This is a genomic window from Pueribacillus sp. YX66, assembly GCF_041725775.1.
Taxonomy (GTDB): domain Bacteria; phylum Bacillota; class Bacilli; order Bacillales; family UBA6769; genus Pueribacillus.
This window is the reverse complement of the sequence record NZ_JBEUEL010000022.1, coordinates 1-52,857: the sequence shown is the minus strand read 5'-3', so window position 1 is coordinate 52,857 and position 52,857 is coordinate 1. Positions and strand designations below refer to the sequence as shown.

At 38.1% G+C, this 52,857-nt stretch carries 81 protein-coding genes, 1 tRNA gene and 1 pseudogene; 65 read left to right on the top strand and 18 right to left on the bottom strand.

What is annotated here, in order from left to right; translation table 11 throughout:
- Positions 1-260 precede the first annotated feature (260 nt).
- From ABU914_RS10775 to tsaD, 6 genes are all read left to right on the top strand, one after another.
- Positions 261-337, top strand: a tRNA-Met gene (locus ABU914_RS10775).
- A 238-nt stretch (positions 338-575) separates the two neighbouring features.
- Positions 576-1,571 (top strand): thiamine-phosphate kinase, encoded by a 996-nt coding sequence (gene thiL, locus ABU914_RS10770; RefSeq protein ID WP_379669733.1) that lies wholly within the window; start codon positions 576-578, stop codon positions 1,569-1,571.
- A gap of 10 nt (positions 1,572-1,581) precedes the next feature.
- Positions 1,582-2,040 carry a tRNA (adenosine(37)-N6)-threonylcarbamoyltransferase complex ATPase subunit type 1 TsaE gene (gene tsaE / locus ABU914_RS10765; protein WP_379669732.1) on the top strand — a complete coding sequence of 153 codons (459 nt, stop codon included), beginning with the start codon at positions 1,582-1,584 and terminating at the stop codon, positions 2,038-2,040.
- Positions 2,037-2,741 carry a tRNA (adenosine(37)-N6)-threonylcarbamoyltransferase complex dimerization subunit type 1 TsaB gene (tsaB, locus tag ABU914_RS10760; RefSeq protein WP_379669731.1) on the top strand — a complete coding sequence of 235 codons (705 nt, stop codon included), beginning with the start codon at positions 2,037-2,039 and terminating at the stop codon, positions 2,739-2,741. The genes tsaE and tsaB overlap by 4 nt, the downstream gene beginning before the upstream one ends.
- Before the next feature lie 2 nt (positions 2,742-2,743).
- The gene (rimI, locus tag ABU914_RS10755; protein ID WP_379669730.1) at positions 2,744-3,214 is read left to right on the top strand and encodes a ribosomal protein S18-alanine N-acetyltransferase; all 471 of its coding nucleotides are present in this window, start codon (positions 2,744-2,746) and stop codon (positions 3,212-3,214) included.
- On the top strand, positions 3,198-4,211 hold the full coding sequence (gene tsaD, locus ABU914_RS10750; RefSeq protein WP_379669729.1) for a tRNA (adenosine(37)-N6)-threonylcarbamoyltransferase complex transferase subunit TsaD: 1,014 nt from the start codon (positions 3,198-3,200) through the stop codon (positions 4,209-4,211). Before rimI ends, tsaD begins: the two co-directional genes overlap by 17 nt.
- A gap of 168 nt (positions 4,212-4,379) precedes the next feature.
- Here tsaD and abc-f read toward each other — a convergent pair whose 3' ends face one another.
- The gene (abc-f, locus tag ABU914_RS10745) at positions 4,380-6,299 is read right to left on the bottom strand and encodes a ribosomal protection-like ABC-F family protein (protein ID WP_379669728.1); all 1,920 of its coding nucleotides are present in this window, start codon (positions 6,297-6,299) and stop codon (positions 4,380-4,382) included.
- 185 nt (positions 6,300-6,484) lie between these two features.
- Between abc-f and ABU914_RS10740 the strand changes: the two genes are divergently transcribed.
- The 4 genes from ABU914_RS10740 (at position 6,485) to ABU914_RS10725 (ending at position 9,405) form a co-directional block, all read left to right on the top strand.
- Positions 6,485-6,670 carry a twin-arginine translocase TatA/TatE family subunit gene (locus ABU914_RS10740; protein WP_379669727.1) on the top strand — a complete coding sequence of 62 codons (186 nt, stop codon included), beginning with the start codon at positions 6,485-6,487 and terminating at the stop codon, positions 6,668-6,670.
- Between the two features lie 176 nt (positions 6,671-6,846).
- Positions 6,847-7,608: a twin-arginine translocase subunit TatC gene (gene tatC, locus ABU914_RS10735; protein WP_379669726.1), complete on the top strand. Its 762-nt coding sequence runs from the start codon at positions 6,847-6,849 to the stop codon at positions 7,606-7,608.
- Between the two features lie 50 nt (positions 7,609-7,658).
- Positions 7,659-7,880: a hypothetical protein gene (locus ABU914_RS10730; protein WP_379669725.1), complete on the top strand. Its 222-nt coding sequence runs from the start codon at positions 7,659-7,661 to the stop codon at positions 7,878-7,880.
- Positions 7,881-8,001: 121 nt separating this feature from the next.
- Entirely contained in the window at positions 8,002-9,405 is a 1,404-nt protein-coding gene (locus tag ABU914_RS10725; RefSeq protein ID WP_379669724.1) for an MDR family MFS transporter, read from the top strand.
- A 45-nt stretch (positions 9,406-9,450) separates the two neighbouring features.
- On the opposite strand, the gene ABU914_RS10720 is transcribed toward ABU914_RS10725, so the two are convergent.
- Positions 9,451-9,663, bottom strand: coding sequence for a DUF4305 domain-containing protein (locus ABU914_RS10720; protein ID WP_379669723.1), 213 nt, complete (start codon positions 9,661-9,663; stop codon positions 9,451-9,453).
- A gap of 3 nt (positions 9,664-9,666) precedes the next feature.
- Positions 9,667-10,386: a CPBP family intramembrane glutamic endopeptidase gene (locus tag ABU914_RS10715; protein WP_379669722.1), complete on the bottom strand. Its 720-nt coding sequence runs from the start codon at positions 10,384-10,386 to the stop codon at positions 9,667-9,669.
- A gap of 282 nt (positions 10,387-10,668) precedes the next feature.
- Here ABU914_RS10715 and groES point away from each other — a divergent pair, with 282 nt between their 5' ends.
- The gene (groES, locus tag ABU914_RS10710; protein ID WP_379669721.1) at positions 10,669-10,953 is read left to right on the top strand and encodes a co-chaperone GroES; all 285 of its coding nucleotides are present in this window, start codon (positions 10,669-10,671) and stop codon (positions 10,951-10,953) included.
- A 67-nt stretch (positions 10,954-11,020) separates the two neighbouring features.
- Positions 11,021-12,658 (top strand): chaperonin GroEL, encoded by a 1,638-nt coding sequence (groL, locus tag ABU914_RS10705; RefSeq protein WP_379669720.1) that lies wholly within the window; start codon positions 11,021-11,023, stop codon positions 12,656-12,658.
- Positions 12,659-12,748: 90 nt separating this feature from the next.
- On the opposite strand, the gene ABU914_RS10700 is transcribed toward groL, so the two are convergent.
- The 4 genes from ABU914_RS10700 to ABU914_RS10685 all read right to left on the bottom strand — a co-directional run bounded on the left by ABU914_RS10700 (position 12,749) and on the right by ABU914_RS10685 (position 15,194).
- Positions 12,749-13,957 (bottom strand): tyrosine-type recombinase/integrase, encoded by a 1,209-nt coding sequence (locus tag ABU914_RS10700; protein ID WP_379669719.1) that lies wholly within the window; start codon positions 13,955-13,957, stop codon positions 12,749-12,751.
- 64 nt (positions 13,958-14,021) lie between these two features.
- Positions 14,022-14,228 (bottom strand): YqaE/Pmp3 family membrane protein, encoded by a 207-nt coding sequence (locus ABU914_RS10695; protein WP_379669735.1) that lies wholly within the window; start codon positions 14,226-14,228, stop codon positions 14,022-14,024.
- 100 nt (positions 14,229-14,328) lie between these two features.
- Positions 14,329-14,766: an ImmA/IrrE family metallo-endopeptidase gene (locus ABU914_RS10690; RefSeq protein ID WP_379669718.1), complete on the bottom strand. Its 438-nt coding sequence runs from the start codon at positions 14,764-14,766 to the stop codon at positions 14,329-14,331.
- Between the two features lie 14 nt (positions 14,767-14,780).
- Positions 14,781-15,194, bottom strand: coding sequence for a helix-turn-helix domain-containing protein (locus tag ABU914_RS10685; protein WP_379669734.1), 414 nt, complete (start codon positions 15,192-15,194; stop codon positions 14,781-14,783).
- A gap of 168 nt (positions 15,195-15,362) precedes the next feature.
- Here ABU914_RS10685 and ABU914_RS10680 point away from each other — a divergent pair, with 168 nt between their 5' ends.
- Positions 15,363-15,611, top strand: a complete 249-nt coding sequence (locus tag ABU914_RS10680) for a helix-turn-helix domain-containing protein (protein ID WP_379669717.1) — start codon at positions 15,363-15,365, stop codon at positions 15,609-15,611.
- 11 nt (positions 15,612-15,622) lie between these two features.
- Positions 15,623-15,796 carry a hypothetical protein gene (locus ABU914_RS10675; protein WP_379669716.1) on the top strand — a complete coding sequence of 58 codons (174 nt, stop codon included), beginning with the start codon at positions 15,623-15,625 and terminating at the stop codon, positions 15,794-15,796.
- On the opposite strand, the gene ABU914_RS10670 is transcribed toward ABU914_RS10675, so the two are convergent.
- Positions 15,759-16,001: a hypothetical protein gene (locus tag ABU914_RS10670; protein ID WP_379669715.1), complete on the bottom strand. Its 243-nt coding sequence runs from the start codon at positions 15,999-16,001 to the stop codon at positions 15,759-15,761. The genes ABU914_RS10675 and ABU914_RS10670 overlap by 38 nt on opposite strands.
- Positions 16,002-16,056: 55 nt before the next feature.
- Between ABU914_RS10670 and ABU914_RS10665 the strand changes: the two genes are divergently transcribed.
- From ABU914_RS10665 to ABU914_RS10420, 50 genes are all read left to right on the top strand, one after another.
- A complete protein-coding gene (locus ABU914_RS10665) occupies positions 16,057-16,758 on the top strand; it encodes an ORF6C domain-containing protein (protein WP_379669714.1) in 702 nt (233 codons plus the stop codon).
- Complete coding sequence (locus tag ABU914_RS10660) at positions 16,759-17,091, top strand: DNA-binding protein (RefSeq protein WP_379669713.1); 333 nt, start codon at positions 16,759-16,761, stop codon at positions 17,089-17,091. It begins immediately after the preceding gene.
- Positions 17,092-17,219: 128 nt separating this feature from the next.
- Complete coding sequence (locus ABU914_RS10655) at positions 17,220-17,468, top strand: helix-turn-helix domain-containing protein (protein ID WP_379669712.1); 249 nt, start codon at positions 17,220-17,222, stop codon at positions 17,466-17,468.
- A 2-nt stretch (positions 17,469-17,470) separates the two neighbouring features.
- A complete protein-coding gene (locus ABU914_RS10650; RefSeq protein ID WP_379669711.1) occupies positions 17,471-17,719 on the top strand; it encodes a hypothetical protein in 249 nt (82 codons plus the stop codon).
- Positions 17,720-17,735: 16 nt separating this feature from the next.
- Positions 17,736-17,987 (top strand): DNA-entry nuclease, encoded by a 252-nt coding sequence (locus ABU914_RS10645; RefSeq protein WP_379669710.1) that lies wholly within the window; start codon positions 17,736-17,738, stop codon positions 17,985-17,987.
- Positions 17,988-18,300: 313 nt separating this feature from the next.
- Positions 18,301-18,465, top strand: coding sequence for a hypothetical protein (locus ABU914_RS10640; protein ID WP_379669709.1), 165 nt, complete (start codon positions 18,301-18,303; stop codon positions 18,463-18,465).
- The gene (locus ABU914_RS10635) at positions 18,465-19,415 is read left to right on the top strand and encodes a YqaJ viral recombinase family nuclease (protein ID WP_379669708.1); all 951 of its coding nucleotides are present in this window, start codon (positions 18,465-18,467) and stop codon (positions 19,413-19,415) included. The genes ABU914_RS10640 and ABU914_RS10635 overlap by 1 nt, the downstream gene beginning before the upstream one ends.
- The gene (locus ABU914_RS10630; protein ID WP_379669707.1) at positions 19,408-19,590 is read left to right on the top strand and encodes a hypothetical protein; all 183 of its coding nucleotides are present in this window, start codon (positions 19,408-19,410) and stop codon (positions 19,588-19,590) included. Before ABU914_RS10635 ends, ABU914_RS10630 begins: the two co-directional genes overlap by 8 nt.
- Before the next feature lies 1 nt (position 19,591).
- Complete coding sequence (locus ABU914_RS10625; RefSeq protein WP_379669706.1) at positions 19,592-19,789, top strand: hypothetical protein; 198 nt, start codon at positions 19,592-19,594, stop codon at positions 19,787-19,789.
- Positions 19,790-20,659 carry a recombination protein RecT gene (gene recT / locus ABU914_RS10620; RefSeq protein ID WP_379669705.1) on the top strand — a complete coding sequence of 290 codons (870 nt, stop codon included), beginning with the start codon at positions 19,790-19,792 and terminating at the stop codon, positions 20,657-20,659.
- Between the two features lie 45 nt (positions 20,660-20,704).
- Complete coding sequence (locus tag ABU914_RS10615) at positions 20,705-21,628, top strand: DnaD domain-containing protein (protein WP_379669704.1); 924 nt, start codon at positions 20,705-20,707, stop codon at positions 21,626-21,628.
- Positions 21,519-22,325, top strand: coding sequence for an ATP-binding protein (locus ABU914_RS10610; RefSeq protein ID WP_379669703.1), 807 nt, complete (start codon positions 21,519-21,521; stop codon positions 22,323-22,325). Before ABU914_RS10615 ends, ABU914_RS10610 begins: the two co-directional genes overlap by 110 nt.
- Positions 22,326-22,526: 201 nt before the next feature.
- Entirely contained in the window at positions 22,527-22,721 is a 195-nt protein-coding gene (locus tag ABU914_RS10605) for a hypothetical protein (protein WP_379669702.1), read from the top strand.
- Positions 22,714-23,466 (top strand): transposase, encoded by a 753-nt coding sequence (locus ABU914_RS10600; protein WP_379669701.1) that lies wholly within the window; start codon positions 22,714-22,716, stop codon positions 23,464-23,466. Before ABU914_RS10605 ends, ABU914_RS10600 begins: the two co-directional genes overlap by 8 nt.
- Entirely contained in the window at positions 23,456-23,608 is a 153-nt protein-coding gene (locus tag ABU914_RS10595; RefSeq protein ID WP_379669700.1) for a hypothetical protein, read from the top strand. The genes ABU914_RS10600 and ABU914_RS10595 overlap by 11 nt, the downstream gene beginning before the upstream one ends.
- On the top strand, positions 23,608-24,213 hold the full coding sequence (locus ABU914_RS10590; protein WP_379669699.1) for a dUTP diphosphatase: 606 nt from the start codon (positions 23,608-23,610) through the stop codon (positions 24,211-24,213). Before ABU914_RS10595 ends, ABU914_RS10590 begins: the two co-directional genes overlap by 1 nt.
- The gene (locus ABU914_RS10585; protein ID WP_379669698.1) at positions 24,213-24,419 is read left to right on the top strand and encodes a hypothetical protein; all 207 of its coding nucleotides are present in this window, start codon (positions 24,213-24,215) and stop codon (positions 24,417-24,419) included. The genes ABU914_RS10590 and ABU914_RS10585 overlap by 1 nt, the downstream gene beginning before the upstream one ends.
- Positions 24,416-24,658: a hypothetical protein gene (locus ABU914_RS10580; RefSeq protein WP_379669697.1), complete on the top strand. Its 243-nt coding sequence runs from the start codon at positions 24,416-24,418 to the stop codon at positions 24,656-24,658. Before ABU914_RS10585 ends, ABU914_RS10580 begins: the two co-directional genes overlap by 4 nt.
- Positions 24,627-25,058 (top strand): DUF1064 domain-containing protein, encoded by a 432-nt coding sequence (locus ABU914_RS10575; RefSeq protein WP_379669696.1) that lies wholly within the window; start codon positions 24,627-24,629, stop codon positions 25,056-25,058. The genes ABU914_RS10580 and ABU914_RS10575 overlap by 32 nt, the downstream gene beginning before the upstream one ends.
- Before the next feature lie 4 nt (positions 25,059-25,062).
- Complete coding sequence (locus ABU914_RS10570) at positions 25,063-25,263, top strand: hypothetical protein (protein WP_379669695.1); 201 nt, start codon at positions 25,063-25,065, stop codon at positions 25,261-25,263.
- A 246-nt stretch (positions 25,264-25,509) separates the two neighbouring features.
- Positions 25,510-25,686: a hypothetical protein gene (locus tag ABU914_RS10565; RefSeq protein ID WP_379669694.1), complete on the top strand. Its 177-nt coding sequence runs from the start codon at positions 25,510-25,512 to the stop codon at positions 25,684-25,686.
- A 170-nt stretch (positions 25,687-25,856) separates the two neighbouring features.
- On the top strand, positions 25,857-26,303 hold the full coding sequence (locus ABU914_RS10560; protein ID WP_379669693.1) for a sigma-70 family RNA polymerase sigma factor: 447 nt from the start codon (positions 25,857-25,859) through the stop codon (positions 26,301-26,303).
- 402 nt (positions 26,304-26,705) lie between these two features.
- The gene (locus ABU914_RS10555; RefSeq protein WP_379669692.1) at positions 26,706-27,071 is read left to right on the top strand and encodes a DUF2513 domain-containing protein; all 366 of its coding nucleotides are present in this window, start codon (positions 26,706-26,708) and stop codon (positions 27,069-27,071) included.
- Positions 27,072-27,134: 63 nt separating this feature from the next.
- The gene (terS, locus tag ABU914_RS10550; RefSeq protein ID WP_379669691.1) at positions 27,135-27,773 is read left to right on the top strand and encodes a phage terminase small subunit; all 639 of its coding nucleotides are present in this window, start codon (positions 27,135-27,137) and stop codon (positions 27,771-27,773) included.
- Complete coding sequence (locus tag ABU914_RS10545; RefSeq protein ID WP_379669690.1) at positions 27,760-29,100, top strand: PBSX family phage terminase large subunit; 1,341 nt, start codon at positions 27,760-27,762, stop codon at positions 29,098-29,100. The genes terS and ABU914_RS10545 overlap by 14 nt, the downstream gene beginning before the upstream one ends.
- A gap of 11 nt (positions 29,101-29,111) precedes the next feature.
- The gene (locus ABU914_RS10540; RefSeq protein WP_379669689.1) at positions 29,112-30,605 is read left to right on the top strand and encodes a phage portal protein; all 1,494 of its coding nucleotides are present in this window, start codon (positions 29,112-29,114) and stop codon (positions 30,603-30,605) included.
- Between the two features lie 80 nt (positions 30,606-30,685).
- Entirely contained in the window at positions 30,686-31,819 is a 1,134-nt protein-coding gene (locus ABU914_RS10535) for a phage minor capsid protein (RefSeq protein WP_379669688.1), read from the top strand.
- Positions 31,816-31,986 (top strand): hypothetical protein, encoded by a 171-nt coding sequence (locus ABU914_RS10530; protein ID WP_379669687.1) that lies wholly within the window; start codon positions 31,816-31,818, stop codon positions 31,984-31,986. Before ABU914_RS10535 ends, ABU914_RS10530 begins: the two co-directional genes overlap by 4 nt.
- Positions 31,987-32,113: 127 nt before the next feature.
- The gene (locus ABU914_RS10525; RefSeq protein ID WP_379669686.1) at positions 32,114-32,737 is read left to right on the top strand and encodes a hypothetical protein; all 624 of its coding nucleotides are present in this window, start codon (positions 32,114-32,116) and stop codon (positions 32,735-32,737) included.
- A gap of 15 nt (positions 32,738-32,752) precedes the next feature.
- Complete coding sequence (locus ABU914_RS10520) at positions 32,753-33,655, top strand: phage capsid protein (RefSeq protein ID WP_379669685.1); 903 nt, start codon at positions 32,753-32,755, stop codon at positions 33,653-33,655.
- On the top strand, positions 33,655-34,188 hold the full coding sequence (locus ABU914_RS10515) for a HeH/LEM domain-containing protein (RefSeq protein ID WP_379669684.1): 534 nt from the start codon (positions 33,655-33,657) through the stop codon (positions 34,186-34,188). Before ABU914_RS10520 ends, ABU914_RS10515 begins: the two co-directional genes overlap by 1 nt.
- Positions 34,189-34,587: a head-tail connector protein gene (locus ABU914_RS10510; RefSeq protein WP_379669683.1), complete on the top strand. Its 399-nt coding sequence runs from the start codon at positions 34,189-34,191 to the stop codon at positions 34,585-34,587.
- Positions 34,584-34,931, top strand: coding sequence for a putative minor capsid protein (locus ABU914_RS10505; protein ID WP_379669682.1), 348 nt, complete (start codon positions 34,584-34,586; stop codon positions 34,929-34,931). Before ABU914_RS10510 ends, ABU914_RS10505 begins: the two co-directional genes overlap by 4 nt.
- A complete protein-coding gene (locus tag ABU914_RS10500) occupies positions 34,932-35,258 on the top strand; it encodes a minor capsid protein (protein ID WP_379669681.1) in 327 nt (108 codons plus the stop codon).
- Positions 35,255-35,677 carry a phage tail terminator protein gene (locus ABU914_RS10495; RefSeq protein WP_379669680.1) on the top strand — a complete coding sequence of 141 codons (423 nt, stop codon included), beginning with the start codon at positions 35,255-35,257 and terminating at the stop codon, positions 35,675-35,677. Before ABU914_RS10500 ends, ABU914_RS10495 begins: the two co-directional genes overlap by 4 nt.
- Positions 35,670-36,137 carry a phage tail tube protein gene (locus ABU914_RS10490; protein ID WP_379669679.1) on the top strand — a complete coding sequence of 156 codons (468 nt, stop codon included), beginning with the start codon at positions 35,670-35,672 and terminating at the stop codon, positions 36,135-36,137. The genes ABU914_RS10495 and ABU914_RS10490 overlap by 8 nt, the downstream gene beginning before the upstream one ends.
- Before the next feature lie 37 nt (positions 36,138-36,174).
- Positions 36,175-36,576 (top strand): hypothetical protein, encoded by a 402-nt coding sequence (locus ABU914_RS10485; protein WP_379669678.1) that lies wholly within the window; start codon positions 36,175-36,177, stop codon positions 36,574-36,576.
- Positions 36,577-36,581: 5 nt separating this feature from the next.
- Positions 36,582-37,160 carry a Gp15 family bacteriophage protein gene (locus tag ABU914_RS10480; protein ID WP_379669677.1) on the top strand — a complete coding sequence of 193 codons (579 nt, stop codon included), beginning with the start codon at positions 36,582-36,584 and terminating at the stop codon, positions 37,158-37,160.
- The gene (locus ABU914_RS10475; protein WP_379669676.1) at positions 37,138-37,263 is read left to right on the top strand and encodes a zinc finger domain-containing protein; all 126 of its coding nucleotides are present in this window, start codon (positions 37,138-37,140) and stop codon (positions 37,261-37,263) included. The genes ABU914_RS10480 and ABU914_RS10475 overlap by 23 nt, the downstream gene beginning before the upstream one ends.
- A 58-nt stretch (positions 37,264-37,321) precedes the next feature.
- Positions 37,322-39,655, top strand: a complete 2,334-nt coding sequence (locus ABU914_RS10470; protein WP_379669675.1) for a tape measure protein — start codon at positions 37,322-37,324, stop codon at positions 39,653-39,655.
- A 4-nt stretch (positions 39,656-39,659) separates the two neighbouring features.
- Entirely contained in the window at positions 39,660-41,063 is a 1,404-nt protein-coding gene (locus ABU914_RS10465) for a distal tail protein Dit (RefSeq protein WP_379669674.1), read from the top strand.
- A gap of 8 nt (positions 41,064-41,071) precedes the next feature.
- Positions 41,072-41,605, top strand: a complete 534-nt coding sequence (locus ABU914_RS10460) for a hypothetical protein (protein ID WP_379669673.1) — start codon at positions 41,072-41,074, stop codon at positions 41,603-41,605.
- A gap of 28 nt (positions 41,606-41,633) precedes the next feature.
- A complete protein-coding gene (locus ABU914_RS10455) occupies positions 41,634-41,858 on the top strand; it encodes a hypothetical protein (RefSeq protein WP_379669672.1) in 225 nt (74 codons plus the stop codon).
- Positions 41,859-41,928: 70 nt separating this feature from the next.
- Entirely contained in the window at positions 41,929-42,183 is a 255-nt protein-coding gene (locus tag ABU914_RS10450; protein WP_379669671.1) for a hypothetical protein, read from the top strand.
- A 48-nt stretch (positions 42,184-42,231) separates the two neighbouring features.
- Positions 42,232-44,931: a phage tail spike protein gene (locus tag ABU914_RS10445; RefSeq protein ID WP_379669670.1), complete on the top strand. Its 2,700-nt coding sequence runs from the start codon at positions 42,232-42,234 to the stop codon at positions 44,929-44,931.
- Positions 44,928-45,218 carry a hypothetical protein gene (locus ABU914_RS10440; protein WP_379669669.1) on the top strand — a complete coding sequence of 97 codons (291 nt, stop codon included), beginning with the start codon at positions 44,928-44,930 and terminating at the stop codon, positions 45,216-45,218. The genes ABU914_RS10445 and ABU914_RS10440 overlap by 4 nt, the downstream gene beginning before the upstream one ends.
- Entirely contained in the window at positions 45,215-45,352 is a 138-nt protein-coding gene (locus tag ABU914_RS10435) for a hypothetical protein (protein WP_379669668.1), read from the top strand. Before ABU914_RS10440 ends, ABU914_RS10435 begins: the two co-directional genes overlap by 4 nt.
- 71 nt (positions 45,353-45,423) lie before the next feature.
- Positions 45,424-45,687 carry a hypothetical protein gene (locus tag ABU914_RS10430; RefSeq protein WP_379669667.1) on the top strand — a complete coding sequence of 88 codons (264 nt, stop codon included), beginning with the start codon at positions 45,424-45,426 and terminating at the stop codon, positions 45,685-45,687.
- Positions 45,688-45,699: 12 nt separating this feature from the next.
- The gene (locus ABU914_RS10425; protein WP_379669666.1) at positions 45,700-45,939 is read left to right on the top strand and encodes a phage holin; all 240 of its coding nucleotides are present in this window, start codon (positions 45,700-45,702) and stop codon (positions 45,937-45,939) included.
- A complete protein-coding gene (locus ABU914_RS10420) occupies positions 45,936-46,502 on the top strand; it encodes a D-Ala-D-Ala carboxypeptidase family metallohydrolase (RefSeq protein ID WP_379669665.1) in 567 nt (188 codons plus the stop codon). The genes ABU914_RS10425 and ABU914_RS10420 overlap by 4 nt, the downstream gene beginning before the upstream one ends.
- 209 nt (positions 46,503-46,711) lie before the next feature.
- Here ABU914_RS10420 and ABU914_RS10415 read toward each other — a convergent pair whose 3' ends face one another.
- The 7 genes from ABU914_RS10415 to ABU914_RS10385 all read right to left on the bottom strand — a co-directional run bounded on the left by ABU914_RS10415 (position 46,712) and on the right by ABU914_RS10385 (position 50,028).
- Positions 46,712-46,882: a hypothetical protein gene (locus ABU914_RS10415; RefSeq protein WP_379669664.1), complete on the bottom strand. Its 171-nt coding sequence runs from the start codon at positions 46,880-46,882 to the stop codon at positions 46,712-46,714.
- 49 nt (positions 46,883-46,931) lie between these two features.
- Entirely contained in the window at positions 46,932-47,162 is a 231-nt protein-coding gene (locus ABU914_RS10410; protein WP_379669663.1) for a hypothetical protein, read from the bottom strand.
- Between the two features lie 91 nt (positions 47,163-47,253).
- Positions 47,254-47,490: a hypothetical protein gene (locus tag ABU914_RS10405; protein WP_379669662.1), complete on the bottom strand. Its 237-nt coding sequence runs from the start codon at positions 47,488-47,490 to the stop codon at positions 47,254-47,256.
- The gene (locus ABU914_RS10400) at positions 47,477-47,941 is read right to left on the bottom strand and encodes an HNH endonuclease (protein WP_379669661.1); all 465 of its coding nucleotides are present in this window, start codon (positions 47,939-47,941) and stop codon (positions 47,477-47,479) included. Before ABU914_RS10400 ends, ABU914_RS10405 begins: the two co-directional genes overlap by 14 nt.
- Position 47,942: 1 nt before the next feature.
- Positions 47,943-48,317 (bottom strand): hypothetical protein, encoded by a 375-nt coding sequence (locus ABU914_RS10395; RefSeq protein WP_379669660.1) that lies wholly within the window; start codon positions 48,315-48,317, stop codon positions 47,943-47,945.
- Positions 48,318-49,070: 753 nt separating this feature from the next.
- On the bottom strand, positions 49,071-49,292 hold the full coding sequence (locus ABU914_RS10390; RefSeq protein ID WP_057995589.1) for a hypothetical protein: 222 nt from the start codon (positions 49,290-49,292) through the stop codon (positions 49,071-49,073).
- 22 nt (positions 49,293-49,314) lie between these two features.
- Positions 49,315-50,028: a GAP family protein gene (locus tag ABU914_RS10385; RefSeq protein ID WP_379669659.1), complete on the bottom strand. Its 714-nt coding sequence runs from the start codon at positions 50,026-50,028 to the stop codon at positions 49,315-49,317.
- Positions 50,029-50,129: 101 nt separating this feature from the next.
- Between ABU914_RS10385 and ABU914_RS10380 the strand changes: the two genes are divergently transcribed.
- Complete coding sequence (locus ABU914_RS10380) at positions 50,130-50,723, top strand: TetR/AcrR family transcriptional regulator (protein ID WP_260052620.1); 594 nt, start codon at positions 50,130-50,132, stop codon at positions 50,721-50,723.
- 160 nt (positions 50,724-50,883) lie between these two features.
- Here ABU914_RS10380 and ABU914_RS10375 read toward each other — a convergent pair whose 3' ends face one another.
- From ABU914_RS10375 to ABU914_RS10365, 3 genes and pseudogenes are all read right to left on the bottom strand, one after another.
- Positions 50,884-51,405: an alpha/beta fold hydrolase gene (locus tag ABU914_RS10375; RefSeq protein WP_379669658.1), complete on the bottom strand. Its 522-nt coding sequence runs from the start codon at positions 51,403-51,405 to the stop codon at positions 50,884-50,886.
- 44 nt (positions 51,406-51,449) lie between these two features.
- Complete coding sequence (locus ABU914_RS10370; RefSeq protein ID WP_260052621.1) at positions 51,450-51,728, bottom strand: alpha/beta fold hydrolase; 279 nt, start codon at positions 51,726-51,728, stop codon at positions 51,450-51,452.
- 607 nt (positions 51,729-52,335) lie between these two features.
- A pseudogene (locus ABU914_RS10365) lies at positions 52,336-52,490 on the bottom strand (tyrosine-type recombinase/integrase); the annotation flags it as partial.
- Between the last annotated feature and the right edge of the window lie 367 nt (positions 52,491-52,857).

The window sequence follows — 52,857 nt, the reverse complement described above, 5'->3', positions numbered from 1 at the left end:
ACGTGGAGCTGAGAGATACTAATCGGTCGAGGACTTAACCACAAACGAAGGCTTTGGCGCTTACGAGGCGTCAAAGCTGGACAGCAAAACGATGGGATGTCGTATCTAGTTTTGAAGGGATATGTTATAATGAATAAAGCAAGGAGCGAAATTTCTTCAGAATAAACAACGAGTAACCCCGATGCAGTTACAGTTTAGATCATGCTAGTAGAAGCAGGGGTCAATTCGTTGTAGCTATAACAGATATACTTTCATATCGTCGCGGGGTGGAGCAGTCTGGTAGCTCGTCGGGCTCATAACCCGAAGGTCGGAGGTTCAAATCCTTCCCCCGCAACCAAAATGATTTTAACTATGTTGACTATGCTTCGGTATTAATGTCGCAATCAAAAAAGAAAAATCAAAGTGTAGTGGTCGTCGTGTCCTGTGTTGAATAACTTCGTGTACGTGCCGGTCAAGGACATTTCCCCAATTACTTTTTGTTAGTTAAATATTATGATAAAATAATTTTTACATATGAACATAAATCCTTAGGAGAAGATCCTAAGGTTTTTTTAGTATGGAAAGGTTGCTAGACGATGACAGATGAATTTGCTTTTATCCGTTCAATTATTCCGAAAACAACATATCAGCAATCGCTCATTCAAGGAATTGGTGACGATGCGGCTTTATTTCTTAACGATGAACGATATGAAACCGTAGTCGCTGTTGATACGTTAGTTGAAGGCGTTCATTTTAAAAAATCTACGCTAAGTTCTTTTGATCTGGGCTATAAAGCACTTGCTGTTAATTTAAGTGATTTGGCTGCGATGGGGGCCCTTCCTTTGTATTATCTTGTTTCGATCGCTATTCCGCGAACACGTTGGAGCGAGATAGAACTTAACGATCTATTTAAAGGAATGAATGAACTTGCAAAAACATTCCAAGTTGATTTAATCGGCGGTGATACGGTGTCTACGTCTAGTGCTCTCGTTGTTTCAGTAACCGCAATCGGAAAAGTTGAGAGAAACCGCCATCTATTGCGAAGTCAAGCACGACCTGGTGACTTTATTTTTGTTACAGGAAGCGTTGGTGGCTCGTCAGCAGGTTTATCCCTTCTGCTTGAAAAAAGTAAGGATTACCCTTATTGTGAACAAGAGATGCTTTTAATTGAACAGCACCAACGTCCAAAGCCACAGATTTATGCCGGTCGTATTTTTGCTGAACTAAACTGTCGTGTTGCTTTAAATGATATTAGTGACGGTATTGCAAGTGAAGCGTATGAAATTGCTGAAGCAAGTAAGAAAAAGCTCGTCCTTGATTATGAAAAGGTTCCAAAGCACCCTGCACTGCAATTGTTTTCAAGATACGAAATTGAACAGTTTGTTTTATATGGTGGTGAGGATTTTCAATTGATCGGTTGTTTGTCTCAATCTAATTGGGACCATGTTAAAACAATGTTTGAGGAAGCAAATATCCCAATTACATTAATTGGTCATGTTGAAGCTGGCGAAGCAGATGTGCAGATTATGAAAAATGGTGTGATGGAAAAGGTTGATAAACGAGGCTACAATCACTTTAAAGAGAACAAATAGGTGTTGCATAATGAAAACTTATACATTTCAATCTCAGAGCGGTGAGGAAACTGAAAAACTCGGTGAACGTCTTGCAGTCTTTTTAAAAGCAGGTGATGTGATTACGCTTGAAGGAGATTTAGGGTCTGGGAAAACGACGTTTACAAAAGGTTTAGCAAAGGGTCTTGGGATTTCTCGAATGGTTAATAGTCCGACATTTACAATTATAAAAGAATATGAAGGAAATATTCCGCTCTATCATATGGATGTATACCGACTAGAGGATAGTAATGGAGATTTAGGTTTTGACGAGTATTTTCATGGAGATGGTGTTACTGTCGTCGAGTGGGCACATTTTATTCAAGAGTTGTTGCCAGACGAATATTTAAAGATTACGATTAAGCATGTAACAGAAAATGAACGTGAATTTACTTTCGCCCCAATTGGAGAACGATATGTCCACGTATGTGAGGAGTTTGTACACAGATGATTGGTTTAGCGATTGATACATCGACAAATGTAATGGGCGTTGCGATAGTGAATCAGGATACCGTGATCGCCGAACTCATTACAAATGAAAAGAAAAATCACTCGGTACGGTTAATGCCAGCGATTGATCGTTTGATGAAAAAAGTTGACGTAATACCAAAACAATTAAATCGAATCATTGTTGCAAAAGGACCGGGTTCATACACTGGAGTCCGTATCGGTGTTTCTGTTGCAAAAACGTTAGCCTGGTCACTTCATATTCCACTCGTTGGCATATCGAGTCTTGAAGCACTTGCTCTAAATGGCCGTTATTTTAATGGTGTCGTTTCACCTTTATTTGATGCAAGGAGAGGGCAATTGTATACAAGTTTATATCGTTTTGAACATGGTCAAATTCAGACGATTGAAAAAGAACGAATCATTGTTGCTAGTGAGTGGGCGAAGCAATTACAAACAATAAAAGAACCTGTATTATTTTTAGGGAATGATCTAGTAAAGCATCGTAAGATGTTTCAAGAAATCCTTGCAAATGAAGCGTATTTCGGTTCTCCTTCTGAGCATAATCCGCGACCTGGTGAATTGGCTATTTTAGGGATGCAACGAGATCCGGTTGCAAACATTCATTTGTTTACACCGAATTATGTGCAATTAGCTGAGGCTGAAAAAAATTGGCAACAAGCACAAAAAAACGGGGATTCCTAAACATGAAGAATCGTGTTGAATTTCGTTATATGACCGTTGAAGATATTGATGCTGTCCTTGCTGTCGATTGTCAATCGTTTCCAAATCCGTGGAGCAAAGAGACGTTTTATCAAGAAATGATGTACAATGATTACGCTCTTTATTTATTGATGGAATATAATGGGGAAATTATTGGCTATTCAGGAATGTGGATCATTACAGATGAGGCGCATATTACAAACATTGCCGTTTTACCAGAATATCGTGGTCAAAAGCTTGGTGAAGCGTTGTTTGAAAAGACGATAGAAGTGGCTAAAAGTTATGATGCGATGACGATGACACTAGAAGTGAGGGTATCGAATCAAGTCGCTCAAAATTTATATGAAAAATTCGGATTTCAAATTGGTGGGTTACGAAAACGGTATTATACAGATAATAAAGAAGATGCATACGTCATGTGGGTGAGGTTTAGTGAACATGAAGCAAAAAGATGAGCTTATTTTAGCAATTGAAACGAGCTGTGATGAAACAGCGGCTGCAATTGTAAAAAATGGTGTTGAAATAGTTGCTAATGTTGTCGCTTCACAAATCGAAAGTCATAAACGTTTTGGTGGTGTTGTTCCAGAAATTGCTTCACGACACCATGTGGAGCAAATGACGTTAGTTCTTGAAGAAGTGATGAATGAAGCGGACGTGACTTGGGACGAGCTTGATGCGATTGCAGTGACGGAAGGACCAGGACTTGTCGGAGCTCTGCTTATCGGAGTGAATACAGCAAAAGCACTTGCCTTTGCACATGGTCTTCCGCTTGTAAACGTGCACCATATTGCAGGTCATATTTACGCGAATCGTCTCGTAACAGAGATGAAGTTTCCGTTAATTGCACTCGTCGTTTCTGGTGGTCATACAGAACTTATCTATATGAAAGAACACGGTTCATACGAGGTCATTGGCGAGACGAGAGATGATGCCGCAGGTGAAGCGTATGACAAAGTAGCGCGTACGCTTAGTTTGCCTTACCCAGGTGGTCCTCATATTGACAAGCTGGCGCATGTAGGTAAGCCATCAATTGACTTTCCGAGAGCTTGGCTTGAACCTGATAGTTACGATTTTAGTTTTAGTGGGTTAAAATCAGCTGTCATTAATACGTTACACAATGCAAAACAACGAGGAGAAAAGCTAGCACGTGAAGATGTAGCGGCAAGCTTTCAAGCGAGTGTCATTGAGGTGCTCGTCGAAAAAACAGCTCGCGCAGCCAAAAAGTATAAGGCAAAGCAAGTACTTGTTGCGGGTGGAGTAGCAGCAAATAAAGGATTAAGAAATGCACTTGAACAGCGATTTGCTGAATTGCAAAAGGAGCTTGTCATACCTCCACTTTCCCTATGTACAGACAATGCAGCGATGATCGCTGCAGCCGCAAGCATTGAATATAAAAAAGGGCGAAGGGCAGACCTGACACTAAACGGAAGGCCTGGACTTCAATTCATGTGAAAACTGTGGATAACTCGATAAAACCATGAGAAATGGGTTCGAGTCACCCACAGTTTTTTTGTGCATAACTTATCCTTTTCCTGTGGATAATCTGGATAACTTGAAAAAACGTCTTTCTAATCGTGAAGAAACTGTGGAAATCTCTGTGGATGATGTGAATAAACTGAATTATTCGTGTAAATGTTCCCATTCATTTAATAATTGTTCAAGTTCGTCTTTCTTTTTGAAGATCAACTTATTAAGTTCAGAAGCTTTTTCATAGTTTTCATAAACGTCAGGCTCGGCTAGTGTCGCTTCGTACTGCTCAATTTCTTTCTCAATCGTTTCGATTGTTTCTTCTACTTCTTCGATTCGACGCAACCGTTTTCTTTCTAAGCGAGCAAATTGCTTTTCTTTTTCTCGTTTTGATTGACTTGTAATTTTTTCGTTGTTTTCATCGAATGGTCGCTTTATTTGTTCAGCAATTGTCTCTAGTTCAGTTTTCTTTTCGATGTAATAGTCATAATCACCGATATATTCAGTAACCCCATCAGGCGATAGTTCAACGACTTTCGTTGCTAGGCGATTAATAAAGTAACGGTCGTGAGAGACGAATAAAATGGTTCCTTCGTAATCGATTAGGGCAGATTCAAGCATTTCTTTGCTATGTAAATCAAGATGGTTTGTCGGTTCATCTAAAATAAGGAAGTTTGCATTCTGAAGCATCAATTTTGCAAGAGTGAGACGTGCTGTTTCGCCTCCGCTTAATGTGGAAACATTTTTAAAAACATCATCACCACTAAATAAAAACTGTCCGAGTACAGAGCGCACATCTTTTTCAAGCATACTCGGATAGTCATCCCACAGTTCATGGAGGACGTCTTTTGTTGATGTTACGTTTTCCTGTTCTTGGTCATAATAGCCGATCGCTACGTTCGCACCGAACTCAATTGACCCGTCAGATTGGATTTGCTTCGTAATCGCTTTAAGTAAACTGGATTTACCGACTCCATTCGGTCCTACGATCGCAACGTTTTCACCTTTCGTTATTTGCAAGGTGACGTGGTTAAAGACAGGTTTTTTATTGTACGTGACAGAAACATCATTCATATTTAAAACGATGTTCCCACTCTCTCTATCGTGTTGAAATGAAATTGCCGCAGTTTTTTCATCAGTAAGGGGTTTTTCAAGGCGAACGAGTTTTTCTAGTTGTTTTCGTCTACTTTGTGCTCGTTTTGTTGTTGATGCGCGTGCAATATTCTTTTGAATAAATGCTTCCGTTTTTTTAATGAATGCTTGTTGTTTTTCGTATTCTTTCATTTCTGCTTCAAGCCGTTGCGCTTTTTCAATTAAATATTGACTGTAATTGCCTATATATCTTTTTACTTGATTGTGGGAAATTTCGTAAACAATAGAAACAATTTTATCTAAAAAATAACGGTCGTGGGAGACAATTAAAATTGCACCTCGGTAACTGTAAAGATACTGTTCAAGCCATGTCATCGTCTCAATGTCTAAATGGTTTGTTGGCTCATCAAGAATGAGTAAATCAGGTTTTGTCAGCAGTAGCTTTGCGAGTGCTAATCTTGTTTTCTGACCTCCACTTAATGTTGAGATTGGCGTATTTTCGTAGTCATAGTTACTGAATTGCAAGCCATGTAAAATCGAACGGATGTCAGCTTCATAACGGTATCCGCCTCGCTCATTAAATTTAACTTGAAGTTTGTCATATTCGTTTAAGAGCTTTGCATATTCTGTTTCATTTGCGAGTAAATTAGGATCACTCATTTTCGACTCCATCGCGCGCAACGTTTTTTCCATTTCCCTTAGCGGTAAAAAGACATCGATCATCTCTTGCCAAATCGACTTTTCTGATTCTATTCCTGAGTGTTGGGCTAAGTAGCCAATCGTTACATCTTTTGGGATGATGATGTTACCGGAATCGTGCGAGAATTCACCCGTAATCAATTTTAATAACGTTGATTTTCCGACGCCATTTCTCCCTACGATTGCAACTTTTTCATTCATCTTTACTTCTAATTTTATATCAGTTAAAATCGGTTCAGCACCGAATGACTTTGAGACGTTGTTCACTTGCAAAATAATCATCATAACACCTCTTATGAGAAAATCATTCTCTGTTAAGTTTAGCGTATCGATAATTGTTTCGCTATTGGGAAATCGAATGATGATGTTCGTTAATTTGGCACAATCAAAACTAGCGATTTGAATGACTTTCTGTTATTCTGATAACATAAGGATATGGAACTTATTTTAGGAGGTGCCCACGGAATATGGGTGGACTTGGAGCTGGAAGTATTGCACTGATCGCTATTGTAGCGTTAATTATTTTCGGTCCTAAAAAATTGCCTGAGTTTGGCAAAGCAGCTGGAAGTACGCTTCGTGAATTTAAAAATGCAACGAAAGGTATCGTTGATGACGAAGACGAAACATCAACGAAAGGTAACGACAAGCAATAATGTTTAAAGATGAGAGCTACGAGGGCACACATTTCAATCGTAGCTTATTGTTTTTTAAAAAAGGATAAAGTTAAACTAGCAAATCTAGCCTCTGACCTCTAACTTATGTAAGTTGGACGACGATATAGCGTTTTTCTTACGATAGTTACTTGCTTAACTGAAAGTAGGATGGATTCATGAAAGAGAAAGAATTAACGGTCATTGATCATATTGAAGAGCTTAGAAAACGGATCATCATTGTTCTAGTTTTCTTTCTTTTTGCCTTAATTATCGGGCTGTTTCTAGCACGACCGCTCGTATTGTTTTTACAAGCAGCACCTGAAGCGGCAAATGTACCGATGAACGCTTTTAAATTAACCGATCCGTTTAAAGTGTATTTAAAATTTGCATTTATTTCAGCAATGATTCTTACATCACCAATTGCGCTCTATCAAATGTGGGCGTTCATTAGCCCCGGGCTATCTCATCAGGAACGGAAAATAACGCTTGCCTATATTCCTGTCAGTGTGATTCTGTTTTTGGGCGGATTAGCGTTTTCTTATTTTTTGTTGTTTCCGTTTGTGATTCAATTTATCGGAACGTTGTCAGACATGATGAACATTAATGAAATGTATGGAATTAACGAATATTTTTCGTTTTTGTTCCAGCTTACGTTGCCGTTTGGATTTTTGTTTCAATTTCCAATTATTATTATGTTCTTGACCCGGCTCGGTATTTTAACACCGATGTTTTTAGCAAAAATTAGAAAGTACGCTTATTTTGTGTTGCTCGTCATTGCCGGCTTAATTACGCCACCAGAAATTGTATCACATCTGATGGTGACAGTTCCGTTGTTTTTATTATACGAAATTAGTATACTCATTTCACGAATCAGTTATAAAAAAGCATTGAAAGCACAACTTGAGCAAGAAAACGAAGAGCTTATGCAGAAAAAATAGTTTGAGTTTTGTTCATATAGGGTAAACATCTTCAACCGGAGGTGTTTATAATGAATAAAGCAATAAAACTTGGCTTGCTAGTTTTCGGGGCAACAGCGATTACAGCAGCTTATGCGTTAAACCAAAGAAAACGAAATCGCGTAAATTTATCGAAACAACGTTTAGCCGAACTTGCACAGCCGTCGAATGAGCAAGAAGATAAGATGGTATATGAGGGAGCACAAACGACGATTCAGTACATTAATCGATTACGTGATGAAAATCAATTCTAAATAAAATGACGAATAAGCGGAGGCTATGCCTTCGTTTTTATTGTTTAAGCAGACGGAAAAATGGTGGCATTTTAGTTGGAATGATATAGTGAAAAGAGCAGTGAAATTAGAGGAGAGAGAAATGAAGAAGCCTTCGCAAAAATGGATGGTTGTCGTGACCGTTTTACTTGGGACGTTTACCGTCATTTTAAATAACAGTTCGCTTAACCCTGCGATCCCAAGATTTATGGAGATATTCCAGGCGGATGCTGTTTCAGCCAGTTGGATTATTACAATCTTTATGTTGGCGACAGGAATGACACTGCCCGTAACAGGATATTTATCAGAGCGCTTTGGTAAAAAGCAAGTTTATTTAACAGGTCTTGGCATGTTTGTTATCGTTTCGTTTCTCGGTTCGTTTGCGTGGAGTTTAAGCTCCATTATTTTTTTTCGTGGTTTGCAAGGGGTTGCAGGAGGACTCATGATGCCCCTCTCAATGGCCCTTATATTTGAAGTGTTCCCGAAAAATGAACGGGGGCTTGCGACAGGGATTTGGGGAATTGCTATTATGATGGCTCCGACAATTGGACCGACGATCGGGGGAATGGTCATCGAATTTGGAAGTTGGCATTGGCTTTTTTTCATGAACATACCAACCGGACTGCTTGGTTTTGCACTCGGACTTCGCTTTTTAACGTCAACGAAAACAAATCGCACATTGCCTTTCGATACGATTGGATTTGTCACAGTAACAGCCGGATTAGGGAGCCTTTTGTACGCATTTGGTCGAATTACGACTCTGACTGATCTAGCTTCACTTTTTAATGTTTCTTTGCTTGTGATTGGTATCCTATTACTCATCATGTTCGTACGTTATGAAGTAAGACAAGAAGAACCGTTGCTTAGATTGACGATTTTTAAAGTGCCAACGTACCGTAACAGTATAATTGTGGCCAGTGTGCAAGCAGCGGGATTATTTTCAGGCATTTTCTTTATTCCATTACTCGTGCAAACGGTTTACGGATATGGACCGATTGTGACGGGACTCGTTTTTCTTCCTTCAGCTTTATTTACAGGAATATTTATGACCGTAGCCGGTAGAATTCTCGATCGAAAAGGACCGAAAGGGGTCGTGACAACAGGGCTAATCTTAACAGGAACGACGACGTTGATGCTCGGAATGCTTTCACTTGATTCACCATTATGGGTCATTTTTATACTTATGATGGTCCGTGGAATGGGGCTTGGAATTTCGAATATGCCTGCAACGACTGCTGGACTTAACGCGATTTCAGATAACCTTGTCGCACAAGGGTCAGCGATAAACAATGTGATGAGAAGAGTAAGCTCATCGCTTGCGATTGTGATTGCTTCGATTTATTTTGAAGTGAGAAGAACACAATTGTTTGTAGCTGGACAATCACTAGAGGCTGGAAGTTTACAAGCGATCAATGAAGGGTTTCTTATTATCGGTGTGCTCGTGCTGTTAACGATCCCGGCAGGGCTAAAACTACAGAAGCCAAAGACGAGTATATCTGAACAATAAACGTAAAAAAAGCCCCTCTATGTTTGAAAACTTTAAAGGGGCACGTTATTTTTTACGCTTGTTTATTTTTTTTATACGATTCATCAATTGTAAAATTCGAAAGGCATAAAGAAATTCCATTGATGCGATTAAAATAAAAATGATGCTCGCAGCATTCCACACTGTCCCTGCTTCTTTTGCACTGTTCACTGCTAAATAAATGAAAACAATTCCGAGAATGGTAAGAGTGACGAGCAGTGTATTTGCAGAAATTCTCACGATTTAAAATCCCCCAATAAATTGTTGAATTTGCTCTAAGTTCTTTTCCAACTTCTCGAGTTTATCATAGTTTAATGCTACAAGAGTCGCGGAAGCATTCATTAAAATATGAGCGATAATGGGTACGATAAGTCGTTTTGTTTTGATGTAAAGAAAAGCAAAGGTTGCTCCCATTGACGTATAAATAAGTAAATGCTCCAGTTCACCGTGAACGATACCAAAGATTAAAGAACTGATAAACACGGATATCCAAAAATTAAACCGAGTATATAACGCTCCAAAAATGATTTTCCGAAACACAATTTCTTCTAAAATCGGTCCAATGACGATAAAAACGAGGAAAAAAGCAGGAAAGGATAAAGCGATATCCACGAGTTGTTCCGTATTTTCTGATCCTGGTTCTACTTTGAAAAGCGCCATTTCAATCGCTCCCGCAATTCCTTGCACAAAAAAAGCTAAAAAAACACCAAAAATCATCCAACCAATCGAGATTCCGAAAGGCGATCGCTCGTCTTCTTTGAAAGGATATTCTTTTGTTCGATTGGTTAGAATGAGGATGGGAATTAACGCAACGGTAAAACTAATCAAATTCCATAACGCAAACCCTTGAAAAGAGATGAGGCTCTCGGTTAAACCGAGCATGTATAAAAGTGGAAGTCCAACAATTCCAGATAATTGCATGAGAATATAAATGACAAGGATCCACCAATACTGTTTTCGCATAAAAAGCGCTCCTTTTCTAGATTGGAAACGAATCACACTTTAAAACGAACCTTAATTGTAAAAAACTAAATCGTGCAATGATGCCATTGTAACATAGGAATAGGGCATATTACTAACATGCTGGAATCAAAGTTTATGAAACCACAATTTTGTATAAAAAATTTATAGGAACGCTTGCAAAAAAAAAGAATATCTTTTAATATAATATGTGGGTTTTAGCACTCGGTAAGTCTGAGTGCTAACAAATATGCTATCAACAATAATTTAAGGAGGGTGTTTCACGTGTTGAAGCCTTTAGCAGATCGCGTTTTGATCGAAACTGTTGAATCTGAAGAAAAAACAGCGAGCGGTATCGTTTTACCTGATTCCGCAAAAGAAAAACCTCAAGAAGGGCGTGTCATTGCTGTCGGAACAGGTCGAGTTTCTGACAATGGTGAACGCATTCCACTTGAAGTATCAGAAGGAGATAAAGTCATTTTCTCTAAATATTCTGGTACTGAAGTGAAATTTGATGGCAAAGAATACTTGATTTTGCGCGAAAGCGACATTCTTGCTGTAATGAATTAATACAACGTTTTGCAAATTTTCTTTATAATAGTGAGTCTACATATATTTTGAGGAGGGTGTTTTTACGATGGCAAAAGAAATTAAATTTAGCGAAGATGCTCGTCGCGGAATGCTTGATGGCGTTAACGCACTTGCGAACGCAGTAAAAGTTACATTAGGACCAAAAGGACGCAACGTCGTTCTTGAAAAGTCATTTGGTTCTCCTCTCATCACAAATGACGGTGTCACGATTGCAAAAGAAATCGAACTTGAAGATGCATTTGAGAATATGGGTGCTAAGCTAGTTGCAGAAGTTGCAAGCAAAACAAATGACGTTGCTGGTGACGGAACAACGACTGCAACAGTTCTAGCTCAAGCGATGATTCGTGAAGGTTTGAAAAACGTAACATCTGGAGCTAATCCAATGGTCATCCGCAAAGGAATTGAAAAAGCAACAAAAGCAGCGGTTGAAGAATTGAAAAAGATTTCTCAACCTATTGAAGGAAAAGAATCGATCGCTCAAGTTGCTGCCATCTCTTCTTCTGATGATCAAATCGGTGAGCTCATTGCTGAAGCAATGGAGCGTGTCGGAAACGACGGTGTCATTACAATTGAAGAATCGAAAGGTTTTGAAACAGAGTTAGAAGTTGTGGAAGGAATGCAATTTGATCGTGGTTATGCATCTCCTTACATGGTAACAGACTCTGATAAAATGGAAGCCGTTCTTGAAGATCCGTACATTTTAATTACAGATAAAAAGATTTCTAACATTCAAGAAGTCTTGCCAGTTCTGGAGCAAGTTGTGCAACAAAGTAAACCACTTCTCATCATTGCTGAAGATGTCGAAGGTGAAGCCCTTGCGACACTCGTCGTTAATAAGCTACGTGGAACATTTAATGCTGTAGCTGTTAAAGCTCCTGGTTTCGGTGACCGTCGTAAAGCAATGCTTGAAGATATTGCCATCTTAACGGGTGGAGAAGTGATTACAGAAGATCTCGGACTTGATCTTAAATCAGCACAAATCACTCAACTCGGTCGTGCGTCAAAAGTTGTTGTAACGAAAGACGATACAACGATAGTAGAAGGTTCAGGCGACTCTGCACAAATCGCAAGCCGTGTGAATCAAATTAAAGCACAACTTGAAGAAACAACGTCAGAGTTTGATAAAGAAAAACTTCAAGAGCGTCTAGCCAAACTTGCAGGCGGTGTAGCTGTTATTAAAGTTGGTGCTGCAACTGAAACAGAATTGAAAGAACGTAAACTTCGCATCGAGGATGCGCTAAACTCAACACGTGCAGCGGTTGAAGAAGGCATTGTTTCTGGTGGTGGTACAGCCCTCGTTGATGTGCTTAAATCACTAGGTGACATTGAGGCGGAAGGTGACGAAGCAACGGGAGTAAGCATCGTTCTTCGTGCTTTAGAAGAACCGGTTCGCCAAATTGCAGACAATGCTGGTCTCGAAGGATCCGTAGTCGTTGAGCGCTTAAAAGGTGAAAAGCCTGGAGTTGGATTCAACGCTGCTACAAGCGAATGGGTAAATATGATTGATGCAGGTATTGTTGACCCAACAAAAGTAACACGCTCTGCACTCCAAAACGCAGCTTCTGTATCAGCCATGCTTCTCACTACTGAAGCTGTGATCGCTGACAAACCAGAAGAAAACGCTGGTGGTGCACCAGCAATGCCTGATATGGGCGGCATGGGTGGAATGGGCGGCATGATGTAATAAAACGCCCATAACCATCGATTTAACAATGGTTTATATCGACCATTGGGTGTGATTTTAATAAAAAGTCACATTAAAGTCACGAAAATATTAAAAACTGATTTTTTCGAGGATGTTTCCATAAGTGTATCTAACCTTATCGGAAGCATCCTCTTTCATTTTATTGGTAACGTGTGTATAGATCTTCATTGTCGTTTCCATATCCTCGTGACCTACCCTCCTCATGATAGTAGGTAGTGGAACACCAGCTTCGGTTAGCATGGAAATATGAGTATGGCGTAAAGAGTGAGGAGTGATATCTTTTTTTATTGATGTTTTTGAGAGTATGCGTTCCATTCTCATCTGGATGTTTTTCGGAATAAATGGATATCCGTTGTCACGACAAAAAACAAAGTCTTCATCGTGGAAATCTTCGTATAAATGGCGATATTGCAATTTATGTTTATCGTTTTTCCTCACGAGTCTTTTTAAAAGTTTCATGATTGGTTTTTCCATTTCAATTGTTCTGATCGAGCCTTCTGTTTTCGGTGGAGTCAGTTCATACTTTCTCATATTACTTGTTTCGCTATATAGCGTTTTTGTGATATCGATTGTGTTTTTTGTAAAATCAAGGTCCTGTTTTTGCAATGCACATAATTCTCCCGAACGCATACCTGAAAACGCTAATGTGTAGAAGCGCTCCAAATCGAGATAAAGGCCATGTTTATAAACTGCATTTAAAAATTCTTCCAATTCTTCACGTTCTAAATACATCTCATCAATAGGATTTTCTTTTATTTCTTCGATTGTTTTTCGTTTTTTTGGTATTACAACACCGTCTGTCGGATTATCTTTTATCAGCTTGTCCCGAACTGCATATTTAAAAATCATTCCTGCTGTCGTATTTACGCCTTGGACAGTTGTCCTGGCATAGTCTTCTTTCGTGATTAAGGTGTTGATAATTTTTTGATACATAGAATGAGAAATTAGCGAGATTGGTGTCTTTGCGATGAAACGTTTTAGTATATTGATTTCTTTTTCTCGTATTCGAACCGTATTTCGTTTCACACCGCTTAGTTCATATGTAGCTAGCCATTCATTAGCAAGTTGTTCAAAAGTTATTTTTTGTCCTTTTTTTTCATCAATTCCATACTCTTGTAATTGGTTTAGTGCTTCTTGAACCCGCTTTTTAGCTTCACGTTGCGTTTTCGCCCTTCTTCTAATTTGCCGTCTTTTCCCCGTTGCTGGATCGGATGGACCATCAGCTACACAAACCCATCTTTTCTGTCCTGATTTTAATGTAATCTGTTCACAATGCATTGGTTACCCTCCTTGAGAATGTACGTTCTGTTTTTGGTTGAAAAGAAAAGCCCGAGTAGGGCTGTTAATCTTTTTGATTTGCTTTGGCTATTAATTCAGCTTGTTTTACCATTCTATTATCATCTTTCTTGTCTTTAACGACTAATATCGCATGAATGGCACCTGGCAACCAACCAAGAAGTGTGAGCAATAAATTTAATAATGCTTGAAATGGTTTACCTACAAGTAGAACTGCTAATGGTGGTAGTAAAATCGCTAATAAGTACATAATTAATTCCCCTTTTAAAAATATTATAGATAAAATGTATTGGTTAAACTGCGATAATACAAATATCATGAATTAGATTAAAAACTTTATTACCATCACGAAGTTAAAACAAATTACACTTTTTCAATCTTGCGACTTCTTTTGGTATGCCGTGAATACCAGCAATCTCTTCTAAAGACAACCTAGTATTCTTGTATTCCTCTAACCTATTATCTGGCAATAAAAGTTCAACTGCAAAAGTATTTGCTTCAACTTCGATTCTATCAATAGAAAAAAAGGTGTTTTCACGCATGAACGGGGTGTTTTCTCTAGGGTGCAGTATCGCGTGACCTAATTCGTGTGAACAGACAAATCTTTTTAAGTGTTCGTTTAGAGACGAATTAAGAACAATAAATTTATTTCTTCTTAAGTATTTATAAAAGCCTTTTATTTCAATGTGCAAGTTCCAAGTAATAATTTGAATTTTTTTATATGAAGCCAACTCAAAAGGGTCGTTGGTTTTATACTTTTCTATCAGTTTAACGGCTTTTTGTTTTGGCAAAGAAATCAACCCCGTTACTTGTTGTCTTTTCTATATTTTTTAGGAATGTACTTTTTATTTATACGTGTGGTTTGACGTTCAGCATATTCAATTGCTTCAAGTAGAGACTCAATTGCTTCCTCACTTAATGGTTCGCCATGGAAGCTTAAACCTTCTGCACTTGTTAAATCCTTTTTTAGTTTTTCCATACGCTTTGCTATATCTTGTTCATCTTTTTCTGTAAGGGCAGGGCTATCAGATTTCCCTAAAAGATAATCGGTTGTAACATCATAAAGCTTAGCCAATGAAATTAACATATCTGGATCAGGCGAGCGTGTTCCGTTTTCGTAACCAGATAAAGTATTACTTTTTACACCTAATTTATCGGCAACGAACTTCTGCAAATATCCCGATTTTTCCCTTAATTCTTTTAGCCTCTTAGGTAAAATTGAATTGTTCACTTGCAACCAATCCTCTCTAGCAAGCATTATATCGCAAAACACGATCTTTTAATTAAAAAATCGCAAAAAGTGATAAAAAGAGTTGACAATCGCATTTCGCGATGATATATTTTAATTACGTAATCACAAATTGCGATTTTTGAAAGGGGTGAAAACATGTCTAACACCAAGACAATCACTAGCAATTTAAAAATTTTAAGGGAAAAAAGGGGGATAAAGCAAAAGTTCATTGCAGAACAGCTTGGTATTAGTGCTAATTACTATTCTCAAATTGAAAATGGACATAGGCAACCCCAACTAGAACACCTCATAAAATTGAGAAACATCTTTAATGTAAGTCTAGATGATATTTTTTTTAATAATGAAATCGCAAAATGCGAAAATGATAAAAAAGAAGTCAGTTAGGGGGTGAGGGGATGGAAACACGAATTAATGAGCTAGAGAAACGAGTTACTGCTTTGGAGAAAAAGGTCGCCGTGGAAACGACGACTAAAGTGAGTTTGGATGATAAAAAAGTTTCTCAAGAACTTATAAATGCAATCGAGAAAGGCATTAAGGATTCTGAATCTCGTCGACGACAGTTTGGATAAGGTCGACCATAAACTTATAATCTTGTCTGCGTATTTTTCCTATTAATTCAGCTACCATCATCATGATTTCACCGCCTATGTTTTCGATAGAAATTGTCTTGCCGTTAAACTTTTCGTTAACTAAGTTTTCAATTTCTTCGAGACCGATGGGTTGATGCAGGCTGTATAAGCGATTAGCTATTTCTGATACGTCTACTTTTTTCATCAATATCACCCCCTTCGCCAACATTCTATCAGAAGGGATATAAAGGAGGAAAACTATGAATCAATTAAAAGTAATCTCGCAAAATGGACAACTCGTTACGGAAAGTCGTGACGTTGCAAAAATGATAGGCAAAAACCATGCTGATTTGCTTAGAGACATTAGGAGTTATGTGAAAGTTTTAGGCAAAAGCAATTTTGCTGTGGCTGATTTTTTCATCAAGTCTAGCTATAAGGATGCTCAAAACAAAGTTAGACCATGCTACCAAATCACCAAAAAGGGTTGTGAAATGGTAGCGAACAAGCTGACTGGTGAAAAAGGAGTTCTGTTTACAGCGGCTTATGTCTCGAAATTTAACGAAATGGAAAATCAGTTAAAACCGAGCAACACAAAACTACTTTTACAAACCGCATTAGAGCATGAAGAAAAAATCGAAAAGCATGGTGAACGGATTGCTTATCTCGAAGAAAACATGCGCATCGATGGAGGGCAAGAGTTCCAGATTCGCAAGAAAGCAAATCACGTCGTTGTAGAAGCGCTCGGAGGAAAAGAAGCACCTGCATATGAACAACTCAGTAGAAAAGCGTTCTCGGAATTTTGGAGAGATTTCAAGGATCACTTTAATCTACCTCGTTACGGAGACTTGCCTAAAAAGCAGTTTGAAGAAGGATTGCGTTTCATAGGCATGTGGCAACCATCGACTGGTTTACGAATTGAAATTGAGAGCGTTAATACACAGCAACAGATGAGGGTGGTGTAAATGGACATCACCTTGAAAGAACTTGAAGCAAAGCTGTTAGAGGAACGCTTGAAAGATTTATTCAAACGAGCTTATGAGTTGGGTGTAGAGGATGCCCGAAAAAAGTACGAATTACCACCTTTACTATCAAGAAAACAGTTTATGGATCTGGTCGGTGTTGCTGACACAAAATGTGCTGAATTATTCAATAGGTCTGACTTTCCAGTTATTCGAGAGTTCGGGCATCCCAAAGTTCCGACAGCACTATTGTTTGACTGGATTTTTAAAAATACTGAATGGGTTCAGACAAATACAACCTACTTTGAGGATAAAAAAGGAGAGTGGGGCGCATAAGCGCCGAGGATTACGGAACAAGGGGGGTTATGTATGAGGGTGTTAGTCGGAAGGTTCTAATTACATTGTACATCGCTTCTCATACTTTCCGCTATTCCAAATCGGAATATGAAAGGGGGGATGACAAAGTGAAGTATGGCGCAATTTTAAGAGCGTGTCGTGAACGAATGGGTTTTAGTCAAGAAGAGCTAGCGAACAAACTGCATGTCAATCAATCAGACATCAGCAAGTATGAAAATGACGTCAAAGAGCCAACCATCAGTATGTTTCGGGCATGGATGATGAACACACAGGCTCAAGAAGTTCTTGTCGCATTTATTTGTGGAATGGACGGGCTAAATATTATGCAGAAAGTGATGCAATTATTAGGAGGTTAAAAATGATTTTACGAGCACTAGAAAAACACGGAGGAATGACAATCGAGGAGTTGGTAAAACTCACTGGAATCCCACAAGCATTGATTGAAATGGAAATTCAGCGTTTATGGAATCAGGGAAAGATATGCATTGACAACGATGGACTGTGCTACATACCGCCAAAGACAAGTTTTCCAACGATATTATTCGCTGCACTTCTCATACTCTTCTGTTCGTTTGTTATAGTTGGCGCTGTTAAAGCGAGTTTGTAGGAGGTGAAAAGTGAAGGTGTCGGCTGAAGAAATTCAACTAGATAAACAGGGGAGAATGAAATATCATCCAGATTTTCATCCTAATCATAATAAACATTATACTGAATCGGAACTTGAATATCTGTGCAAGTATTGGGAACACGACCATCGCAGAACAATGGCTTTTGCACTCGGGAGACCTGAAGCGAGTTTGGCAAGTGCAGTACAGAAAATGAAGCGAGAAGGTCTTTATGAGCATTATAAAAACTTAAATAAACATTGGGGGTGATAGAACGTGAACGGAATGCTATATGACAGCTCGTTAGGCATTTTCGATAGACGAAGACTCAAAGAGTTGTTACCGACTTATTACTGTGACTGTTGTGGTCAAGTCGTTGATGGTGAAGTGTTTGAATTCGACGGCTATCTTTATTGTTCGATTAGCTGTTTGACTAAGGAAACGGACATTAACTATGGCAATGTTTATGAACTTAAATAAAAAAGGACTACCTGCCAGTAGCCCTTTGTCAAAAGAAGGTACGTAATTCAACTAGTAACACTATTATACACGTACCTTCCTACTAAAACAAGGAGGTAGAAAGATGATTGAAATTCCATTTAAGGAAAATAAGTTTTTGCAAAAATGCTTAAAAAATGCAGGTGGCACTATCGCTATTAAACCCAATGGAATGCCAGTATTTAAGTTTGAAAATAAAGAGTCATTTAAGAAATACCAAGAACTAAAAGGTGTGAGGGGGGCTAATTAATGCAAGCTGAAGTTTTGGCACTAACCCGTGATATGAGTCGTGAGGAATGGCTGAGGGCTCGTCAAAAAGGAATTGGTGGCTCGGATGCATCTGTAATTCTAGGTTTCAATCCTTGGAAATCGGCTTTCCAGTTGTACGTAGAAAAAACGGGCGGTCTCATTGAGGAAATCGACAACGACGCAATCTACTGGGGGAATGTCCTGGAGGATGTTGTTGCGGATGAATTTACGAGACGGACTGGCAAGAGGGTTCGTCGTCGTAATCAGATTTTCAGACATAAAGACCATGATTTCATGCTTGCCAACATTGATAGGGATGTTGTTGGAGAAAAAGCACTATTGGAGTGTAAAACTACAAATGCATTCAATTATGACGCTTGGACTGATGATAACATCCCGCCTGCTTATATTTGTCAGTTACAGCATTATATGGCTGTTCTCGACTATGAAAAAGCGTATATCGCCGTACTAATCGGTGGACAAAAATTCGTTTGGAAAGAGATTGAACGTGATGATGAGTTTATCGAACTAATGATAGAACACGAAAAGGACTTTTGGGAAAATCACGTTTTAGCAGGTGTACCGCCAGAAGTGGATGGGAGTGATTCAGCTTCTGAACTTCTGAAACAAATGTACCCAGAAGATAACGGAGAAACCATCATGTTGCCTTCTGATGACGCTGAAACACTTATCGAAGCTATTGAGAGCATCAAAGCAGAAGTGAGGGAAAAACAAGCATTGCAGAAGGAATATGAAAACAAGTTGAAATTGATGATTGGTGATGCACAAACAGGAGTTACACCTAAATTTGAAGTTCATCACAAGACGTTTGAACGCAACTCCATTGATACGAAAAGGCTCAAGCAAGAACTTCCAGACATAGCTGAAAAGTATACGAAGCAGTCAACCTACAGACGTATGACGATAAAGCAGGTGGAAGTGAATGAATAAACAACAAATGATCATAGAAGTTTTGCTTAATGAGTTAAAGCAAACAAAAAAAGGTCTAATTAGAGCAAGTGGAATATCGAGCGAAAAGACGGTTCAGCATCAATTAAACAGTATTTACAAAAGCATTGATGAGTTGGTGAAAGCTACGGAAAAAGAAATTAAGGAGGAAAATTAAAATGGATAAGTTCAAGCTTGAAATCAGAGGTAATAGAAGAGAGTTTTTAACTTTAATTATAAAAGGAAAATACGAAATGGAAAAGTTATTAGATTTATTCTTAAACAATGGAAAACAGGTATCTATTTCCAAATTGGAGCAAGGTCTCATAAGTAGCATGAAGAATCAAAAAGATGTCAATCACAAGGAGGAAAACTAAGTGACACAAACCGAAAAAATGAAACAGCAAATGGCAAAAACGAACGGTAATGCAGTCAATAAAGATAAACCTAAAACGATTGAAGATTATTTAAAACAGATGGCTCCTGCTATGCAGGAAGCCTTACCAAAACACATGGACGTGGACCGTTTAATGAGATTGACCATGACGACGATTCGAACGACACCCGAATTAAGGAAAGCAGACGTCGGTAGTCTGCTAGGTGGAGTCATGCAAGCTGCGCAGTTAGGGCTTGAACCTGGATTGCTCGGACAGTGCTATCTGCTCCCATTTAAAAATAACAATAAAGGCATCACAGAAGTTCAATTCATTATTGGATATAAGGGCATGATTGACCTTGCAAGACGTTCAGGGCATATCCAAAGTATTTACGCTCATGCAGTATATGAAAACGATGAATTTGAGTATGAGTTAGGCTTAAACCCTACTTTAAAGCATGTTCCAAGTTTTGATAGTGACCGTGGCGAATATATCGGTTCGTATGCAGTTGCACATTTCAAAGATGGTGGCTATCAGATGGAATTTATGCCAAAAGCGGAGATTGAAAAACGTAGAAAGGCTAGTCCTGGTGGACGTAGTAAATACAGCCCGTGGAACAACTACTATGAGGAAATGGCGAATAAAACGGTCATACGTCACATGTGGAAGTACCTTCCTATTAGTGTGGAAATTCAACAACAAGTGGCTCATGACGAAGGCACAGCCCGCAGTATCAAGGACATTACACCGAATGATGATTTATTCCTTGAAGCACCTGAATATATCGACATGGATGGACAGGAAATGGATGAATCGAGCGAGGAAGAAACACATAATTCAGAAGAAAAGGATGAACTTTCTTTTGATTAAAGCTAGGGAGCTTCAGCTCCCAGCTACTTTAAAAGTGGTGATTTTATGATTTCAAAAGGGTGGATAAAACTTCATAGGAAACTATTAAATAATCCAGTTTTTCAAGATCCATATCTATTGAAACTTTGGATGTATTGTCTTCTAAAAGCAAGTCACAAAGAGCATAAACAGCTAGTAGGGAAAGAAATTGTCACATTACAAGAAGGTCAGTTTATATGGGGAAGAAATGAAGCTGCAAATGAACTAAATCATGGAACAAGACCAAAAGAACAAAAGTCTCCTTCTACTTGGGAACGGTATTTAAAACTATTAGAAGAATTGGAAATGTTGAACAGGAAAACGAACAACAAATGCACAGTTATAACCATTGTTAATTGGCGGGTTTATCAAGATTATGACGATGAAAATGAACAGCAAAGTGAACAACAGAGGTTTTCTAGTGACGCATCGAACCACCCTGACCAACACCTAAAAAGTGAACAACAAATGAACAGCCACGAACAGCGTAATCACGAGGGGAATCAAGAAAACAATTTCGATAATGAACAACAAATGAACAGCAAACGAACAACAAATGAACAGCGAGTGAACACAAACAAGAATGTAAAGAATGTAAAGAATGTAAAGAATTATAAAGATGATGATGATAATACGCGCGTGAACCCTTTCGTGTTTTTTGAAAGCGAAGGATTTGGAACACTTACAGAAACCATTGCAGATAACTTAGGTGATTTGATTGACACGTATGGAGAAACGCTAGTGATTCATGCTATGAGAGAAGCTGTGTTGTATGGTGCTAGAAATTTAAAATACGTTAGTAAAATACTTGAAAACCCAAATAGTAGGAAAGGTGGTAGAAATGAAAAAACGTTTCACCAGTATCGAGGACGTTCTAGCCAACCTGAAAGAGAAGACTCAATCACTGGCGGACAACTCGGATGGATTAATCGAAAACGAAACACAGTATGAATGCCCTAAATGCCAGGACAGACAAGGACGTATAGAACAGCGTGAACATGGTGATGTTTGGATACGTTGTGATTGTGTTGAATGGCGGAAAGCGCAGCGTTTGATGAAATCTAGTGAAATTACGGATGAATTTAAAAAACTCGGTTTTCAAAACTTTAAGACGGACGGAAAACCGCAAATCATTAAAGATGCTTACGCATGTGCTTTGAACTATTTTCAAAGTTTCAAAGATATTCGGGAAAAAAGGCAAAATAGCATTGCGTTGCTTGGTCAGCCAGGAGTCGGGAAAACGCATTTGCTAACCGCTATTTCGAATAATTTTATACGCAAATTGCATATCCCAGTTCTTTATTTTCCGTTTGTCGAAGGGTTTAATGACTTAAAAGACGACTTTGACATGTTAGAAGAAAAGTTAGAGCGAATGAAACAGATAGATGTGCTGTTTATCGATGACTTGTTTAAACCCGCAAATGGAAAACCTAGAGCGACCGATTGGCAAGTAGAGCAAACATACGCAGTCATTAATCACCGTTACTTAAATCACAAGCCAATAATGGTGTCGTCTGAACTGACAATCGATGAAATATGCGACATTGACGAAGCGCTTGGAACAAGGATTTATGAAATGTGCCGTGATTATTGCGTTGTGATTAAGGGTGATAGAAAAGAATTAAATCATAGACTGGTAGGTGTTTGAAATGTGCGAGTACTGCAACGATACAGGACTGATTTACGCAGACAGGGCAATCGGCATTGAGGTCAAGAAATGCCCTATCTGTAATAAAAATGATAATTCATACGCTGAATTTCAGAAACGATTACGGGAAGTTGAAAAACGATTGGAAAGAGGTGCTTAACATGGAAAAAGTAAAACTTTCGCAGAAAGCAGGCTTGACCAATGAGCGAAAAACAACTCTTCTGGGTTAAAATTCCCGAACGCCCGACAGGGAAAGCGATTGCTGCATGTTTTGACTCACTCGTGAACCAAATGGTTGCTTCAGGAGTCTTTGAAAATCCTGTTTCGAGATTGAAAGTGAATGTTGAAGAAAAGCAGATTGAGATTGAGGTAAAGGGAGGGATGAGTGGTGGGTAGACTTGTGAAAATTTCACCATATAGAACAGGAGAACCGAGATTCGGAACACGTGAGCATAAACCGTTCGACAATTCGGTTAAAACTTATAAGTTATCACCTGAAGAATTGGCGAAATATCGAGGTGAAAACGTTAAAGAGAAGGAAAAGAAAGGGGCTAATAAAATGGCTGTTGCTGAGAAAGAAGTCAAAAGACCAGGAAGACCAAGGGGTTCTGTTATTACAGTTGCACGATATGTCAAATTATCAGAAAAAGGATTACTAGACAAAGAAATTGCACAGGAAATAGGTGTGAGTTCTTCGACTTTAGCGAATTGGAAGCAGAAAAACAAATCGGAAATTGAGGTTGAAAAAGCAAAGCGTATTGTTAAGAGTGATACGGTTGAAAAGTCGAAATATGAAAAGTTGCAGAAAGAATATGACGAGCTAAAACAGCGGTTAGAGGAAAAATTAAAAGAAAAAAATGTAGACTATAAAAAACTTTATAACGAACTCTCGAAAGATTATGAGAAACTCGTTCATGAAGCGGAGGAAGCGGAAGAGAAGGTTGAAGAGCTAAAGGTTGAAATTCGCATTTTGAAAGAGAGAGAAAAACTACTTGAACAAGATGTAGTCAATGTCGATTACCAGCGTCAAGAGTATGAGGAAGCCTATAAGAAATTCTGCGAAGAATTAAACACCTTAAGGAAATTAGCCCTTGTATATGTTGAAAATGCCATGAAAGAAGGTCGAAGGTATGAACTTTGATGATGATGAGTTACAGGTCATCAGAGAGCTGTTGTCACAAGTAGCCTGTGGGTATGAGCGAACGGAGTTTTACTTCCATTGCTGTGATGCTAATGAAATTATTGGAAAAATAGACAGGCATTTTGAGGGAGCTGATAAATAATGAATCTTGCAAAACTATTTGAAACGCAACGTAAATTAGACGAACGTATCATCGAGGAAAAAGGACTGCAGGGGCAGAATTTGCTAGATAAAAAGATTTTAGCGTTGCAGGTTGAACTAGGCGAGTTGGCTAATGAATGGCGAGGGTTCAAGTTTTGGAGTGAGAAACAGGAGCCAAACACATCAAGTTTCAAGTGTTCGGAATGCGGATTTGTAAGAGAAGAAAATATCGATTGCCCTTTAGCTGATGAACATTATGGGTTTACTATGGATCACTTCAATCCACTCCTAGAAGAATACGTTGATTGTCTGCACTTTATATTGTCGATTGGATTGGAAATAGAAATAAAACAAGATATTTTCCCTGAACCAATTAAATACGACGACGCAGTAATCCAATTTAACGAATTGTTCGGGCAAATATCTTATTTCGCTAGTGTTCTAAATCGAGATAATGATTGGGAAGAAGTGGAGTTTGAATATGAAAGGGTATGGAGTTTGTTCTTTGGTTTAGGCGGAATACTAGGTTTCGCTTGGGTAGAAATCGAACAAGCCTATTTCGAGAAAAACGCTGAAAATCATCGTAGGCAGGAGGTGGGATACTGATGGCTTTTCGCATACCTTTACATAGGAGAACTAAAAAAGAGATGGACCAAGCGATTAGCGATTTAGAAAAACGTGGTTTTAAACTAATCATGAAAGAGCCTGTTATGAATTATGGAAAGCATTTTGAGAAAGATAGACATGGTAAAAGTGAATTTATTAAAACTACTGAATCAACTGCATGGCGGGCAGTGATGGTGAAGGAGTGAGTAGATTGAAAGACTTAACAAAGCTAATCATCGTGATGATGCTAATGGCAGTTTTATACGGTCTTTGCGGATATTGGATAGCTTTTGTTATAGATAAAGGTTTTGGTTATGGACACTATTACAATCAATTGGCAGCACTTGCCATCGGGATATATCTGGTCATATTATTTGCGGTATTTATGGGGATCGTGAAGGAGAGTCGGGAAAATGACGATGCGGATGACAACACAGGAATTTAGGAAGACAAGGAGTCGTAAGTCTAAATATGGAAACCGCAAAGTGGAATTGGATGGACACACATTTGACAGTCAGATGGAAGCTCGTTATTACCAACAACTTGTTTGGCTGAAACAAGCAAAGCAAATTAAAGATTTTAAGCTACAGCCACGTTATAGATTGTTAGACGGATTTGAGAAAAATGGAACAAGACACCGACCCATCGATTATATAGCAGATTTTGAAATACACAACTTAGACGGTTCGATTGAGGTCGTTGACGTAAAGGGAGCAGTTACGCAAGCATTCGGACTCAAACGAAAAATGTTCGAAAAGAAATACCCGCATAAATTGTCAGTCGTCACATTTGACAAAGTGCATGGCTGGATCGAATTAGACAAGTTAAAAAAACTCAAAAGGTGATGGCATGAAGTATAAAGAAGCAAAACGTCAGTTTGAACATGCTTTAAAACACCAAAAAACAATTAGCATTCCGAAGCTAAGAAGGATAATGCAGGCAATGAATATCACGCTAGAACCTAGCGAAAGTAAAGAGGTGCGATATCTGAAAAACGAAATAAAGAAATTACGAAAACAGATCAAAGGTGGTGGTCGAATTGTCTCCTAGATGGATGGTAGAACGCAAGGTAGCGAGCATTGACCGTGAATTGCTACAGGTCGTGGAAGTGTATGCAGAGGGTGAAAACAAAGAACTGGTTAAGCAGGAAAACAGGCAGTGGACACATCGGCGGGAGCTGCTGCTTGTTTCGTCAGATGAGAATATGGCGGGGTAAAAAATGCTATCCATCAGGTAATCAAGACCAATCGGACACAAAGCGAATTAATAAAGTTTATAGGGATTTGAGGGTGAGGAATGTTAATTATAGCGCCGTGTGCATCATGTAAGGAATGGGATAATCGTGAAAGAATGGAAATAATTGATGACGAACTGTACTGCATTGAATGTTTTTTACATTTTCAGGAGTTAAAATCTATTGTCGAACAAGAACGACAGCAAGAAATTTTAGAAGCATTGGAGGGTGAGAAATGAATGAAAAAGAACTTATTGAAAAGATAAAAATTATTATCGCAAATGAACGTTTAGCAGCGCATTGGAAGGTTTTTAAGATTAAAGAATTGCTAGAGGAAAAATAAAAGCTGAGATTCCTCCCAGCTAGTCAATTCATGTCAACTTGATTATAGCATATGGGAGGGGTCTTGGTGGATATATCTCAATTAATACGTGATTATAATTGGATGAAAAAAGAGATTACAAGACTTCAGAAGATTATATATGGTTCCACATTTCCTATGAAATCATGGGGCGTGGCACAATACGGAATAGAAGCCACGTTGCCAAAAGGTAGCAGGGGTAAGAGTGTCGCAGAACTTGAAGAAATGGACTTGAGAGAACAAAAGCAGATTGAGAGGTTACAAACATACCAACGCTATGTTTATGCATTAGAAAAAGCAGTCGAAGTTCTGAAAGACGAAAGACAAAAGATTATTTACGACTGTTTACTTGATGAAATGACGTATAGACAAATCGCAATGCACTTAAATGTTTCGAAAGATTATGTTCAGAAACAGAAAAACGAGATTGTAAGACAAATTAGACAAAATAGACAAATTACAGCTATTTTGCAAAATGAAAAATCTGCAGTGTAAAATTGGAGGCAGGACGGTGCGGCTAAATCCCCCGTTACTATTACCAATTTACTTTATGTGTTATGTGTGTGTATTTGTCGAACATGACGCAAGAATTAAACGCTATAGTTCCACTTGGGATTATAGGCTAGAAGAGTACATCCCGAGCATTGTTAATTGGCTTAAAATGGAAAAGCCACTCAACCGCAAGAGGACAATGCGAGCGGTCGGGATGTGTCGTTTACTCATAGTAAATGACTAGACAAGGCTTTCCCCGCTGTGCCCATTAAACAACAGGAGGTTACATCATATGAGTGCGATTGTCATTTCCGAGCAGGGGTCCCTTTAAAAGTGGCAGTCGCTTATTTTTTTTGAAGGAAAACAGCCCTCTTTGTCGTAATATTTAAGCAGGAGGGTGATTGAATGAGAAGAGACATGAATATTGTTTATCAAATTATTCGACAAATTGGAGATAGTGAAAGTAGGACATTCGAGGATGATTTCAAATTTGACAAGGAAGTATCTAAAGAAAAGTTGCACTACCATTTAATAATAATGGAACAAGCAGGAGTAATTGAAGGGAGTATCAAGGCTTATGATGATGGAGAAAGTTTGTTTTACTCATTATATCTAGGTTGGAAGGGCAATGACTTTTATGAAACATTCGAAAATGACAATGTTTGGGAGAATGTGAAAAAATATTTCAAGAATAAAGGGATGGAAGTAACTAATGTTCCATTCGATATTTTATTAGAAGTCGGAAAAAACTATATTAAAAGTTTATTTTAGCACCCACTGAGGTGCTTTTTTCATTGCTAAAAATACAACAATGGGATGGTGGTGTGAATGTAAATGCATAACAAACCCCATACAAGAAAACGATGTGGTGCCAAAACACGAACGGGTAAACCGTGTAAAAATGGTGCTATGGCAAATGGTCGTTGTCGTATGCATGGTGGAAAATCTACTGGTCCACCACCTGAAAAAATGAAAGGCAATAGTAATGCCAGGACACATGGTTTATTTGCTAAGTACCTTCCAGACGAAACATTGGAAATTATGAACAGCATAAACGAGATTAAACCGTTAGATATACTTTGGACTAACATACAAATGCAGTTTGCGTCTATCATAAGAGCGCAACAAATTATGTATGTTGAAAATAAAGACGATCATGCGACATTCAAAACGAAAGAACGTTCAGATGATTTTGCTGATGAAATACAAATTGAAGTTCATGCTTCTTGGGATAAGCAGGCTACATTTATGAATTCATTGAGTAGATCCATGGCAGAATTACGCAATATGCTTAAGCAATACGTGGAACTATCAACTCATGATGATGATAGATTGCTTGAAATTAAACGTATGCAGGCACAGATTGATAAGACTAATGCTGAAATAGACGCTATGAATCGTGAAAACACAACAGGCGCTCCACCAGAAATAACAATAGTAGATGCTTGGACTGATGAAGATGATAGCGACTAAAAAACACGTTATCAATATACAAAAAGAAGTCAATCCTCATTTTAAAAGTGTATGGACATCAAAAAAACCGTACAACATCCTAAAAGGCGGTCGTAACTCGTTTAAATCGTCTGTTATTGCGTTGAAACTTGCTTACATGATGATTCAATACATTGCTAAAGGCGAAAAAGCTAACGTTGTTGTATTGCGTAAAGTCGCTAGTACGATTCGTGATAGTGTTTATAACAAAATACAGTGGGCAATCGGTAAATTCGGTTTTACTGTTGTTGCAGGTAATGATAGTGGTGACTTTAAAGCAACTGTTGCACCATTTAAGATTACACATAATGCTACTGGTTCTACATTTTATTTCTATGGACTAGATCAGTTTGAGAAGCTCAAATCTAATGACATTAATGACATCATTGCGGTATGGTATGAAGAGGCAGCAGAATTTGATGATGTGGAGGACTTTGACCAGACAAACGTAACATTCATGCGACAAGTTCACGAAATGGCGCCACATGTAAAATTCTTTTGGTCTTACAATCCGCCTAGGAATCCATACAGTTGGATAAATGAATGGTCTGATTCAATGATTGGTGAAGATGACTATTTAGTGCATCATTCTAGCTATCAAGATGACGAACTAGGTTTCGTTACTGAACAGATGCTTGCGGACATAGAGCGTATCAAGCGTAATGATTATGATTATTACCGTTACTTGTACCTGGGCGAACCTGTTGGACTAGGAACAAACGTGTATAATATGTCATTATTTAAACCTATTGACGAGTTATTCGATGATGATCCATTGGTTTTAATTGATACAGCGACAGATACTGGACATCAAGTGAGCGCTACTACTCATCTTGCTTTTGGACTGACTGCAAAACGAAAGGTTATTTTGCTAGATACGTATTACTATAGTCCACAAAGCAAAGTTAACAAGAAAGCGCCAAGTGAATTATCAGAAGAATACTTCAAGTGGTATACGAAAATACGTGAAAAATACAACAAGCCTATTGATGCGATGACAATTGATTCGGCCGAAGGAGCGTTACGAAATCAAATATTTAAAGATTATGGGTTAAGGCTACACCCAATAGCAAAGAAAAAGAAAATAGAAATGATTGATAACGTGCATTCGCTATTAGCAGATGGACGTTTTTATTATTTGGATACACCTAATAATAAGGTTTTCATCGAAGAACATAAGAAATACCAGTGGGATGAAAAAACACTAGATTCAGACAATCCGCGTGTAATTGAGGTAGATGACCATACATGCGACGCATTTATTTATTACGTAAACGACAATTTACGCAAGCTAGGGCTTAAATTTTAGGTGGTGAAACAATGTTTAAACGAGCATTTAACGCTGTTAGGAGGTGGCTATACAACTTGGGTATTTTAAAAGGTATACAGTCATTGGAAAACCATAAAGACATCCCAATAAACGAAGAAATGTATCGATACATCGACATGTGGCGACAGCTTTATAGTGGCTATCACGAAGATTGGCACAAACTCACATATAAAACTATTGATGGAACAAAGGAACGAAAAATGGACACGTTGAATATGGCTAAAGTCAGCGCAAACGAGATGGCGAGCCTTGTTTACAACGAAAAATGTGAGATTTCAATAGGAGATAACGAGAACGAAACATCAGAATTTGTTTTTGATGTATTTAAAAACAATAAATTTAGTAAGAAGTTTCAAGATTACTTAGAATACAGTTTCGCTATGGGTGGCATGGTAGTTAAGCCATATGTCGAGAATGATGAGATTAAGCTGTCATTTGTTACAGCAGATTGCTTCGTTCCAGTATCTTGGTCAAATGATACGATTCGTGAGGGTGTTTTTATCAATCAAATTCAAAGACGAGATAAGACATACACACACCTTGAGTGGCATGAGTGGATAAATGGTATATATACTGTCACCAATGAGCTGTACGAATCACGAAACGGAACTGATTTAGGCGTTCCAGTGCCTTTGAACACATTAAAAGAGTACGAAAGTTTAGAACCAGTCGTTGGAATGACATCGATTGAAAAACCGTTGTTTGTTTACTTCAAGCCAAATACAGCGAATAACATTGATACACAGTCGCCACTTGGAATTAGCTTATTCGCCAATGCATTAGACACTATGAAAGCCATTGATGTTGCATTTGATTCATTTAATCGAGAGTTTAGATTAGGGAAGAAAAGAATAATCGTCCCTGAACACATGGTTAAATCTGTTGTTGACCCGATGGACGGGCGAATGCATCGTTATTTTGATACATCAGATGAAACGTATGAAGCGTTGCCTGGTGAAATGGACGATTTTAAAATACATGATATTTCCGTCGAATTACGAGTCGAGGAACACATTGCAGCTATAAATGCTATGCTCAACTTATTTGCAATGCAGACAGGATTTTCAAGCGGTACCTTTACGTTTGATGGGCAAAGCATGAAAACTGCAACTGAAGTTATTTCCGAGCAGTCTAAAACGTTCAAGAGCAAACAATCACATGAAATCGTTATTGAAGAAGGACTAAAAGAACTTATTGACGCTATTTTAGCACTAGCAAAGCAGTATTCGCTTTTCATTGCTAAAGATGATTATGAAGTTTCAATAGCGTTTGACGATTCGATTGCTGAGGATAAAGGCGCTGAAATTGATAAACAGGTGAAGCTAGTACAAGCAGAATTACAGTCACGTGTTCGTGCTATTAGTGAAATCTTCGGTATCACAGAAGAAGAAGCATTGAAGGTGATTGAAGAAATTGCAAACGAATCAAGGCAGATGATGCCCGAGCCTCCTGATGATTCTCATTTGTTTGGTGATAGGGAGTGATTAAATGAGTGTTTATACAGTTATAATCGTTTGTGTTTCCATTATCTGTAGCACAATTGTTGCTTTAAAGGACTGATTAAATGAACCCTAAACGTCCTAAAATCACACCTAATCAATTGAATATGTACACTCAACCAGTAACACACGTTTATCAAGCATTAGAACAGGAAATATTTGAAATGATTGCTAGACGATTGAAAACAAGCAAACATTATGATTCCGATAATGTGCTAGAGTGGCAAATCGACAAGATGAACCAGTTAAGACTTGTAAACGATGAAACAGTCAGGGCGCTTTCAAAAACGACAGGAATAGCAGAAAAAGAGATTCGTAAAGCTATTCATAATGCAGGGATAGAAACAATTAAAAGTATTGATTATGAACTTAAAGGAATACGTGACACATTACCTCTACCTACACAGATAGACGCTGTTATGGAATCTTATATACGACAGACATTTAGGGAACTGGATAACTTTGTAAATCAAACGTTGATTACAACGAATTATGGCGAGGGTACAGTCACTAGAATGTATCGTAGAATCGTAGAGGAAACGACAGGTAAAGTTCTATCTGGACTGAAAACAACAAATAAGGCTATTGCTGAAACGGTAATTGAATGGTCAAGAAAAGGCATAGAAACAGCCTTTGTTGATAGAGGTGGAAACGTGTGGCATTTAGAACGTTACGCTGAAACAGTTATTCGTTCGACTGTAAACCGTACTTATAATGATTTGAGGATGTCGAGGATGGAAGATTACGACATCGATTTAGTTTTAGTGAGTGCTTTACCAGATCCACGTGATATTTGTAGCCACATACAGGGTAAAGTTGCATCAATTAAGCCTATTTCTGAAAATGACAGTAAATACCCATCAATCTATGAATTTGGATATGGAGAGCCGAGCGGTTTGAGAGGAATTAACTGCAGGCATATGTTTTTCCCCTTTGTAGATGGTGTCATGGAAAACAATCAACCTCAATATAGCGAATCGGAAATGACACATAATCGTGAATTACGTGAAAAACAACGCTATTATGAGCGACAAATACGACAAGCGAAACGGGAGTTAAAACTCGCTGAAATTATAGGGGATGAGGGAAATATCCAAAAACAAAAGAAGCTATTACGAAACCGTCAAGCAAGAATGAGGGAATTTATTAATGAAACAGGACGAACAAGAGAATATTCAAGAGAGAGGGTGATTGTGTGAAAGTGATTAACATTGTCGATAGAGAGGGTATTTTAATAGCTTCAATTTCAGAAAAAAACATCATCTTGCATAAAGATTATAAAGTGATTGAAACAAATGAAAGTGAAGCTTGTTTACAGGATTGGGATGGAAATATTAAATTGGTGAGACCAGAAGTATCTGTATAGAAAAGGTATTTAGGAGAGTAATTTAACACTTGTCCTCAGCATGACGTTAAAAGGCTTATTTATTTTGCCTTTTATTCGTTAGGCGTTAAAGAAATGAAAGGAAATTACCCAATAGGGAGGATTTTATATGTCGGAAAATAGATTTTTACCTTTAAATTTGCAGTTTTTCGCTGAACAGGGCGAAGATGACCAGACATCTGAACAATCTGGAGGTAATGAAGAACAATCGGGTACTGGTTCCCAGCAACAATCAGAGGAGAAAACATTTACTCAAGAGGATGTAAACAATATCGCCGCTCGTGAAGCTAAGAAGGCTCAAGAAAAGCTGTTAAAGCAGTTAGGTATTGAAGATTTTGAAAATGCAAAAGAGGGCTTTCAGAAATTTAAAGAGTGGCAAGATCAACAGAAAACAGAACAAGAAAAGCAAGCTGAACAGTTAGAACAACTCCAAGATAATCTTAATCAAACAACCACAGAAAACGAAACATTAAAAGCACAATTAAGTGCATTAAAACAAGGGGTTATAGCTGACTCAGTAGAAGATGTTGTAGCACTTGCTAAAAATTATGTTTCTGATGATGTGGATATGGATTCAGCTATCAAGCAAGTAATTGAAAAATACCCTCATTTTGCACAGAAACAAGAAGAACAACAAGATGAACCCAAACCACAATTTACAACTGGACAGCATCAATCGGATGGAAATGTTATTACAGATCCATTCAAACAAAAATTAGCAAAATACAACTAAAGGAGCATGATATTTATGTCAACAGCAAACAACAATCAAGCAGCACGTAGCTATCAAGTGCAATTCAAGCAGTTATTACAAGCGGTATTCCGTACACAAGCGTATTTCCGTGATTTCTTCGGTGGCGAAATCGAAGCGCTTGACGGTGTACAGCACAATGAAACAGCGTTTTATGTCAAAACGAGCGATATTCCTGTTGTTGTGGGCGATGGGTACGATAAAGACCCTGATGTAGCATTTGGAACTGGAACAGGGAATAGCACACGCTTCGGTCCTCGTACGGAAATCATTTACACTGATACACCTGTGCCTTATACATGGGAATGGAATTTTCATGAGGGGATCGATCGTAACACCGTAAATAATGACTTTCAATCAGCAGTCGCAGACCGTTTAGACTTGCAAGCACAAGCTCGTATACGTAAATTTAACCAACAACACAGCTTGTTTATTTCAAGCTCAGCGGGCCATGAGGAAGAACTTGCTGACTATAGCGGCGATGCGGTTTTGGAATTGTTTAACAACCTTGTGAACTACTATACGAACATTGAAGCTATCGGAACGAAGGTCGCCAAAGTCACGCCGCAGTTATACAATGCTATCGTGGACCATCCTCTCACGACGTCAGCGAAGGGTTCAAGCGCAAATATTGACCAAAACAACATTTTGGTATTTAAAGAGTTTGCTATCGAGAAAATCCCTGAGTCGTTGCTTCAAGAGGGCGACGTTGCTTATACGTACATCACGAACGTTGGTAAGGCGTTCACTGGTATTAATACAGCACGTACAATCGAGTCTGAGGACTTCGATGGTGTAGCACTTCAAGGAGCGGGTAAAGCAGGAGAGTTTATCTTAGACGATAACAAGAAAGCTGTTGCTAAGGTTACATTCGGTGGCGGTGGAGGTGTTGAAGGATAATGACATCTTTCCGAGCGCAGGTAATACAGGACATTCCGGCTAACCGACTAGTTGCTCTGGCCGGAATAGGTTCTGTAGAAAATCGTGAATATGACAAAATCTATCTAAAAAAATCTGAATTAGGCTGGATACCCGATTTTGTGACAAATGTTGACTTGGAAGAAGGACAAGAGGTGGATGTTGTAATTAAAAACAATCCTATTTGGAACGTAGAAGCGGCGCAACGCCTTCCAGCAGGTACGTTAGTCATGTGTGACGAAGAAGGACGTGTCAAGTCGTATAATCCGTCGCAAGGAAATCATATCGGCTATACGACACACGAAGTTGAAGCTGGCGAAGTTGTTTCTATCGTCCGTAAATACGGGAACATGCCACAAAATCAAGCGGAAATTATGTCTTTCGTAACGCAATCAAAAGAAAGTTACAGCGACTTAACGGTTAACGAGTTAAAACAGAAGCTTGACGAAAAAGGAGTCGAGTACAAGAAAAATGCAACGAAAAAGGAACTGATTGAACTGTTAGAAGGTGATTAAATGCCTTATTTAACCTATGAAGAATATATTGATTTAGGCTTTGAAGAAATGGAGCAATCCGAGTTTGAAAAACTATTAAAAAGGGCGAGTGGTGTTTTAGATAGCATCACTCGCTATTTTTATAGACATAATGACTTGGAATCAGATGTTGAATTTAGAAAGGAACAATTCAAAAAAGCGCTTGCTGCACAAATTGAGTATTTTTACGATATGGGCGCTACTTCATCTCATGGGATTAACGAGCCTGGACACGTTCAGATTGGTAGAACGTCAGTTTCAAAAGGTGGAAGGAATTCCAGTGGACAAGATGAACAGAAAAATAATCTTGTTTCTGATGATGTTTATACGTACCTTTCTGGGACTGGATTATTGTACAGGGGTATTGGGGTGAGGTCATGAGAGTTAGACCTCTACCTAAACGATGGCTGATTCACGACATTATCTATGAAGAAAAACTTCCTAGTAAAGATTCATATGGAAACCCTCTTTACTCAGATCCAGTGATTATTAAGCATGTCAGATTCGATGACTCCACAGTTTTTAGCAGGGACACCACAGACACGAAAATTCTTGCTAATGCAGTTATCTTCGTAGATGCGACGCATAGCACCAACATACCTGAAAAGTTCGTGGAAGAATCGAAAATAACGTTTAACAACAAATCCTATGTGCTTAAAAAAGTAATTGACTGTTATTTTCCAATGAAAAATAAAGTCAGGCACTATGAATTGGAAGTAATATAAATGAAAGTAAATGTAGACATTGACTTAAAAGGTGTTAAACCGAAAACCGAGAGAATGACAAGGCTAGGACAATATGCACTAGTTAATCAAGTCCATGCGGATATGACACCTTATGTCCCGTGGCTAAGGGGTGATTTAGCTAATCAATCAACAATAGCAATCGATGGTAAAGCGATTTATTACAACGTTCCATATGCACGCAGACGTTTTTACGAACCTGCTAGACGATATTCTAAGCCAGGAACAACAGCACGATGGGACTTAAAAGCAAAAGCGATTCATGGTAGGTCGTGGGCACGTGTCGCAGGAAGGGCGATGAAAATATGACCCCAAAAGAGTTAGATTTTATATGGCGGTTAAACGATTATATCAATACGCTTGATTTGTTCGCTTGGTCTAACGTTGGAATATTAGACATCGGTGAATCAATTAGTACAATGGCGATGCCAGGCGGAGAGGAAATCGTTTATTTTGACGGAGCTCGAGACAAGAATTTAAACGTGCAAATTAATGCTAAAAGCGAAAATCAATTGCATTGTATCGAAGCGTTGTCAAAGGTTGCTAGAGTTTTAGAAAATCTAAAAGAAAACACGATAAAAAGCGAAAATGATTCTTTTTATTTTGAATCGATAAATATAACAAGCCCCGTTTCTATCGTCGGTCAAGACGAACAGGGCTTTTTTATTTATGCGCTGTCTATTAGTGCGAAAATTACAATTTATAAAGGAGTTGATTTAAATGGCTAGAAAAAAGAACGCTTTAACAGAGCATTATATTGCTCCAGTTCCAGAAGGTGATACTGAACCTGATTACATGCGTTTGGCAAAATGGATTTCTAATGTTGAGCCATCATCAGAAGAAGAAACGGATGATACTGCGTACTACGATAGCGATGGTACACCAGAAACAGACGTTATTTCAGTTAAAATGACATGGGCTTTCGAGGGTATGTACGATGATGAAGACCCTGCTCATCAATTTATTCGTTCGCTTGAATTTGAAACTGGTGATGGTAGAAAAGTAATGTACAAACAGGTGCGACAGGACGGAGCTATATTAGAAGGACCAGCGACGGTTACACAGCCAGTTACAACAGGCGGAGAGGCTTCGGCTCACGAGCCTTTGAATTTTACGGTTGCTTGGGACAGGAAGCCTGATATTACACGCAACGGCGATGATACAGGTGGCGGTGGAGTAGAGGGCTAAATACAGCCCTCTTTTTAATTTAAAAGGAGTGATTTAATTGGCTATTAAAATTCAAACGAAAACGCATGTGATTCCGATAGAAGTTGGCGATGTCAAATTAGCGTTTGATATGTCAGATGAGAATTTAAAAAAGCTGTACGATGCAGACCTGGACATTAGAAGGAAAATAAATGAAGTTGATGAAAATGATTTTGAAGCACAGAAAAAGGCAATCAGTGAGATTGTCGATGCAATGCTAGGCGATGGCTCATTTGATAAATTATATGAATTATCACCGTCTATTTTTATTATAGTTGAATACTTCATTCAGATTTCACAAGGTTTAAAAGAAGAAGTAAATAAGCGTTTAGGAAACGACAATTTTAGCAAAGCGAAAAAATACTTAGAAGCAAAAGAAAAAATCAATAAACAGAAAAGCAAACAAAACAATAAGAAGTGAGCGCTATGAATTTAGCGTATCCAATTGAAGATATAGCTGAAATTGACGGCATTAAATACAAACTAGACATGTCCTTTGATAACATATTACGTTTATTTGACTTAATTAAAGACGAAAAAATTAACGATGAAGAAAAGATTAATACGGGCTTAATGATGCTCGTAAATGACGAATTAGAACAGTATGACATCGAAACAAAAGAGAAGATTTTTATCGATTTGTTTAAAAGCGCAATTGGTTCTGAAGAAGAAGAACATCAAACTCTTGATCTAGAAGGTAATCCAATGCCTGATATCCCTAACGATGATAAAAGGGCGTATGACTTAGTACAAGATGCTGAATATATCTATGCTAGTTTTATGCATACTTATCAAATTGATTTATATGAACAACAAGGGAAATTACACTGGAAGAAGTTTAAGGCATTATTAAACGGATTAAGTGAAGATTCTATATTTAGTAGAATCGTCGGTATACGTACAGCAGAGTTGCCAACTGGTAAAGGAATGCAAAAAGAACGTGAACGATTGCGTAAGTTAAAGAAACAATACGCATTGGAAGATGATAACGATGAAGAAACTTGAAGAAGTACGTTGTAAAAAATGCGCAAAATTACTCGCAAAATTAAAAGGTGAAGCTGAAATCAAGTGTACTAGATGTAACACTTTAAATAAATTTGAAAAATAAGAGAGCCTTTGAGCCCCTATACTAAGTGAATTTTAAAGTATGGGGGTGAAATGTATATATGGCAGATGGTTCTGTAAAAATTGAGGTTATTCTCGATGATTCTAAAGTCGGTGGCAATATAAAAAAGGTCGAGGGTAGACTTAGTGGAATAGGTAGTACAGCAAAAAGAGGATTGGCTACTGTTGGAAAGCTGGCAGGAGCATTAGGGCTTGTCGGACTAGCCTATAAAGGTATCGATATGGTTAAACGCTCACTTGATGGTGCAATCGATAGGTACGATACCTTGAATAATTTTCCTAGAGTTATGCAACAAATCGGATTTGATGCTAACGATTCACAGCGTGCGATTGATAAATTATCAGATGGCATTCAAGGTTTACCCACTCGATTGGATGAGGTTGCGTCTACTGCTCAAAATATCGCAATCATGACAGGTGATTTGGAGGGTGCTGTCGATACTACGTTAGCGTTAAACAATGCTTTTTTAGCATCAGGTGCAAGTGCGCAAGATGCACAGCGGGGTCTTGACCAGTATGTCCAAATGCTTGCTAAAGGGGAAGTAGACTTACAATCTTGGAGAACGTTACAAGAAACGATGCCTTTTGCGTTGCGTGAAACTGCTGAAGCATTTGGTTTCACAGGAGAAAGTGCGACTAATGACTTTTATGAAGCATTAAAGTCCGGCGAAATCACTATGTCTGAATTTAATGATAAACTCATTGAATTAGATCAGGCGCAAGGTGGATTTGCTGAAACAGCTCAAACTGCAAGCGGCGGTATTAAAACAGCATGGACTAACATGAAAACATGGGTGGTCATGGGTGTTGCTGATATTATTGCGGCAATAGATGATGCACTTGGTGGAACGGGCTCGCTTGAAGGTGCTATAAATAGCTTAAAACCTGTTGTTCAAGGTGTTTTTGGTTGGATTGCTAATACCGCAATCCCAGCTGTAGCAAGCGCAGTTAGATGGGTTCGTGAACGCTTTGATGAATTAAAACCTGTTTTCGAACGAGTTAAAGATGCAGCTAAACCTTTAATAGATACTTTTATGGAAACTCGAGATGTATTGATTAGCCAGCTTACGCCCATTTGGGAAGATCTGAAGGGTTTGCTAGAAAGTTTGTTCCCCATCCTCCAAACATTAGGAATGATTATCGGCGGGGCGGTAGTTGCGGCAATCGTAGTTTGGTCATCGGTTTTAAGTGGCGTTGTCCGTGCGGTTGGACCAATCATAAACGCATTTATAAATTTAATTGATGTTGTAGTAAACGTCGTAAATGCAATTGTTGCAATTTTTAAAGGCGACTTCCAAGGAGCTCTCGATTTTTGGAACGCAGCAACTGAATCGGCTGTCGATTTTTTCAAAAATCTATGGGATGGAATAGTCGGATTTGTCCAAGGAATTGTGGAAACTGTTATTGGATGGTTTGAATTCCTTTACGATATTTTAGTCGGTAATTCCATCATTCCCGACATGGTAAATGCCATAATTGAGTGGTTTGGTAATTTATTGAGTCGGGCAGTCGAAAAGGTAACAGAATTAGTTGCGAGCGTTGTTAAATATTTTGCTGAAATGAAAGATAAAGCAATAGAAAGAGCAACTCAACTTTACCATAACGCAAGAGACAGGTTCGAACAACTTAAACAAGCTATTATCGACAGGATTACACAAGCTAAAAATGATTTAATTAGACGTTTTACTGAAATGGTTATTAACGCCAAGAATAAAGCGTCAGAAATTGTTACAACCGCCAGACAGAAATTTGAAGAAGTGAAACAGGCTATTCAGAACAAGCTAAGCGAAGCTGTAAGAGTAGTAAGTCAGAAAATCGGAGAAATGCCAGGAAAAGTTACTGAAAAAGTGGGTGATATGTTAAGCGCTGGAAAAGATTTAATACGAGGCTTGATTAACGGAATTAAAAACATGGGTGCATCGGCTATTGAAGCAGTAGCAGGCGTCGTAGATGGCGTTATAAATAAGGCTAAGTCGATGTTGAAAATTAGTTCGCCATCAAAACTATTTGAGCAGTTTGGGGAATGGACTTCTGAAGGTCTTTCGATCGGTATTGATAAAGGCTCTAAAGATGCCATAAAGTCAATGGATAAATTAGTTGACAATTTATCTCGTGAAATTCAACCAGAATTTATTGGTTTGCGTAAATTACAAGGGTTGTCTGCTAATTCGTTTTTAGGCGGAGTGTTGCCGATTAGTGCTGTTTCCAGTAGTGGTGGTGGAATAGTTAATAGAACTCAAACTACACGGCAAGTTATTCAGATTGAAGCAGGTGACATTTACATGGACGGTAGAAAGGTAGGTCAAGTGATTTGGAAGCCTATTAAAGAGGAAATTGACCGTGACGAAAGAGTGAAAAGGGCATTTAGGAGGTGATGACTTGATTTTTAATGGTATTGATTTAACCCCTTACTTTCGCATAAAAGACATTCGTGGAAGGGGATTGCCGCAACTCAGAGTTAACACAATCCCCGTTACAGGAATGGACGGTGAATATGTTGATTCTGTCGAAACTCCTGCTAAGTTATTGGAAATCGACATAAAAATCATTAGTAAAAACTTACGAGAAACAATCGACTATTTAAACGACATTTTAACAACAGACATGCCTGTTCCCATCATATTTCCCGATGAACCCGATAAAACATATTATGGGATTGTGGAAAATTCGGAAGAAACAGGAGAAAAAGTACATTTAGGTCATCACGATGCGTCAATTTATATAAGACGTTCTGACCCATACAAGTATGGTCAAGAACTCACACAAGAATTTACGCAAGACAGCGCCATCGTAGAAAATCCAGGCACAGCACCTGCAAAGCCAATCTTTGAGCTAACCGCAAAACAACCAGTCACTTTTGCGATGGTTAGCGATGGTGAACGATACAACATGATCGGTCGTCCCGCTGACGTGGATGAGCAGGTTGTCGAAGAAAAAGTTACGCTACTAGACGAGATAGGCGATACTCTTGACCAGTGGGATACGCCCTCGGGCTCAACAGGTAGCTTTATCAAGGGGAGTCTCGGCATACAAGTCCAATCCTACGGAACAGGCACAGGTTGGCATGGTCCACGTCTTATTACAGAAGTAGATCCTTCTGAAGACTTTGAAATTGAATTTTATGTAAATGTCCGTTCTGAAACACCCGAAAGAACGTTTCGCATCTCGACTAACTATTACGACGAAAACAATAATGAACTTGGATTGTTACGTCTGTGGGATAACTCGGATAGGATTTTACGCAAAACTGTGGAAGCGCGGGTCGGACCTTATGTAGGTGATTTCGTAAACTATCCTATCTCGAGTCGAAACTACGATATGCGTACACAACGAGTGTGGAACGGGCTTTTACGAGTCACTCGCATAAACAACACGTACTGGTTTTACGTCGCTCGCATCACGCAAGCAGGGCGACACGTCGATACACTCACGACAGCATTTCCTGACGTAAAAAAAGAATATGCAGGACTGCTTAAATTTATACGCATTGATATTGCGAAATACGGAAATACACAACAGGCTAACGAAGTAGGGATTAACCGCATTACTGTAAAAAAATACAACCAAATCACGGTTGACCAAACACCATACATCGCTCATGAGGGCGATGTTTTTACGTTTGACCACATAAATAACGAGTTGCTGTTAAATGGCGAAGATATAAAACGTCTTAAAGACCTTGGTAATAAATATTTTGATTTGCCAAAAGGCTTTACGACGCTTACGGTTTTACCCGAAAATGCGTTCGATACGAAAGTACGATTTAAACCGAGATATAGGTAGGTGATAATATGCCATATCAAGATAAACAGCTTAAAAAAGAGTTTATTACTGTAGATAATCGAACAATCCCTTTTGGTTATCCGCAGTTTTGGGGCGGGGATGATTGGGAGGTATCGGGAAGAGACAATCCTTTGCCCGTTGCTAATTACACACGAAACGAACAAGGCTTATGGGTTCCCGTTTCGAAAGAAAATCCAATGCCTACTCAACTAACTGGGAGTTTAAAGGAGTATCTACACGAACAAGATGTGGAAGTTACAGCAATGGCATATAGAAATGGAAAAAGATTTACATTTGATTCGCGTGTTAATTATTTTACAGTAGGAGTCTTGAGCAATGAAGATCATGACTTCAGTATTTTTTTAAACTGGATGAATGAGGGTGGTGACATCATGGAGTATAGAAAAGAAGAATTTTTATCCGAGGGACAGCGTAGACTGCTGTCGCCTGTAATCAAAGTTAAAACAAAGACTATGAGAGTTGATATTCGAAATAAAAGTAATGATGATATGTTATATGATGTATTTTTTAATATTTCGTGAATTCCATCATCTTGTGAGGTGAGCTTAAATGCTAGTAGACGATGTTAGAAAATCAAGCATACCTGTTACTGTTAATTTAAAAGGAGAAGAAGTTATTGAAGTGTTGGAGCACGAAACGATACCAATAAGAGAGTTTGTGACTCTTTTCTATGATTCGGGAGTCAACTTTAGTGAATTGGTGAATCACCCAAATATAACACCCCGCTGGAAACAGGTATTCGAAAAATGGAAACAAAAAGGCATACTCAACTAACTGTGATAGTTATTGGAAAAGGATTTCCTCTTTTCTTGTCGAAATAAGTAGATGGGAAGGGGGGGATAAGATGAGCCAGTTTGAAAAAATTGTAATTGAAAATGAAGAGTTGTTGGGAAAAGGTTTTTATGAAAAAACAGATACGGGATTAATAATTAAATCCAGTGATCAAGCAGTTAAAGATTTTTTTAAAACTGTAATTAGAAATAAGAAGTCTTTAGGAACGATCGAGTTTTATTCAAATAGTGGTTTTGAAGGAATGCATTCGGGTCGTTTTAGGATAAGGAAAATAGATGGCGATACAATAGTGTTAACACATATTTAACAAAGCATCTCATTATGAGGTGCTTTTTTCATTGAAAGAGGTGATAACGTGGCAGAAACACAACTCGGAAGCATGCGTATAGGCTCGGTTGATATGTTTGATGATGATGAAACTGGCGGGGGTGGTGTAGTTGTGCCTATCATAAATATAGCAGACGGGCAAAGCGACGAAATACTCGACGACATTACGTCAGATTTTATCATCGACGACACACACCGTCGCTCGCTTGAGGATACGCTTGAAACGTATGCATTTTATACGTTTGCTGATCAACCCTTTACGCAACATTTGAAAGACCGAAATCGCATCATTATTCCCGATGAAGATGGTTCTTTGCAGGAATTTATTATTTACGAAAGCGAAAAGTATCGGGATACAGAAGGATATAAAATGTATGTTGTTTCTACGGCGAGCTATCTCGATTTGAAAAAAGCAAACGTTATTTATCCGACAAAGAGAAACAATCAAACTGCGTCAATGATGGTTGGGTTTGCGCTTAATAACACGGGGTGGCGAGCGGGAATCATTGAGAGTGACAAGCAACTATCGTTTGAAATCGAAGAACATACAGACCCATTTTCGTTGTTAAAGCGAATCGCGAAAGACTTTGAGCTAGAATTGCGCTTTCGTGTCGAGCATAACGGAAATCGCATAACGGGACGATTTGTCGATTTACTCGAACGAGTAGGCGAATGGCGAGGACGAGAGGCTACATTTGGAAGAGACCTTGACGGAATTAGGCGAATTGAGAACACAGAGCGCATTGTAACGGCGCTTGTTGGACTCGGACCCGAGCGTGAGGATGGCACACGATTAGAAGTGCTTGTTGAGGATGACGAAGCCTTACAACGATGGGGTAGACCCGACCCGATTACGGGAGAATTACGACACCTTATCGAGGTTTACGAACCGCAATCCGAGCGGCAGGAAATGACGCTAGCGGAATTACGACAGTACACACGTACAGAATTAAACAAGCGTATTAATGCTGTTGTAACGTACGAATGTTCGGTCGTGGACTTGGAAAACGTACCAGGTTTGGAAGGGCAGAAGATACGATTTGGCGACACCATTCGTATTAAAGACGAAAAGTTTAATCCGCCACTTTACCTTGAGGCTCGTGTCTTTGAGCAGGAACGATCGATAAAGTCACAAGCTAAAAAGGACATAAAACTAGGTGATTTTATAGAGTACACCGAGGAAGAAGTATATGCGATATGGCGACAATTACAGCGAGAGGTAAAAAAGCGGATTACCGCCGCCGAACTTCGTGAGTATGCTGAGCCTAAAAAAATCGAGTCTGAGACACCACCTCCAATTAAAGAGGGGGAAAATCCTATATGGGTAGACACGTCTGGTGATGTAAAAGTACCTCATGTCGTCATTGGGAACGAGTGGGTGAAAATGACGCCGACAACCGCGGAAGAAGTTGACGCATACACGAAACAGCAAACAGATGATATTGCGAAAGATGCCAGTCGGTTAAAAACGGGTATCATCGACGTTAATCAGGTGCCATTACGAACAAGTATTACAGGTGCTCGCATTGAATGGGACGGAATAAACGGGCTTGTGCAATATGATGCAGACGGCAACCCCGTCTCTTGGCTTGATTTGGATGGAAATGCCCATTTTGAGAACGGATATTTTAAAGGGGAAATATATGCGGAAAGCGGGCATTTTAGCGGAGATGTTACAGGTGCTACAGGGACATTTGGCGAAGTAACTGTAAACGAAGGTGACATCACTGTAAAAGATGCGTTATCCAATGTTAAAGCGTTAGTTACGCCTTTGCCGAACCTTTTAGGAGATCATAATTTTGAGGACTTAATAATTGATTGGGCAACAGAAAATACAACATATAACTGGTATGAAATGATTAATCCAGCAAACACAGAAAATGTTGATTATCACATTCAAAAACCTTATTGGAGAAAGTCGGGTAGTCCTAAAGTTGCGAGGGTTCCTGAATACGGAAACCCCGATTTTCGTGCAACTCCTATTTTTGATGAGCAGGCTATTGTCGTGCGCAATGCAAACTATGTAAGGCAGTATATTGAGGAAGGCATTGGAGCAGGTGGGACATACACAATATCAGGATATTTCAAAAGGCACTGGGGACAAGCGGCAGGTATACCACGTTTCGAAGTGGATTATATCCACCAAGGGCAACTTCACACGAGATTGATCAATCACTCGTATAGCAGAGTTCCCAATGATTACACACCCATTCGTTTTGCTACTAACTTTACGATACCCACTAACTTTCAACCAGGGGATTATCTTGATGTTAAGGTTTCGGGTGGCGACAACAATTGGGTACAAGCTGATGGTATCCAGTTAGTAAAAAGTCCATCGCCTACTGTATACAACCCCGAAACTACAGCATATCTCGCATTAAAACAAGGCGGACAAATAAGCTTATGGATTGGCGAGCGTTATCCAACTGATACGCAAACCATTTATCCTTTAACACCGTTGTCGCAATGTCGTAGTGGTTGGCTTATAAAGTGGCAAGCGTATGAACCTGGACAAGGGAGTTTAAATCACAATTATCAATACCCTACTTTTATTCCGAAATCCCATATATTTACTCACAATGGCGCAGGAATTAAATGTGTTCTTGGACGTGGTAGTACAGTTATTTTTAAATATTTATATGTGTATGATGACAGAATTGTGGGTCATGCAGATAATGGTACTAACCCGCATAACAGACTCGCTATGACAGAGGTGTTGGGGGTATGAAAATTTATTTCACAGTTGATGATAAAGGCTATCTAGATGGATGGGGAAGCACACCATCATATGCCGAAGGAGAAATTGAGTTAGATATTGAAGATGATCATGATATTTTTACGTCAGACTCTAGTTGTTGGAAATATGAAAATGGCAAACTTGTGTTTGACGAAGAGCGACAGCAACAGTTGATTGAAGAGTATGAGCGGGAGAAGAATAAGCCTACTGATATTGAACGCTTAGAAATGGCTCTCATGGAATTAGCCATGTATACAATAAATGGAGGAAAGGAATGAGCGATATGTTAGCAATGATTTTCGCAGAATACATTATGAAAGGGAAACAAACGTTTGAAAATGTTCCTAACTTGCTTAAGCCTCAGGTAAAACAAATACTAGAAGACCAGGGACTTGGACATTTAGCCGAATAGGCTTTTTTATTTTGCCTTAAAGAGATAAAAAAGGGGGGCGGTTATCTTTGAAAGACAGGGAGTTGGAGGAAATGCCCATATGGCAGAATCATGAGCAGAGGATTACGGCGCTAGAAGTCACAATGCAAGGTTTATCTCAAAAGATGGATAGCGTGCAAGAGTCAATTAAAGAGGGGAATCGTGAACAGAAGGAAATGCTTGATACTATTAACAATCGCATGATAGATGAGTTTTTTAATCGAAAAAAAATTAATTTAAATAACGGATGGAAGCTACTATTCGCCATATTCGGCGGTAGTGGCTTTATTTATTTACTCGTTGATAAATTTTTATAGGAGGTTAAATCTATGAAACAAGCAATTGTACGTCTAGTTGTTTTAGTAATATTGCTCGTTAATCAGACGTTAGTCACACTCGGTTGGAATCCACTTCCATTTAGCGAAGAACAAATCTATGAAGCTATTTCAAGCATTGCAACAGTCTCTATGGCATTGTGGGCTTGGTGGAAAAACAATAGCGTGACGCAAGAAGCACAAGAAGCTGACATCATTATGCAAGAACTCAAAGAAAGGAAGGCTGAAAATTGAGCGTTAAAACAGCACAAACAAAACTTATCCAACTAGGTTATGGCGAGATTATGCGACCGTATGGCGCTGATGGGAAAAATGGTCCAAAAACAAAACAGGCGGTTCGTACATTTCAATCCGACTATAACAAGCGATTTAACAAGAAAATCAAGGTTGACGGAATTATCGGGCCCGAGACGAGAAAAGCTCTTGACCATGCTCGGAATCAAGTAGGGAAAAGGGGAACACGTAATTTTAAAATTAGCGAGTTTCGTTGTAAAGGTAGTGGAAAACTACCTAGCGGTGGCATGGATAACAATTTGCTTTTGAAACTCGAAGAATTGCGATACAGGCTAGGTGATAAAGCTGTAGTAATCAATTCGGGGTATCGTACACCAGCACACAATCGACGTGTGGGTGGCGCATCAAATAGTCAGCATCTATATGGGAAAGCTGCTGATATTGTCGTGAGAGGTGTTTCGCCTAGTCGAGTATATCGTGAAGCAGACAAGCTGTTTAATGGTGTAGGCAAGTATAATACGTTTACACACGTTGACACTCGCAATGGTAAAGCAAGGTTTTAAATAAAAACAAAAGCCCGACTGGGGATAGTCGGGCATACGTTAATATGGTAAGGACGGGGTGTTGCCGTCCCTAAAATAATTATAGCATAGTAACTAATCTTCTAATACCTCTATTACAGTGCTTCCACAAAACGGGCATTCGAGAATGGCTTCGTCATCATTTTCGATTATTTTCTCTTTACATGAAGAGCATTGTACGAGAGCCATGCTTACCACCTGTCCGCCCAAAATACGTCTTCGTAAGGTTCTCTTTCGATACCGTTTTCACGGCAGTAGCGCAAGTATGCAGAGTAGCTTTCGAAGTCAGCTCCTCTCATTCTGTTGTTAATTTGTTCTTCACTCAATCCTTCGACGCTTCTTAAGTATTCAGCGTATTTCATTTTTCATTCCTCCTAATTTTAATTTGGAGAGGGGACGATGCCCCTCGTGTTAGATTTTCGTTACGTTGCTAGGTGCACTCCAATCTTCGACTAGTTCTTGGTCATCGCCATTTTCAGCGACTTCCTCCCAATTATCAACGACTTCCCACTCGACCTCGTACTCGTTGCCATCTGTATCAATCGCCATCGCCTTGAAAATTGGTTCCCCACCCGATGGACCGTCAATGTAAGGTTGTTGCGTTAGTGTAAATTCTTTTCCTTCAAACTGTACTTTTTCCATTTTTATTACCTCCTAATTATTATCTCGATGTTATCTCCTGTTGTTATATATAATATAACATGCATAATATACAATGTCAATACTTTTTTTATTATTTTCTATTAAATTTTTCAAGGTGTTTCAATCGCTGTTCGTTATACCTTTCGACATCGTTTTTTAGGTATAGTCTTACTGTACTTCGACCTTTGCCTTTCTCGAAAAAAGGCACAAGCTTACCCGTCGCTACAGACTGGTCGAAAGCAGACAGTGACTGCCCTGTAATTTCCATGGCTTCTTTTTTAGTCAAAAGATTTTCGTGCATAAAGTTCTTAATTTCATTTATGTCCATTTTCATCCTCCAAGTAGGGTTTATGATATTTTTCCTCAGCCAACTTTCTAGCTTTAATTGCATCGTCTTTATTATCGAAATGCCCCAAGGTAATTTGTTTACCTCTATACCCGATATAAGCGCGCCACTTATTTCGCTGTTTTATCCACGCTACACCTTTATGACCGCTAGTATTTCCTTTATGTAATTTTGCTTTCAGGGCGCTTTTTCGAGTTCCGTTTACACTGTCTTTTGCAATGTGTTTTTTAACTCCCGCATCTCGTTTTTCAGCTCGTTTGCATCCACAGCTTTTATAATGACCATGTTCTAGCGCATACCCATGTATAACCTTTTCGTATCCACATGTACATTTACAAAGCCACATGGGTGAGCGATTGACAGGATCATTTCGACTGTATCTGATGACAGTTAAATCGCCATACACGTTACCCGTTAAGTCTTTTCGTTTCATATTAAGCAACCATCGCAGTTACTTCTTCATACTCTAAATATTCAATTTCGCCGTTATCAATTTTGATAAACTCACGGTCGCCAGCATCACACACTTCATAGATACCACTTTCTAGTTCAAATACTTTTCCAGTCCAGTCGTTTTCTTCTACTGCATCGACAAACTCACGATTTAATTTCCATTTTGGGTGCGTCCCTGTGATTTTAGCAACCCAAGACTTGTTTCTTTTACTTCCACTAGTAGTAGTGATTGTGACCTTCTTCGTTTCAGCCCATGCCATTTTTAACGCTTCTGCAAAGTATTCGCTAACCTTTCCTCCAAACTTCTCTTGTCCTTTACGAGCAATTTCCCATGCACGCTTCATAATGTTTTTCATTTCAATTTCCCCTTTCGCTTTCCTTTGTTATCTATAATATAACATGTATAAAATATTATGTCAATACCTTTTTTAAAGTTTTTTTATTTATTTTTCGAAAAAGAAAAAAGCACCCGAAAGGGTGCTAAGAGTGACTTTTTAAAAAATCACAAGAAGGTCACAGGAAGAAATAAAAATGCGTGGATAAACGAAATGGCATGTGTTTTTATAATCAGAAACATCAAATAAAACATGTAAAAAGAAATAGGGCGAAATGCGAAGAAAATCAAAGAATTATGGGCGGCATGATGTAATAGCTGCCTGAAACCCTTGATATTAAAGGGTTTGAGGGTTGGTTAGTGGCGTCATGCTAACATTTTGCTAACTTCCATTATTTTGATACACCATACAATTAAATTTTTAGAGAAGACCTTTCGTTAGTTCACTGAACTTTTGGGAGGTCTTTTCTTCTATATTTTTGGTCATATGTGCGTAGATGTTCATTGTTACAACTAATAGAAAGGGAGCTATGATATAGAAAGCTCCCTCTATCCATCCTCCTAGAAAAATTTTAAACCCTCTAGAAATGTTTTTGTTGATTTATTATTCTCACTTCATAGTACATACAAATCTTCGTATCAATCGATCATCATTATTACATTTTAGACTTACATTCGATGCCAACAACGCTAAGATAAACAAGGTTTTTTAACCTATGAATTTAAGTTATTTTATTAAGAAAAGCTGTGAAGGGAGAGATGTTCATCTTACTCTTTATTTACCATTTCTAGATGAACTAGATTTTTTCATAGAAAATAAACCAATAACCCCACCAATAACAATCAATAAAATATCTATCGCAATTTCCCAACCTTGAAACACATCAATATAATTCACCAAAAACCAACTTTTTCCGCCATTTGTCAAATGATTGATTAAACCTCCTACTCCTTGGATTACGAAAAGTAAACTAATTCCACTAATAATTTCTTTCATATTAAACACCTCGTTCATTTTTTTAATTTAAGATACCTCTAATACCAATATTAAAAAATACTGCACCTACTACACCTATTGCTACTAATAGTGAAGAAATTGGTGCTTCATTTAATTTTGTTTTTATATTCTTTAGAAAATGCTGCAGTTTATCTTTAAACACAATACTAATCCCTAACAATAATAGAGAAGGAAGCACCATTACAAGATTGTACCCAATTATTACAAATATAGAAGAAAAGGAATTAATCGGCAGATGATTTAATAAAAAAATCGAATAGAAATAAGGCAATGCCGTTACAAATTCAATAAGAAACACAATAATACCCAAAATAATTATTCCCCTTATTGTTGTCTGTCTTGGAATCCATGACGTAAGACGTTCTATTGTGCCCTCTTTTGGTTTTATGAAGCTAACCAAAACAAGAAGTGTTCCCGTGACAGTATAAAACCAATTGATAAAATCAAATTCTGATAAATTTTCAATCAACCCCAATAGTGTGTCCCCACCAAAGTACAGTAATATACCAATCATGAAATAACCTAACTGAATAACAAATAAAAATACAAATAGACGAGAAGAAAGCTGATTAGGTTGTGTAAGTAATAAATAGCCCGTAATAGCTAGCACACCAGGACTTAATATATCAACTAATGCACAAATAGAGATAATTAGTAGGGCTACGGATATATCTATTGATGAGGAAGGCATGATTGTTTCAATGATTTCAATCAAATAATTAGTCCCCCTTTATAAAGTGTGATATCATCAAAATAACACACTGTGCTAAAAAGATAATAACACACTGTATTAAAAAAAGGAAGTGATATTTATTCATGCCAAAATTTGTTAATCATGACAAGAAACGAAAGTTAATTGCTGAAGCTGCATGGAAGATTATTGAGAAAGAGGGTATTGAGAAAGCATCAATACGAAGAGTCGCTGCTGAAGCAGGAATGTCTCCTGGTGCGTTAAGACATTATTTTTCAACTAAAGATGAAATGCTGCTGTTTATTATAGAATACTACATAGAAGAAGGAAAAAAGCGTTCTGATCATAAAGAATGGTCAAAAAATCCATTACAGGCAGTTGAGGAAGTGTTACTGGAGCTTGTACCAATCGACGAAGAAAAGAAAATTGAAACGAGTGTTTGGTGGATTTTTGCACTCCGTTCCCTAACAAGTGATGCATTAAAAGAGAAGAAAGACGAAATGACGGATGGTACATATGATTTAGCAAATTCAATGATCAAGATATTAACTCTAAAAGGAATATTATCGGAATCAGTTAATGCAGATTTAGAAAGCAGTCGGTTATCTGCATTGATTGAAGGGCTGTCATTCCATACCTTGTTAAGACCAGATGTGTACACTCCAGAAAAGGTGAAGGAAGTAATCAGTTATCATTTAAAAACACTCTGTAATAAATAAACAATACTCGGAAGTAGATAATTCATTCTTATTAGATTATCTACTTCCACCCTAATTGTTATTCAAATTGATTTTCTATTGGATTAGAGATTTGTGGATTTTGGCCAAACATATTTTTAGCAGTCATACAATCAAACTTATTTACCCTTACTCCTAAAATTTATAAATCTTTCAAAAAACTAACCAAAATTTCCGTAAATTCTTTTGGCTTATCGTAGTGAATATCATGTCCCAGTGTATCGACATCTACTCTTTTACCATTATGCAATAATTCAACAACACAATCTGCATCTTCATCTGACAATGCTGCTACTAATAAACCTTCATCTAAAGTTGTTTTCGCTTTTATGAATTTAGTAGGACTTTTGATTTTTGATAATACTTCCGATTGATTATAATCGTCAAACCATGAATTATCGTAAAAGGTTTCTCCAAATTTGCGACCAAATGGATATGTTTCAGTTTCAAAGATCCTATTAATTTGTGGCGGCAAATAAACTAAATGTACTGGCTTGTTTGGTTGTTTTTTACGATAGTTGATAGCATCCTTCGAGAAATTTTTCCAAAGGATGTTTCCAAATAACTTCTTCCAGTAACTATTCCGTAAAGAGTAAGTGAAATAATCTTTCACTTCTTGCTGATTTTTAAAGTCTTCATACATTTGAAATCCATATACCCACACATATGTTTTCTCTCCTATTTCTTCTTCGATAAATTCAGCAAAATCTATTGCATTGCCTTAGCTGAATATTTTTCAGGATTCCAATCGGACTCTCCATGACCATGACAATCAACCGCATAAACATGATAGTACTCTGAGATTTCGGGTAATACCTTTGCATAATCTTCCCATGTCATAGCTTGTCCATGAATTAATAGCAGTGGTGTTTTGCCGTTACTCGGTCCTTCACCATAATTTAATACAGTACCATCTTTTAATTTTATTTGCTTTTCAGTAAATCCTTTATTGTACATTTTTGTTAATTGAGCATTAATTGAACACAAAAAAGACTGGACACTTTATTGAACCAGCCTGATTGATATTAATTTTGATTGGGTAAAAATCCTATTGGATGAGTTTTGAATTTTTATTGAAATTATATTGAGTAGAATATTGAGTAAATCCAGTAATATCAGGGCTTACACAAAAAAAGAAAGGGGAGAAATCGAACTCTTTTCTCTCCTCTCTTTCATCTGTTATCCGAGTAATTGGAAAATCACTTAAGATAAAAATTTAAAGAGGTAAAATGGTACAACTTTTTTATAAACGATTAAACTAAATTTTAAAACTACAGTACTATTATAAAATAGAATATTTTTGTATTTTCTCGTTGCTAACTTTTTGCTAACTTATTATTAATTTTCAGTGAATGTCATTGAATATAAAGATAGGAAAAAGCTTGTAATATCGCACTTTTGCTGTTGTATGTTGCTATAAAATACCCCCTCAAAGATGGGTGGAATGATGTAATAACCTCCCAAATCCCTCTATATTAAAGGGCTTGAGAGTTTGTTAGTGGCAAAATGCTAACTTTCACTTTTTTTGATACACCATACAATAAAATTTTTAGAGAAGACCTTTCGTTAGTTCACTGAACTTTTGAGAGGTCTTTTATTCTATATTTTTGGTCATATGTGCGTAGATATTCATCGTTGTATTGATATCTGAATGACCTAACCGTTCTTGGATTTCTTTTATACCTGCAGCGGTTTTCAATAAGTAGAGAAGTGTGCGTGTTGTTTAAATCCATGAGGGGTAATGTATTTATCTTTTACGTGACGCTTACTTCAACAAATAAAGAAAAAGAAATAAAGCTGATAGCTATGGATGTAAAAATGTTTAAGCTTTATTGATTGATAGTGCTGAAATTTTTGATGATTATTCTCAAAATGATTTGAGTTGGTTATTAACTTGTTACATAATTAATAGCTTGATATGATTATTGTAAAGAAATTGTAATATAACAATAAACGATTAAAGGAAATTACGATAGAATTTGTAGAGGCAAATTAAATAACTAATAAGTAAATAGTTTTATAGATTAACTAGAAATCCTTATAATGGACCCAAGATTTTAGACAGCAAGAAAGGATATGTTAAGGTAGGTTTATGAAACAAAAAAGGAAACGATAT

What these genes read in the sequence shown, in the direction of transcription:
- ABU914_RS10440 (WP_379669669.1), top strand. Translation starts at nt 44,928, where the DNA reads ATGAAAATTTATTTCACAGTTGATGATAAAGGCTATCTAGATGGATGG.
- ABU914_RS10660 (WP_379669713.1), top strand. Translation starts at nt 16,759, where the DNA reads ATGGACATCACCTTGAAAGAACTTGAAGCAAAGCTGTTAGAGGAACGC.
- ABU914_RS10525 (WP_379669686.1), top strand. Translation starts at nt 32,114, where the DNA reads ATGTCGGAAAATAGATTTTTACCTTTAAATTTGCAGTTTTTCGCTGAA.
- ABU914_RS10715 (WP_379669722.1), bottom strand. Translation starts at nt 10,386, where the DNA reads ATGCGAAAACAGTATTGGTGGATCCTTGTCATTTATATTCTCATGCAA.
- ABU914_RS10400 (WP_379669661.1), bottom strand. Translation starts at nt 47,941, where the DNA reads ATGAAACGAAAAGACTTAACGGGTAACGTGTATGGCGATTTAACTGTC.
- ABU914_RS10740 (WP_379669727.1), top strand. Translation starts at nt 6,485, where the DNA reads ATGGGTGGACTTGGAGCTGGAAGTATTGCACTGATCGCTATTGTAGCG.
- ABU914_RS10650 (WP_379669711.1), top strand. Translation starts at nt 17,471, where the DNA reads ATGATTTTACGAGCACTAGAAAAACACGGAGGAATGACAATCGAGGAG.
- ABU914_RS10430 (WP_379669667.1), top strand. Translation starts at nt 45,424, where the DNA reads ATGCCCATATGGCAGAATCATGAGCAGAGGATTACGGCGCTAGAAGTC.
- ABU914_RS10415 (WP_379669664.1), bottom strand. Translation starts at nt 46,882, where the DNA reads ATGAAATACGCTGAATACTTAAGAAGCGTCGAAGGATTGAGTGAAGAA.
- ABU914_RS10665 (WP_379669714.1), top strand. Translation starts at nt 16,057, where the DNA reads ATGAATCAATTAAAAGTAATCTCGCAAAATGGACAACTCGTTACGGAA.
- ABU914_RS10395 (WP_379669660.1), bottom strand. Translation starts at nt 48,317, where the DNA reads ATGAAAAACATTATGAAGCGTGCATGGGAAATTGCTCGTAAAGGACAA.
- ABU914_RS10545 (WP_379669690.1), top strand. Translation starts at nt 27,760, where the DNA reads ATGATAGCGACTAAAAAACACGTTATCAATATACAAAAAGAAGTCAAT.
- terS (WP_379669691.1), top strand. Translation starts at nt 27,135, where the DNA reads ATGCATAACAAACCCCATACAAGAAAACGATGTGGTGCCAAAACACGA.
- ABU914_RS10410 (WP_379669663.1), bottom strand. Translation starts at nt 47,162, where the DNA reads ATGGAAAAAGTACAGTTTGAAGGAAAAGAATTTACACTAACGCAACAA.
- tsaB (WP_379669731.1), top strand. Translation starts at nt 2,037, where the DNA reads ATGATTGGTTTAGCGATTGATACATCGACAAATGTAATGGGCGTTGCG.
- ABU914_RS10475 (WP_379669676.1), top strand. Translation starts at nt 37,138, where the DNA reads ATGATAACGATGAAGAAACTTGAAGAAGTACGTTGTAAAAAATGCGCA.
- ABU914_RS10570 (WP_379669695.1), top strand. Translation starts at nt 25,063, where the DNA reads ATGAAGTATAAAGAAGCAAAACGTCAGTTTGAACATGCTTTAAAACAC.
- ABU914_RS10730 (WP_379669725.1), top strand. Translation starts at nt 7,659, where the DNA reads ATGAATAAAGCAATAAAACTTGGCTTGCTAGTTTTCGGGGCAACAGCG.
- ABU914_RS10425 (WP_379669666.1), top strand. Translation starts at nt 45,700, where the DNA reads ATGAAACAAGCAATTGTACGTCTAGTTGTTTTAGTAATATTGCTCGTT.
- ABU914_RS10590 (WP_379669699.1), top strand. Translation starts at nt 23,608, where the DNA reads ATGAATCTTGCAAAACTATTTGAAACGCAACGTAAATTAGACGAACGT.
- ABU914_RS10700 (WP_379669719.1), bottom strand. Translation starts at nt 13,957, where the DNA reads ATGCATTGTGAACAGATTACATTAAAATCAGGACAGAAAAGATGGGTT.
- ABU914_RS10470 (WP_379669675.1), top strand. Translation starts at nt 37,322, where the DNA reads ATGGCAGATGGTTCTGTAAAAATTGAGGTTATTCTCGATGATTCTAAA.
- tatC (WP_379669726.1), top strand. Translation starts at nt 6,847, where the DNA reads ATGAAAGAGAAAGAATTAACGGTCATTGATCATATTGAAGAGCTTAGA.
- ABU914_RS10575 (WP_379669696.1), top strand. Translation starts at nt 24,627, where the DNA reads ATGACGATGCGGATGACAACACAGGAATTTAGGAAGACAAGGAGTCGT.
- ABU914_RS10625 (WP_379669706.1), top strand. Translation starts at nt 19,592, where the DNA reads ATGGATAAGTTCAAGCTTGAAATCAGAGGTAATAGAAGAGAGTTTTTA.
- ABU914_RS10505 (WP_379669682.1), top strand. Translation starts at nt 34,584, where the DNA reads ATGAGAGTTAGACCTCTACCTAAACGATGGCTGATTCACGACATTATC.
- ABU914_RS10680 (WP_379669717.1), top strand. Translation starts at nt 15,363, where the DNA reads ATGTCTAACACCAAGACAATCACTAGCAATTTAAAAATTTTAAGGGAA.
- ABU914_RS10515 (WP_379669684.1), top strand. Translation starts at nt 33,655, where the DNA reads ATGACATCTTTCCGAGCGCAGGTAATACAGGACATTCCGGCTAACCGA.
- ABU914_RS10565 (WP_379669694.1), top strand. Translation starts at nt 25,510, where the DNA reads ATGTTAATTATAGCGCCGTGTGCATCATGTAAGGAATGGGATAATCGT.
- ABU914_RS10540 (WP_379669689.1), top strand. Translation starts at nt 29,112, where the DNA reads ATGTTTAAACGAGCATTTAACGCTGTTAGGAGGTGGCTATACAACTTG.
- tsaD (WP_379669729.1), top strand. Translation starts at nt 3,198, where the DNA reads ATGAAGCAAAAAGATGAGCTTATTTTAGCAATTGAAACGAGCTGTGAT.
- ABU914_RS10500 (WP_379669681.1), top strand. Translation starts at nt 34,932, where the DNA reads ATGAAAGTAAATGTAGACATTGACTTAAAAGGTGTTAAACCGAAAACC.
- ABU914_RS10555 (WP_379669692.1), top strand. Translation starts at nt 26,706, where the DNA reads ATGAGAAGAGACATGAATATTGTTTATCAAATTATTCGACAAATTGGA.
- tsaE (WP_379669732.1), top strand. Translation starts at nt 1,582, where the DNA reads ATGAAAACTTATACATTTCAATCTCAGAGCGGTGAGGAAACTGAAAAA.
- ABU914_RS10380 (WP_260052620.1), top strand. Translation starts at nt 50,130, where the DNA reads ATGCCAAAATTTGTTAATCATGACAAGAAACGAAAGTTAATTGCTGAA.
- ABU914_RS10610 (WP_379669703.1), top strand. Translation starts at nt 21,519, where the DNA reads ATGAAAAAACGTTTCACCAGTATCGAGGACGTTCTAGCCAACCTGAAA.
- ABU914_RS10510 (WP_379669683.1), top strand. Translation starts at nt 34,189, where the DNA reads ATGCCTTATTTAACCTATGAAGAATATATTGATTTAGGCTTTGAAGAA.
- ABU914_RS10630 (WP_379669707.1), top strand. Translation starts at nt 19,408, where the DNA reads ATGAATAAACAACAAATGATCATAGAAGTTTTGCTTAATGAGTTAAAG.
- ABU914_RS10595 (WP_379669700.1), top strand. Translation starts at nt 23,456, where the DNA reads ATGAACTTTGATGATGATGAGTTACAGGTCATCAGAGAGCTGTTGTCA.
- ABU914_RS10725 (WP_379669724.1), top strand. Translation starts at nt 8,002, where the DNA reads ATGAAGAAGCCTTCGCAAAAATGGATGGTTGTCGTGACCGTTTTACTT.
- ABU914_RS10390 (WP_057995589.1), bottom strand. Translation starts at nt 49,292, where the DNA reads ATGAAAGAAATTATTAGTGGAATTAGTTTACTTTTCGTAATCCAAGGA.
- ABU914_RS10455 (WP_379669672.1), top strand. Translation starts at nt 41,634, where the DNA reads ATGCTAGTAGACGATGTTAGAAAATCAAGCATACCTGTTACTGTTAAT.
- ABU914_RS10585 (WP_379669698.1), top strand. Translation starts at nt 24,213, where the DNA reads ATGGCTTTTCGCATACCTTTACATAGGAGAACTAAAAAAGAGATGGAC.
- ABU914_RS10615 (WP_379669704.1), top strand. Translation starts at nt 20,705, where the DNA reads ATGATTTCAAAAGGGTGGATAAAACTTCATAGGAAACTATTAAATAAT.
- ABU914_RS10460 (WP_379669673.1), top strand. Translation starts at nt 41,072, where the DNA reads ATGCCATATCAAGATAAACAGCTTAAAAAAGAGTTTATTACTGTAGAT.
- abc-f (WP_379669728.1), bottom strand. Translation starts at nt 6,299, where the DNA reads ATGATTATTTTGCAAGTGAACAACGTCTCAAAGTCATTCGGTGCTGAA.
- ABU914_RS10480 (WP_379669677.1), top strand. Translation starts at nt 36,582, where the DNA reads ATGAATTTAGCGTATCCAATTGAAGATATAGCTGAAATTGACGGCATT.
- thiL (WP_379669733.1), top strand. Translation starts at nt 576, where the DNA reads ATGACAGATGAATTTGCTTTTATCCGTTCAATTATTCCGAAAACAACA.
- ABU914_RS10520 (WP_379669685.1), top strand. Translation starts at nt 32,753, where the DNA reads ATGTCAACAGCAAACAACAATCAAGCAGCACGTAGCTATCAAGTGCAA.
- ABU914_RS10405 (WP_379669662.1), bottom strand. Translation starts at nt 47,490, where the DNA reads ATGGACATAAATGAAATTAAGAACTTTATGCACGAAAATCTTTTGACT.
- ABU914_RS10670 (WP_379669715.1), bottom strand. Translation starts at nt 16,001, where the DNA reads ATGAAAAAAGTAGACGTATCAGAAATAGCTAATCGCTTATACAGCCTG.
- ABU914_RS10450 (WP_379669671.1), top strand. Translation starts at nt 41,929, where the DNA reads ATGAGCCAGTTTGAAAAAATTGTAATTGAAAATGAAGAGTTGTTGGGA.
- ABU914_RS10535 (WP_379669688.1), top strand. Translation starts at nt 30,686, where the DNA reads ATGAACCCTAAACGTCCTAAAATCACACCTAATCAATTGAATATGTAC.
- ABU914_RS10635 (WP_379669708.1), top strand. Translation starts at nt 18,465, where the DNA reads ATGCAAGCTGAAGTTTTGGCACTAACCCGTGATATGAGTCGTGAGGAA.
- ABU914_RS10675 (WP_379669716.1), top strand. Translation starts at nt 15,623, where the DNA reads ATGGAAACACGAATTAATGAGCTAGAGAAACGAGTTACTGCTTTGGAG.
- groL (WP_379669720.1), top strand. Translation starts at nt 11,021, where the DNA reads ATGGCAAAAGAAATTAAATTTAGCGAAGATGCTCGTCGCGGAATGCTT.
- ABU914_RS10435 (WP_379669668.1), top strand. Translation starts at nt 45,215, where the DNA reads ATGAGCGATATGTTAGCAATGATTTTCGCAGAATACATTATGAAAGGG.
- rimI (WP_379669730.1), top strand. Translation starts at nt 2,744, where the DNA reads ATGAAGAATCGTGTTGAATTTCGTTATATGACCGTTGAAGATATTGAT.
- ABU914_RS10640 (WP_379669709.1), top strand. Translation starts at nt 18,301, where the DNA reads ATGATTGAAATTCCATTTAAGGAAAATAAGTTTTTGCAAAAATGCTTA.
- ABU914_RS10490 (WP_379669679.1), top strand. Translation starts at nt 35,670, where the DNA reads ATGGCTAGAAAAAAGAACGCTTTAACAGAGCATTATATTGCTCCAGTT.
- ABU914_RS10495 (WP_379669680.1), top strand. Translation starts at nt 35,255, where the DNA reads ATGACCCCAAAAGAGTTAGATTTTATATGGCGGTTAAACGATTATATC.
- ABU914_RS10605 (WP_379669702.1), top strand. Translation starts at nt 22,527, where the DNA reads ATGAGCGAAAAACAACTCTTCTGGGTTAAAATTCCCGAACGCCCGACA.